The 57671-nt window shown below is 68.2% G+C and carries 41 protein-coding genes and 3 pseudogenes; 22 read left to right on the top strand and 22 right to left on the bottom strand.

Going from position 1 to position 57671, the window contains the following annotated elements:
• Positions 1–146 precede the first annotated feature (146 nt).
• Positions 147–902 (bottom strand): hypothetical protein, encoded by a 756-nt coding sequence (locus tag ACFWVC_RS28230; RefSeq protein ID WP_384292567.1) that lies wholly within the window; start codon positions 900–902, stop codon positions 147–149.
• A gap of 123 nt (positions 903–1025) precedes the next feature.
• On the opposite strand from ACFWVC_RS28230, the pseudogene ACFWVC_RS28225 reads away from it, so the two are divergent.
• Positions 1026–1426, top strand: a pseudogene (locus tag ACFWVC_RS28225) (transposase); the annotation flags it as partial.
• On the opposite strand, the gene ACFWVC_RS28220 reads toward ACFWVC_RS28225, so the two are convergent.
• Complete coding sequence (locus ACFWVC_RS28220; RefSeq protein WP_384292563.1) at positions 1407–1559, bottom strand: hypothetical protein; 153 nt, start codon at positions 1557–1559, stop codon at positions 1407–1409. The pseudogene ACFWVC_RS28225 and the gene ACFWVC_RS28220 sit on opposite strands and share 20 nt — an antisense overlap.
• A 259-nt stretch (positions 1560–1818) precedes the next feature.
• Here ACFWVC_RS28220 and ACFWVC_RS28215 point away from each other — a divergent pair, with 259 nt between their 5' ends.
• Entirely contained in the window at positions 1819–3048 is a 1230-nt protein-coding gene (locus tag ACFWVC_RS28215) for a hypothetical protein (protein ID WP_384292560.1), read from the top strand.
• 39 nt (positions 3049–3087) lie between these two features.
• Here the strand turns inward: ACFWVC_RS28215 and ACFWVC_RS28210 are convergent.
• Both ACFWVC_RS28210 and ACFWVC_RS28205 read right to left on the bottom strand, forming a co-directional pair.
• Positions 3088–3358 (bottom strand): annotated as a pseudogene (locus tag ACFWVC_RS28210) (N-acetylmuramoyl-L-alanine amidase); the annotation flags it as partial.
• A gap of 99 nt (positions 3359–3457) precedes the next feature.
• Entirely contained in the window at positions 3458–3610 is a 153-nt protein-coding gene (locus ACFWVC_RS28205) for a hypothetical protein (RefSeq protein ID WP_384292556.1), read from the bottom strand.
• A 126-nt stretch (positions 3611–3736) separates the two neighbouring features.
• On the opposite strand from ACFWVC_RS28205, the gene ACFWVC_RS28200 reads away from it, so the two are divergent.
• The gene (locus tag ACFWVC_RS28200) at positions 3737–4456 is read left to right on the top strand and encodes a hypothetical protein (protein ID WP_384292551.1); all 720 of its coding nucleotides are present in this window, start codon (positions 3737–3739) and stop codon (positions 4454–4456) included.
• 60 nt (positions 4457–4516) lie between these two features.
• Here the strand turns inward: ACFWVC_RS28200 and ACFWVC_RS28195 are convergent, their stop codons facing one another.
• Positions 4517–5167 (bottom strand): N-acetylmuramoyl-L-alanine amidase, encoded by a 651-nt coding sequence (locus ACFWVC_RS28195; protein WP_384292547.1) that lies wholly within the window; start codon positions 5165–5167, stop codon positions 4517–4519.
• Positions 5168–5697: 530 nt separating this feature from the next.
• Here ACFWVC_RS28195 and pglW point away from each other — a divergent pair.
• The 6 genes from pglW to ACFWVC_RS28165 all read left to right on the top strand — a co-directional run bounded on the left by pglW (position 5698) and on the right by ACFWVC_RS28165 (position 24714).
• The gene (gene pglW / locus ACFWVC_RS28190) at positions 5698–10365 is read left to right on the top strand and encodes a BREX system serine/threonine kinase PglW (protein ID WP_384292544.1); all 4668 of its coding nucleotides are present in this window, start codon (positions 5698–5700) and stop codon (positions 10363–10365) included.
• 57 nt (positions 10366–10422) lie between these two features.
• On the top strand, positions 10423–14181 hold the full coding sequence (pglX, locus tag ACFWVC_RS28185; RefSeq protein WP_384292541.1) for a BREX-2 system adenine-specific DNA-methyltransferase PglX: 3759 nt from the start codon (positions 10423–10425) through the stop codon (positions 14179–14181).
• 24 nt (positions 14182–14205) lie between these two features.
• Positions 14206–18105, top strand: coding sequence for a phage resistance protein (locus ACFWVC_RS28180; protein ID WP_384292538.1), 3900 nt, complete (start codon positions 14206–14208; stop codon positions 18103–18105).
• Positions 18105–21023 (top strand): BREX-2 system phosphatase PglZ, encoded by a 2919-nt coding sequence (pglZ, locus tag ACFWVC_RS28175; protein WP_384292534.1) that lies wholly within the window; start codon positions 18105–18107, stop codon positions 21021–21023. The genes ACFWVC_RS28180 and pglZ overlap by 1 nt, the downstream gene beginning before the upstream one ends.
• 121 nt (positions 21024–21144) lie before the next feature.
• Positions 21145–22497 carry a BREX system ATP-binding protein BrxD gene (gene brxD, locus ACFWVC_RS28170; RefSeq protein WP_384292529.1) on the top strand — a complete coding sequence of 451 codons (1353 nt, stop codon included), beginning with the start codon at positions 21145–21147 and terminating at the stop codon, positions 22495–22497.
• A gap of 54 nt (positions 22498–22551) precedes the next feature.
• Positions 22552–24714 carry a DEAD/DEAH box helicase gene (locus tag ACFWVC_RS28165; RefSeq protein WP_384292525.1) on the top strand — a complete coding sequence of 721 codons (2163 nt, stop codon included), beginning with the start codon at positions 22552–22554 and terminating at the stop codon, positions 24712–24714.
• A 548-nt stretch (positions 24715–25262) separates the two neighbouring features.
• Here the strand turns inward: ACFWVC_RS28165 and ACFWVC_RS28160 are convergent.
• The 4 genes from ACFWVC_RS28160 to ACFWVC_RS28145 all read right to left on the bottom strand — a co-directional run bounded on the left by ACFWVC_RS28160 (position 25263) and on the right by ACFWVC_RS28145 (position 34157).
• The gene (locus ACFWVC_RS28160; RefSeq protein WP_384292521.1) at positions 25263–28232 is read right to left on the bottom strand and encodes an RNaseH domain-containing protein; all 2970 of its coding nucleotides are present in this window, start codon (positions 28230–28232) and stop codon (positions 25263–25265) included.
• A gap of 32 nt (positions 28233–28264) precedes the next feature.
• Complete coding sequence (locus ACFWVC_RS28155; protein ID WP_384292517.1) at positions 28265–31588, bottom strand: hypothetical protein; 3324 nt, start codon at positions 31586–31588, stop codon at positions 28265–28267.
• A complete protein-coding gene (locus ACFWVC_RS28150) occupies positions 31585–32856 on the bottom strand; it encodes a hypothetical protein (protein WP_384292514.1) in 1272 nt (423 codons plus the stop codon). The genes ACFWVC_RS28155 and ACFWVC_RS28150 overlap by 4 nt, the downstream gene beginning before the upstream one ends.
• Before the next feature lie 65 nt (positions 32857–32921).
• Positions 32922–34157 (bottom strand): helix-turn-helix transcriptional regulator, encoded by a 1236-nt coding sequence (locus ACFWVC_RS28145; protein WP_384292507.1) that lies wholly within the window; start codon positions 34155–34157, stop codon positions 32922–32924.
• Between the two features lie 166 nt (positions 34158–34323).
• Here ACFWVC_RS28145 and ACFWVC_RS28140 point away from each other — a divergent pair, with 166 nt between their 5' ends.
• The 4 genes from ACFWVC_RS28140 to ACFWVC_RS28125 all read left to right on the top strand — a co-directional run bounded on the left by ACFWVC_RS28140 (position 34324) and on the right by ACFWVC_RS28125 (position 35897).
• Positions 34324–34659, top strand: coding sequence for a hypothetical protein (locus tag ACFWVC_RS28140; protein ID WP_384292503.1), 336 nt, complete (start codon positions 34324–34326; stop codon positions 34657–34659).
• 76 nt (positions 34660–34735) lie between these two features.
• Positions 34736–35329 carry a hypothetical protein gene (locus ACFWVC_RS28135; RefSeq protein WP_384292499.1) on the top strand — a complete coding sequence of 198 codons (594 nt, stop codon included), beginning with the start codon at positions 34736–34738 and terminating at the stop codon, positions 35327–35329.
• Positions 35275–35610 carry a transposase gene (locus ACFWVC_RS28130; protein WP_384292496.1) on the top strand — a complete coding sequence of 112 codons (336 nt, stop codon included), beginning with the start codon at positions 35275–35277 and terminating at the stop codon, positions 35608–35610. Before ACFWVC_RS28135 ends, ACFWVC_RS28130 begins: the two co-directional genes overlap by 55 nt.
• Positions 35607–35897: a hypothetical protein gene (locus tag ACFWVC_RS28125; protein ID WP_384292492.1), complete on the top strand. Its 291-nt coding sequence runs from the start codon at positions 35607–35609 to the stop codon at positions 35895–35897. Before ACFWVC_RS28130 ends, ACFWVC_RS28125 begins: the two co-directional genes overlap by 4 nt.
• Positions 35898–36200: 303 nt before the next feature.
• Here ACFWVC_RS28125 and ACFWVC_RS28120 read toward each other — a convergent pair whose 3' ends face one another.
• Entirely contained in the window at positions 36201–37151 is a 951-nt protein-coding gene (locus ACFWVC_RS28120; RefSeq protein ID WP_384292487.1) for a hypothetical protein, read from the bottom strand.
• Between the two features lie 235 nt (positions 37152–37386).
• Here ACFWVC_RS28120 and ACFWVC_RS28115 point away from each other — a divergent pair, with 235 nt between their 5' ends.
• Positions 37387–37629, top strand: coding sequence for a hypothetical protein (locus ACFWVC_RS28115; RefSeq protein WP_384292484.1), 243 nt, complete (start codon positions 37387–37389; stop codon positions 37627–37629).
• A gap of 174 nt (positions 37630–37803) precedes the next feature.
• Here the strand turns inward: ACFWVC_RS28115 and ACFWVC_RS28110 are convergent.
• Positions 37804–37948: pseudogene (locus tag ACFWVC_RS28110) on the bottom strand (site-specific integrase); the annotation flags it as partial.
• A 376-nt stretch (positions 37949–38324) separates the two neighbouring features.
• Entirely contained in the window at positions 38325–38555 is a 231-nt protein-coding gene (locus tag ACFWVC_RS28105; protein ID WP_384292480.1) for a hypothetical protein, read from the bottom strand.
• Between the two features lie 1428 nt (positions 38556–39983).
• Between ACFWVC_RS28105 and ACFWVC_RS28100 the strand changes: the two genes are divergently transcribed.
• On the top strand, positions 39984–40604 hold the full coding sequence (locus tag ACFWVC_RS28100; RefSeq protein WP_384292476.1) for an L-threonylcarbamoyladenylate synthase: 621 nt from the start codon (positions 39984–39986) through the stop codon (positions 40602–40604).
• 414 nt (positions 40605–41018) lie between these two features.
• Positions 41019–41915, top strand: coding sequence for an aminoglycoside phosphotransferase family protein (locus ACFWVC_RS28095; protein ID WP_384292471.1), 897 nt, complete (start codon positions 41019–41021; stop codon positions 41913–41915).
• Between the two features lie 9 nt (positions 41916–41924).
• On the opposite strand, the gene ACFWVC_RS28090 is transcribed toward ACFWVC_RS28095, so the two are convergent.
• Positions 41925–43316, bottom strand: a complete 1392-nt coding sequence (locus ACFWVC_RS28090) for a PLP-dependent aminotransferase family protein (RefSeq protein ID WP_384292466.1) — start codon at positions 43314–43316, stop codon at positions 41925–41927.
• Positions 43317–43378: 62 nt separating this feature from the next.
• On the opposite strand from ACFWVC_RS28090, the gene ACFWVC_RS28085 reads away from it, so the two are divergent.
• Both ACFWVC_RS28085 and ACFWVC_RS28080 read left to right on the top strand, forming a co-directional pair.
• Entirely contained in the window at positions 43379–44095 is a 717-nt protein-coding gene (locus ACFWVC_RS28085) for a YitT family protein (protein ID WP_384292463.1), read from the top strand.
• A gap of 77 nt (positions 44096–44172) precedes the next feature.
• Positions 44173–45018: a DUF4184 family protein gene (locus ACFWVC_RS28080; RefSeq protein ID WP_384292458.1), complete on the top strand. Its 846-nt coding sequence runs from the start codon at positions 44173–44175 to the stop codon at positions 45016–45018.
• Here ACFWVC_RS28080 and ACFWVC_RS28075 read toward each other — a convergent pair.
• The 5 genes from ACFWVC_RS28075 to ACFWVC_RS28055 form a co-directional block, all read right to left on the bottom strand.
• The gene (locus tag ACFWVC_RS28075) at positions 44971–46167 is read right to left on the bottom strand and encodes an ABC transporter permease (RefSeq protein WP_384292455.1); all 1197 of its coding nucleotides are present in this window, start codon (positions 46165–46167) and stop codon (positions 44971–44973) included. The two genes, ACFWVC_RS28080 and ACFWVC_RS28075, sit on opposite strands and share 48 nt — an antisense overlap.
• A 161-nt stretch (positions 46168–46328) precedes the next feature.
• Positions 46329–47051, bottom strand: a complete 723-nt coding sequence (locus tag ACFWVC_RS28070) for an ABC transporter ATP-binding protein (RefSeq protein ID WP_384292452.1) — start codon at positions 47049–47051, stop codon at positions 46329–46331.
• Entirely contained in the window at positions 47048–48472 is a 1425-nt protein-coding gene (locus ACFWVC_RS28065; protein WP_384292450.1) for a Tat pathway signal protein, read from the bottom strand. The genes ACFWVC_RS28070 and ACFWVC_RS28065 overlap by 4 nt, the downstream gene beginning before the upstream one ends.
• Before the next feature lie 196 nt (positions 48473–48668).
• Positions 48669–49598, bottom strand: a complete 930-nt coding sequence (locus tag ACFWVC_RS28060) for a hypothetical protein (protein WP_384292447.1) — start codon at positions 49596–49598, stop codon at positions 48669–48671.
• A gap of 220 nt (positions 49599–49818) precedes the next feature.
• Positions 49819–50586, bottom strand: a complete 768-nt coding sequence (locus ACFWVC_RS28055) for a DUF3152 domain-containing protein (protein ID WP_384292442.1) — start codon at positions 50584–50586, stop codon at positions 49819–49821.
• A gap of 310 nt (positions 50587–50896) precedes the next feature.
• Between ACFWVC_RS28055 and ACFWVC_RS28050 the strand changes: the two genes are divergently transcribed.
• Genes ACFWVC_RS28050 through ACFWVC_RS28040 form a run of 3 tightly spaced genes read left to right on the top strand, consistent with a single transcriptional unit; the run spans position 50897 to position 53735 of the window.
• Positions 50897–51586 carry a response regulator gene (locus tag ACFWVC_RS28050; protein ID WP_384292437.1) on the top strand — a complete coding sequence of 230 codons (690 nt, stop codon included), beginning with the start codon at positions 50897–50899 and terminating at the stop codon, positions 51584–51586.
• A 35-nt stretch (positions 51587–51621) separates the two neighbouring features.
• A complete protein-coding gene (locus tag ACFWVC_RS28045) occupies positions 51622–53148 on the top strand; it encodes a sensor histidine kinase (protein ID WP_384292429.1) in 1527 nt (508 codons plus the stop codon).
• On the top strand, positions 53145–53735 hold the full coding sequence (locus tag ACFWVC_RS28040) for a hypothetical protein (RefSeq protein WP_384292422.1): 591 nt from the start codon (positions 53145–53147) through the stop codon (positions 53733–53735). The genes ACFWVC_RS28045 and ACFWVC_RS28040 overlap by 4 nt, the downstream gene beginning before the upstream one ends.
• A gap of 34 nt (positions 53736–53769) precedes the next feature.
• On the opposite strand, the gene ACFWVC_RS28035 is transcribed toward ACFWVC_RS28040, so the two are convergent.
• The 3 genes from ACFWVC_RS28035 to ACFWVC_RS28025 all read right to left on the bottom strand — a co-directional run bounded on the left by ACFWVC_RS28035 (position 53770) and on the right by ACFWVC_RS28025 (position 56027).
• Positions 53770–54915, bottom strand: a complete 1146-nt coding sequence (locus tag ACFWVC_RS28035; RefSeq protein WP_384292622.1) for an RNA polymerase sigma factor — start codon at positions 54913–54915, stop codon at positions 53770–53772.
• A gap of 8 nt (positions 54916–54923) precedes the next feature.
• Positions 54924–55331 carry a YciI family protein gene (locus tag ACFWVC_RS28030; RefSeq protein ID WP_384292418.1) on the bottom strand — a complete coding sequence of 136 codons (408 nt, stop codon included), beginning with the start codon at positions 55329–55331 and terminating at the stop codon, positions 54924–54926.
• A 102-nt stretch (positions 55332–55433) separates the two neighbouring features.
• A complete protein-coding gene (locus tag ACFWVC_RS28025; RefSeq protein ID WP_384292617.1) occupies positions 55434–56027 on the bottom strand; it encodes a TetR/AcrR family transcriptional regulator in 594 nt (197 codons plus the stop codon).
• Between the two features lie 131 nt (positions 56028–56158).
• Between ACFWVC_RS28025 and ACFWVC_RS28020 the strand changes: the two genes are divergently transcribed.
• The gene (locus ACFWVC_RS28020; RefSeq protein ID WP_384292411.1) at positions 56159–57178 is read left to right on the top strand and encodes an aldo/keto reductase; all 1020 of its coding nucleotides are present in this window, start codon (positions 56159–56161) and stop codon (positions 57176–57178) included.
• Positions 57179–57212: 34 nt separating this feature from the next.
• Here ACFWVC_RS28020 and ACFWVC_RS28015 read toward each other — a convergent pair whose 3' ends face one another.
• Complete coding sequence (locus tag ACFWVC_RS28015) at positions 57213–57548, bottom strand: hypothetical protein (RefSeq protein WP_384292405.1); 336 nt, start codon at positions 57546–57548, stop codon at positions 57213–57215.
• Between the last annotated feature and the right edge of the window lie 123 nt (positions 57549–57671).

Genomic DNA, 57671 nt, shown 5'->3' with positions numbered 1-57671 from the left:
CCGGCAGCTTCCCGCCCCTACGAACAGCACCACCGTCCGGAGTCGTGGAACCCGCGGGACAGCTGGGCCCACCGCCTGCCCACAACCAGCCCGAACTCCGAAACGGCCCGCCAGAAGAACCGACGGACCGTCACGAAAGTTTGAGCTTAACCCCAGGTTCTTGCCCGAGAGATACGACGCATCAGCGCAGCAGTCAGAGAGACCGCGCCATTGCGGGGCGCCGCGCGCTGGGGCTCGGACTTCTCGACCAGATGGACGAACCGGTCAGCCTGCCGCCAATGCGCGTGGAACACCGCCAGGAGCCCAGCCACCACATCCGGCGAGGAGATGGCGAGAGAGCTCACATTGGGCTCGCCGCCCACTTGCACGAAAGCAGCCGAGCGGTCCACCACGGCCATCTGCGTCTGGCCGTGATCGATCAGGCGTACATCGGCCTCCGATACACCGAGCTGCCGCCGCCCCACCGCGGCGACATGGCATGCCAGCAACTCGTCCCATGTGATCCCCCGCAGGATCAGCCCACGCTCCCGCCGAGCACCATCGGCTCCGGAGGACGGTGCGGTCCTGCGTTGCCGCCCAGGGCGGAGCATCCCCACGATCGCAATCTCCCGCTGTGCCTGTGCGTAGGCGGTGGTCAGCCACTCGTCGGCGGCTTTGTCATCGCCCAGGTACTCGAACATTCCCTCTAGTACCGCGTGCGCAGCCAGATTTGCGACGGCATCGCAGAAACCCACCGCGCGGACCTGCCTCGCAGGTGCCTCGGCCAGCCCCATCTCAGTCAGCTGGGACAGGGCATGGCCAACCTTTTCCTGTGCCAACTCCAGGCGAAAACCCCGCTGGGCGAGACTGTCCTCAGGGTGCTCAACCAGCGACGAGTAGACGGTCTCGGTCTCGGGACTCATGCGCACGGTGCCGACTCCTGTTCGTTTGTGGCCAGGCTCAACGCCTGCATCCAAGGTGACGAACAGGACCGTTAGCGGCCGCAGGCTCAACGCAATCCCTGGCACGAGACTCCTGCGTTATATGTCGCCGCACTCGAACTGCGGCACCGCCAACGCGCGAGGGCCGAGGACCGCATCCATGCTGCCCACGCCATCGGCCTGCGCAACCTGCCCCTGCAGAACACCGCGCAGAACCAGATCTGGCTGGAGATCGTCCAGCTTCGCCCTCGACCTCCTCGCATGGATGCCCATGCTCGCCCTGACCGGCGAATCTCGCAGGTGGGAACCCCGCCGCCTCCGGCTCCGCCGCCGCCCAGATCGTCACCACCGCCCACCGCCGGCATCTGCGGTTCGCACGCCACTGGCCCTGGGGCACGACCAGGGCCCGGCCGTCTCGACCGGGGCCCCGCAATGTGCTGTCCTGCTACCGGATACCGAGGCAGTGCCCGCCCACCGGGCCGTGCCTCAGCCGATCGTCACGGTAACACCGTTGCCGATCACGATCAGCGCTCCCGCGATGACGCCCACCGTCACCAGGATGCTGATCAGACGGGCCGTCCGGCGCTCCTCCTTGATGGCGTACCGGACGGTCCGCCACCACTCCTTCCCCAGCATCATGCTCCTCACCTCCCACGTCTCGAAGCTGAGTTGAGCATCGAATGGGGGGGAGGCCGCTGGTCGTTGTCGTACGCTATTGCGCACAAACAATGCTGGTGCACCGCGGTGAATGATGATCTTGAGCCGTGAAAAGTGATCTTGAGGCGTGGTGCCCGGCGAAGGTGGGCGCGACGCAGCAGCTAGGGGGGGCGAGTTGCCTGGTTCGGCAAGCAGGGCAATTACGATTCGGGGGGACATATCGGACGGACCTCACCGCGATTTGCTGGTTTGGCTAGCTGAGCTGCGAGATGTCGCGCACCTGCCGACGCTGGCTAAGATCAAGGCCAAGTCGATCGAACGAGGCTCACCAGTCAGCGAAGCGACCATCCGCCGCATCCTGTCCGGAGAGACCTACAACTCAGGGTCGGCTGGGGCCGTTGCCTATGCCTTGGCTGAGCTGGATACGCGCCCCGTGTCCAGCAGGCCGTCGCACAACTGGGACGCGTTCGACGTGCTGCTCCGCTCGAAGCTCAAGGCCGTTGCTGACGCCGCTGATGCTGATGAGGGCCAGGAGGCTATCCGAGTCGAGGCGGCGGAGGCCATGGAAGCGAACCACGGATCCCTTGCTGCGCGGACTGTCGAGGCTGTCCGCGCGGGAAAATTCGTTGGTGCATCATCGGCTGACCCGGACGAGGTAGCCGATCTCGCCAGAACTGCTGCCACAGCCGCTTCTGCCGCTCTGGCTGCCGCTGCCACCCAGCAGGTCAATGACAACGGAACTCAACTGGCCAATGCGCTGGAACCCAAAGACGACACCGAGAAGTACACCCCGCAGCTTCCGCCACCGGGGCACTATCTGGGTGAGGATTTGCCCCCCGCCATGCGGCAATTGATCGCTCCGCGGCCCGTCCACGCGCCCCCGGAGCTGACGTGGCAAAATCGCGGGCTATGGATTTGCGCCGACGACAGTCGCCCGGATCTGGACACGGTCTCACATCTTGCTGAACACGTCCTGGGTGGCCCTGCGGACAGCAACAGAAGTTTTCCGTCGACTGAGGCACTTCCCTGGCGTTCGGTCGACGGGTTCCGCGACTTGTTCATTTTCGCTGCCGGCAAGGATTTTCGTTCGCGCTACTTTTCGCCGGACGGACTGGATATTTTTGCGATGCAAGGGTTTCTGACGGCGTTGCCGAGATGGGAAAGAGCCACTTTTCTATTTGAATTGGATGGCCGGCGGACGGGCCGATACCTTGCGACCTTTGAAAAGGTTGTGGGTCGCTTCTTGGCGGTCGCCCCGAAAGTAGCTGACGCCTACGATGTGACCGTAGCTGGTCTTCCGCGCAGACCTGGGTCCGCGCTGGAGAGGGTGTGTATCCTCACCGCAGCCAATCTTGCCGAGCAGAAAGGCGCGTTGAGTGGGCCGCGCGCCTTCTACAACGCCTGCGTTGAGGCGCGGCGTCACATCGGGTTGGAACAACTGGCTGTAAGGATCGCCCACCTGCCGGGGTAAGCATACCCGAGAAGATCATGGCGCATGCTTTCCGGAAGTTCAGGCCGCCTTCTCCAGCGCAGCCAGGCGCTTCTCCTGCGCCGCAACAAGCTTTTCTAGGTCTGTCAGTCGGAATGCGAGCGGCGGGGTGCTCGGGGGCGGCGCGGGCCTGGTCGGGCTGGGTGTCCAGTTGGCCTGGTGCTTGAGCCGTTCGGCGATGCGGGCGCGCATGGAGGCCATTGAAGCCGCGGGGGTCGTTCTTCTGGTCGTTCCATTCAAGGTGGCCGATGACGGACTTGGCGGTCCAACCGTGGGCGCGGCACAGGGCGGACCGGGGGACGGCGAAGGCCCCGGCCGTCTCGACCGGGGCCCCGCGATGTGCTGTGCTCTTACTGGATACCAAGGTCGTGCCCGCCCACCGGACCGTGTCTCAGCCGATCGTCGTGGTGACGCCGTTGCTGACCACCATCAGCACTCCTGCGATGGTGCCCACCACCAACAGGATGCTGATCAGACGGGCCGTCCGGCGCTCAGCCCCGATGGCGTACCGGACTGTCCGCCACCACTCCCTGCCCAGCTTCATGCTCCTCACCTCCCGTGTTTCGAAGCTGAGTTGAAGCATGGCAAAGGCTGGGGATGGGCGTGACGGGCCGATATGCTGTGCACCAGCGCATTCCACCGTGTTACAGCACGTTCCAAGGAGCAAGGGGTGACAAACGGCGTCTCCTGGGCCCGAGGCACACCGGACGGTGATCACCCTTACCTGGTGTGGCTCGACAGGCTATTCGTGGAGGCCGGAGCGCCTTCCTCGCGGAAGCTGGCCGAAGTGCTCGAATGTAGCCATGCCACGGTCATCAGACTGCTGAAGGCGCGACCGGCGAACCGGGCGATGGCGCTGCGTCTTGCAGTTCACCTTGCCAAAAGCTCGCTAGTTCACGAGCGCTCCGACGAAGAAATGAGCGCATTCCGGGATGAAGCGCACAAGATGATCGCACTGGCAATGGCGCCCGCGCCGTCGCAGTCGCAGTCGCCAGCTGAAGTGCTTCAGGCGGCGAGTGATCAGGCTGAGGCGCAGTCCCAGAGTGACGATGTGCAGGCGGAAGAGGTCATGACCGTCTTCCGTGCCCACCCGGGCCGTGCAACCTTCATTGTGAGCTACGCGAAAAGCCCACGGGACGGCATCGAGACGGTGCCGGAGTTTCGTACCGCCCTGCGAGAGCTGTGGAAGCTGGCCGAGCTGCCGTATGCGAGGCTGGCTCACCAGGCGGGTCCTAGTCGCACCGCCGTGGAGCGCGCCCTGTACGTGAACCAGCCGGGCCTTCCGCTGCTGCCGACGGTACTGGCCATCGTGCGCGCCTGCGGTGCTCGTGAGCACGACGTCGAAAGGTGGCAGGCGGCCTGGGACAAGGTTCAGGCCCGGCTTGAGTAGCCTGTATCAGGCAGCCTTCTTCTCCAGCGCGACGATGCGCTTGGCGTAGTCGGCGACCTGCTACTCCAGCGTGGCGACGCGTGCCTCCAGGGATGGCGTGCTGGGGGCCGGCGGGGGCGGAGTAGGCGTCCAGTTCGCCTGGTGCTTGAGCCGCTCGGCGACGCGGGCGCGTATGGATGCCATGGTGAAGCCCTTGGGGTCGGACTTCTGGTCGTTCCACTCCAGGTGGCCGATGACCGACTTGGCGGTCCAGCCGTGGGCCCGGCACAGCGCGGTGCAGGCGCGGGTGATGGCGTCGAGCTGCTTTTCGGGCCAGGGTTCCTTGCCGGAGCCGGAGTTGATGCATTCGAAACCATAGAAGTGGCTGTTGCCGTCGGCTGCGCCGGGGTCGCCTTCGCCTTTCTTGGTGGCGGGCGGGTTGGTGGCGTAGGACTCGGCTATGTCGGCGTTGAGCACGTCGTTGTCTCCGTCGCCGGCGTGGTTGGCGCGGCCGTAACCGACGAGGTAGACCTTGCCGTCACGGCCGATGACGCCGTGGCAGAGCGGGCCGGGCAGGGCGCTGGAGCTGGTGACGCAGTAGGAGACCATGCCAGCGTCGGTGGTGTAGGGGCCGGTGTGGTGGACGATGACGCCGTCGAGGGGGTCGAAGGAGCCCTTTGGGTTGCGATTGTTGGTCTTCCAGCTTTTCTGGTGCTCCGACAGCGGCCGCAAGGACCCCGACTCTGCCGCCTGGTACCAGGGCGCCGCGGGCCTTCAGAGCATCGGCGTGGCCGGGCACCGCATCACCGTGATGTCTGGTGTCCGTCAAAGCGAATCAAGCCCTCGAAGGCGACGACGGTGCGGGTAAGGTCCAGCTGTGCCAGCAGAGGACGGAAGCGGGTGGTGTCGGTCGTCTTCGCGCTGACCTGGGAGCATCGAGGAGTTCGCCGAGTGGGGCCAGCGTGCCTCGAACGCTCTCCTGGCAGTGATCGGGATCCGGCGCTACCTGCTCTAGTCCGCCTTCACCGGCAGGTCCAGCGTGGGCCGAGGCCCTCCTCGCCATGTTCACCCCTGCCTGCATCCGCGCTCCGCGACAAGATCGGACCTGACCTGTCGAGGCTCTGCCGTAGTGAGCTGACCCCACCTCTCGCTGTCAGTCCCACCCTTTAGGATTCTTTGCCAGGGTTCAGCCCGCCATCCTGATCGCGTCGACAGGAATACGGCAGGCGTACGCGCACCAGCAGACACAGACGGGGAGCGGCATGCGGGAAGGCCGGTGGACGACGGTCACCGAGTCCGATTACGAGCACGAGCGCCGCGGTCTTGAAGCGATCCGTCGGCGTCTGCCGGACGAGGAGCCGTGGCGCGCCTGGTCGAACTTCACGTTCACCGCGGCCAGCGGTCACGTACGCGAGATCGATCTTCTGGTGACGGCACCGGCCGGGGTGTTCCTCATCGAGCTGAAGGACTGGCACGGCTCGGTGCACGGCGGCGGCAACGACTGGGTGCAGACCACGCCCGGCGGGACCATGCGCCGGGAAGGTAATCCCCTGCACCTAGCGAACCGTAAGGCCAAGGAGCTGTCGGGGCTGGTCAACGGCGGTTCCCGCGGTCCCGGGGCACGCACGAGGATCTGGGTTGGTGAGGCGGTCTGTTTCACCGACGACAGGCTGCGGGTGAACCTTCCGGCCGCTGACATGAACGGCGTGTTCACGGTCAAGCAGCTGGTGGAGATGCTGACCGAGCCACCGTCCGACGCCCGGCATCGGATCACTGCCGAGACCTCCCGCCAGGTCGACGCCGCCCTGAAGAGACTGGGCATCGCACCGATCCGCCGACAGTACGAGGTCGGCGGCTATCTCCTTGACGCCAAAGCCTTCGACTCCGGGCCCACCTGGGCCGACTACCAGGGCCGTCACTCCCAGCTGCACGATCTGGCGCGGGTGCGGGTCTTCCTCAGCGAGCGTGGCGCATCCGACGACGAGCGCCGCTCGGTGGAGCGGGCCGCCGCCCGTGAAGCCATGGTGCTCAGCCGGTTCCGGCACCCGGGAGCTGTGCAGCTGAAGACATATCTGCCGTCGGGGCACCCTGCCGGACCGGCGATCCTCTTCGACTACCACCCCGAGACGCTGCGCCTGGATGACTACCTGGTTGAGCACGGGCAGCGACTGGTTCTGGAGGGGCGCCTCGCCCTGGTGCGCCAGCTCGCCGAGACGGTGCGCTCCGCGCACTCCCGACGGGTTCACCACCGCACGCTGTCGGCGCACGCGGTGCATGTCGTGCCGCGCGACCGCGGCCCGCGCGGGCGGGAGCTCGGCGAGGAGCAGCGCTGGCTGCAGCCGTGGCTGCAGATCGCGGACTGGCAGATCGCCAGCGGCCACAGCACCAGCCGCGGCCGGCCCCTGACCCTGGCTCCTACTAATGTGTCCGGGTTCCACGTCTCGGAGCAGGCTGATCCGTATCTGGCGCCGGAGCTGAGAATTCCGAAGGCCGATCCGGTGCGCCTCGATGTATACGGGCTCGGTGTCCTCACGTATCTGCTGGTCACCGGGCAGGCGCCAGGTGCAAGCCAGAGTGAGGTCATGGCCCGTTTGGAAGCCGGTGAGAGCCTGCGTCCAAGCGCCTTGGCTGACGGACTCAACCCGGACATCGATGACTTGGTGGAGGCGTCCACCGCGTACGAACCGGGCCGACGTCTGTCCACAGTCGATGACTTCCTGGAAATGCTGGAGTACGTCGAGCAGGCATTCACCGAAAAGGACTCCGCCGACGGGAACGTGGCTGCAGGTGCGGCCGGGGGCGGCAGCCCGGCATCGGAGACGGTCGAGGGTCAGGGCGAGCCGGAGAAGGACCCGCTGGAGGCGGTGGCCGGTGATGCACTGGCCGGGCGTTGGGAGGTTGTGCGTCGGCTTGGCACGGGTTCGACCTCGCGGGCTTTCCTGGTGCGGGATCTCGCGGGTGAGCCGCGACGCAGCGGCACCCTGCCGGTGGCAGTGCTGAAGGTCGCGTTGAGCGAGGCCAAACACGGGGTTCTGGACCGGGAAGCCGTGGTCCTGGGTCGAATCCACCGGGATTCCAGCATCATCGCACTGTACGAGCGGCAGCCGATCACTCTCGCGGGTCGTCGGGTACTCGCTCTCGAATACGTGGGCGACAGCCGAGAGCTGAAGGAGCAGGACCGCGGCGACGGGAAGGGACCGAGGCGGCGTGAGGACACCGTGGCCCGCCAACTGCGGGACAACGGCCGCCTGGGCATGGACCAGTTGGAGGCGTACGGGAAGTACTTGTTCGGTGCGGTGGAGCACTTGGAGGCGGAAGGAATCTGGCATAGGGACCTGAAGCCGGACAACATCGCGATCCGGATCCGTCCCAACGGCACTCGACAGCTGGTGCTGATCGACTTCTCGCTCGCCGGATACCCGGCGAAGGAGATTGATGCGGGGACCGAGGGCTACCTCGACCCGTTCTTGGGGATCATCACGCGCGGCTCGTACGACGGGCACGCCGAGCGGTACGCGCTGGCGGTCACGTTGCACGAGATGGCGTCGAACGAGCTGCCCCGATGGGGCGACGGCGGGATTACGGCCCGCCAGACCGACTCGAAGGAGTGGCCGTACCCGCAGTTCGCGGCCGACGCCTTCGAACCAGCGGTACGTGACGGGCTGGTCGCCTTCTTCCGTAAGGCTCTGGCACGGGACGTGAAGGACCGGTTCTCGGACCTGAAGCCGATGGAGCGTGCCTGGCAGGCGCTCTTCCTCGACGCGCAGCGGACGACGGCCCCAAGCTCCGGGCACGGTTCGGCGGAGAGCGCCGTGACCGCGCGGGAAGTCGGGCCGCAGATCGGACGGGAGGACGACGATGCCTCCGCTGAGCAGGTTCGTGATCAGCAGGCGGCCAGGGCCGACCGTACGACGCCTCTGTCCGTAGCGGGCCTGACGCTCTCCGCGCAGTCCCAGCTGTTCGCCATGGGGCTGAACACCGTCGGGGACGTACTGGAGTACTCGGCGAGGAAATTCCTCACCGCGCCGGGTATGGGCTCGCGTACTCGAGAGGAGATCCAGCGCCGGCAGAAGGAGTGGAATCTCCGCCTCGGCAAGGCGGCCCCGGCACCACTGAGTGCGGAGGCCCGCAAGGCCGCTGGCCAGGAGATCACCGAGCTGGAACAGGCGGTCGCGGAATCGGTCGCCGCCGGCGGCGGAATCGTCACCGATCCGCAGTTGCTCGGCGCACTGAGCCTAGACGCGCTTGCCGCTCGTCTGGTGCCGAAGCCATCTAGCGGCAACGCCCGCTCCAACGCCAAGGAGCGCGAAGCGATCCGGCTGCTGCTGCGGCTGCCTGACGAGACGGGCAAGCTGCCCGAGGGTCTGGCGTGGGTCCGGCAGCGGGACGTCGCCGATGCCGTGGGCCTGACCGCGGGCCGTATCCCGCAGATCGTAAAGAAGGCGCGCGAGCGCTGGTACGAGGATGCCGCCCTTGGGCTATTGCGCGAGGACGTGGTGGAGCTCCTTGCCGAGCGCGGCCGGGTGACCCCGGTGATCGAGCTCGCCGACGCGATGATCGCCCGGCGCGGCACCCAGCATGTGGAGCGGCGCGACCGGCGGGCGCTCGCTCTGTCGCTACTGCGTGCGGTGGTGGAGCGAGACAGCTACGACAACGAGTCCCCGCCGCTTTTCCGCTACTTCCATGCCCGGATGCCCAAGGGCGCCGATCCGGTGCTGGGCCTGCTTGCACTGGATGTCCGGGAGGGAGTGGACGGTCCGGACACCCCGACGCTGCCTGCTCTGCAGGACTACGCGCTGAACCTGGGTGCGCGGGCCGACCGGCTCGCGGAGCTGGAGTCCCTGCCGACGGCGAGCACTGTCCTCACCGAGCTGGACGCGGTGCGACGGCCGCCGGGCAGCCTGGGTTGGGACGAGCGGCGCACCGCCGAGATCGCGGTCGCAGCCTCCACCCGAGCCGCCCTCACCCCGCGACTGGAGATCTACCCGCGCGACCTGGACTTGGTGCGCGCGCTGAGGATTACCCAGGCCGGTGTGGTCGCCGTGCAGCCGGGCGTTGAGGAGGAGCGGCAGCCGGGCTTGTCGGTGGATGCCCTGCACAAGCGGGTCGCCACCCGCTTCCCTGACCTGGGCACGGACCCGCTGGCTCCACACAAGCTGCCTACGGGCAGCGCCTTGGTACGCGACCTGAAGCAGGCCGGCTTCGAGCTGAAGCTGGCCACCCGCTACGACAAGGTGCTCCGCCTCATCCCGGACCGCCCGTCCGGGGACGCCACCGCCGGGCTGACCTCGGCGAGCTGGGGCGCGTCGGCGGCGCGCCGCTCCGCCCCTACACAGTACGACGCGGACACTGCCGTCGCCGCTGCCATCAAGGCCGAGCAGCGGCTCGCGCACTCGGCGCGGCAGGACGGCTTCCGAGTACTGACTTTGCCCCAGAGGCGCGCCGAGGACGCGGTGCGGCGGCTGGCCGTCGAGCCGTACGGGGCACGGCCGGTGTCGCTGACCGGACTCTTCGTGGACGAACTGCGCGGCTTGGTCAGCGAGTCGGCCCGTCCAACCTGGGAGACCGTCCTCAAGGCGGACGCTGCCGAACCGGGCAGCCGGGCCCACCAGCAGCTGCGCATCCGTACCGACAAGGCGTGGGGGCGCATCGAACCGCGGCTGCGAGAGACGCTGGCGGAGGGCCACGGTCCGCTGCTCCTCACCGACACCGCAGTGCTCGCCCGGTACGACGCGCTCGACCTGCTCGGCCGGCTCGCGGAGGAAGCGCGGCAGGGCGGCAACCCGCTGTGGCTGCTCGTCGCACAGTCGGACCCGGCGCGGGCGCCGCGGCTGGCAGGGCAGAGCGTGCCGTACCAGGCAGGATTCGACGAGTGGATCGTCGTGCCCGACGCCTGGGTCGCGCGCAAACACCTCGCGCCGGACGCCTGACCCGCTTCTCCCTTCTGACCTGATCCGCCCTCTCCCATTTCTCCACAGGAGCCGTTAGTGATCGACCGCAAGAGCCTCCTCGCCGACCTGCAGAAGCAGGTCAAGGCGGCAGAGACCGACCTTGAGCAGCAGGTCAATGCCGTCCCCGAGGTCGAGTCGCGGCTGTGCGGCGAGTATGAGCAGGCCCGGAAGCTGGGCCGTACGGCGGCGACCTGGAACGCCTGGCTCGGCGAGCGGATCACCCAGGTCGCGGTGGCGTGGGTACTCGGCACGGTCTTCGTCCGCTTCAGCGAGGACAACCGGCTGATCGCCGAGCCGTACATTACCTCCCCCGACGTGGCGGGGCGGGAGACCGCCCAGGCGCGATACGAGGAGTACCTGGAGAAGGACACCGACCCGACGTACCGAGGGTGGCTGGAGACGGCGTTCGCAGAGCTGGGCGCCGGGCAGGCCGGGCGGCTGCTCTTCGACCGCTACCACAACCCGCTCTACCAGATCCCGCTTTCACACGACGGGGCGGGCGCGCTGCTCGCGTTCTGGCGGGAGCAGCGCGTCGGCGAGGGAGAGCTTGGCGGGGACGGCGACTGCGGTGTCGGCGGCCCTGTTCTCGTACACGACTTCAGCGACCCGCTGAGCGAGGACGGCACCGAGGGCTGGGACACCCGGTTTCTCGGCGACCTGTACCAGGATCTGAGCGAGGCGGCCCGCAAGACGTACGCGCTGCTGCAAACCCCGGAGTTCGTTGAGGAGTTCATCCTCGACCGGACTATGACCCCGGCAGTGCGGGAGTTCAGCTTCGAAGAGCTGAAGATGATCGATCCGACATGTGGGTCGGGGCACTTCGTGCTCGGGGCGTTCCAGCGGCTGGTACGGATGTGGGCGTCGCAGCGACCCGAAATCGGCCCGTACGAACGGGTGCGGGCAGCGTTGGAGTCCGTGCATGGGGTGGACCTCAACCCGTTCGCGGTTGCGGTGGCCCGCTTCCGGCTGCTGGTCGCGGCGATGGCTTCGAGCGGCATGCGGACGTTCGCAGAGGCGCGGCAGTACGAGTGGCCGATCCAGCTCGCGGTAGGTGACTCGCTGCTGCCGACGGAGCACCGGCAGGAGGGAATCTTCGGCGACGAGCAGCTGAGCCTTGGCGACAATGCGAAATCGGGCGACGCCGAAGACCCGTACTACGCGCTGAGCACGGAGGACGTGTTCGAGTACCCGCAGATCCTGAACCAGGGCCGCTACCACGTGGTCGTGGGGAATCCTCCGTACATCACAGTCAAGGACAAAACACTTAACGAGCTGTATCGCCAGCTGTACGACGCGTGCGCGGGTACGTACGCGCTGTCGGTCCCGTTCGCGCAGCGCTTTTTCGAGCTTGCGGTTCGGGGCGAGGAGAAGTCCGGGCTCGGCTACGGCATGGTCGGCCAGATCACGGCGAACTCGTTCATGAAGAGGGAGTTCGGGACGAAGCTGATCGAGAGCTTCTTCCGGGACCAGGTCGAACTGACAGAAGTCATCGATACGTCGGGGGCGTACATCCCGGGGCATGGGACGCCGACGGTTATCCTCGTCGGCCGCCCGCTGGATTACACGGGCGCTCGCCGGGCCACCATCCGCACGGTCCGGAGCGTTCAGGGGGAGCCAGCGGCTCCGGAGAAGGCGGAGGATGGACTCGTCTGGCGGGCTATCACTCAACAGACCGACTTCCCGGACTCCGAGAGCGACTGGATCAGCGTTAGCGACACGCAGCGTGACGACCTGTCAAAGCATCCATGGAGTCTGACAGGAGGTGCTGCACCAGACATCCTGAAGATCGTCGACAGCACGGGAAAGCGGCTGCGAACTGCGTCACAAGAACTCGGCCTGTCTATCGTTACTGGCGAGGACAACGCCTTTGGCTCGGTGAACACTGCTGCCGCCCGCCAACGAGGTGCCAGGCCCACCGCTGTCGCCAATGGCGATGAGGTACGGGATTGGGGACTCGCCGGCGCGACCTGGCTCACCAGCCCGTACGACCAGGATATGAAGCTCCTCGAAGGTGCAGAGATCGAGGACTTGCTGCGCTTCATGTGGCCACTGCGTCACGTACTGGAACTTCGCAAGCGCTTCAGTATCACGATGCTAGACAGGAGAATTCCTTGGATTTCATGGCGTGAGGTTTACGGCTCACGCGTCAAGGCGCAAAAGTTGATCGTTTACGCAAAAGTTGCGACGCATAATCACTTCTACCTCCAGACCGGCCGGCTCCCCGTGAAGGACTCGGCGCAGGTAATCAAGCTCCGTGAGGACGCCACAGCGGAAGAGCATCTGGCGCTGCTTGGGTTGCTCAACAGCTCCACGGCTGGGTTCTGGCTCAAGATGGTGAGCCACGATAAGGGTAGCCAGTCAGGCACCGGTGGGTTCATGCATGACGAGTGGGAACGCTTTTATGAGTTCACCGGCACCAAGCTCCAGGAATTCCCTCTCCCCGCCGAATACCCCACCGCCCTCGCCACCGAGCTCGACGCCCTCGCGCAGCAGCTCTCGGCCACAACGCCCGCCGCCCTCTCGGCCAAGACCGCCCCCACCGCCGCCGCGCTCCGCAAAGCCCAGGACCGCTACAACGCCACCCGCGGCCGCATGATCGCGCTGCAGGAGGAGCTGGACTGGCAGGTGTACTCCCTCTACGACCTGCACCCCGAGAGCCTGCGTCTGCCCGACGTGACCGACCCCCCCGAACTCTGCCTCGGCGAGCGGGCCTTCGAGATCGTGCTCGCGCGCCGGGTGGCAGCTGGCGAGGTCAATGAGGTGTGGTTCAAACGGCACGGCTCCAACCCGATCACCGAGATCCCCTCCCACTGGCCCGCCGAGTACCAGGCACTTGTGCAGAAACGCATCGACGTCATTGAGTCGAACCGCGCTATCGGCATGGTGGAGCGCTCCGAGTACAAGCGGCGCTGGGCCACCGAGGGTTGGGACGCGATGCGGCAGAGGGCGTTGAAGTCCTGGCTGCTCGACCGGGTCGAGGACCGCGCGTACTGGTTTGACGCCAACGGCAACCCCACCGTCACCACCCTTGCCCGCCTCGCCGAGAACCTCTCCGCCGACGAGGACTTCACGTCCGTCGCCGAGCTGTACGCGCCCCGGCAGGACCTCGCGAGGACCGTGCGAGAGCTGCTGTCTGAGGAGCACGTGCCGTTCGTGTCCGCGCTGCGGTACAAGCCAGCCGGAATGAAGAAGCGTGCCGACTGGGAGCAGGTGTGGAAGTTGCAGCGGGAGGAGGACGCCGCGCCCGACGAGCCCGCCAAGAGAAAGGTCCGTGAGAGGACGCCCGTGCCGCCTAAGTACACTTCGGCGGACTTCCTGAAGCCGAGCTACTGGCGTGCGCGCGGCAAGCTGGATGTGCCCAAGGAGCGGTTCGTGTCGTACGGCACGGTCAACGCGCAGTTGCCGGAGCTGTACGGGTGGGCTGGCTGGGACCACCTGGAGCAGGCCCTCGCGCTCGCCTCGTACATTCAGCAAGCCGGTCTCGGTGACGACGAGCTCGTGCCGTACCTGGCCGGACTGCTTGAGCTGCAACCGTGGCTGGAGCAGTGGTACGGCGAGTACGACCCGGAATTCGGGGCGTCGCCGGCCGCCGAGATCCTGGCGTTCCGGCAGCAGAAGCAGGGCGAGCTCGGGCTGACCGACGACGCGCTGCGGGCCTGGCGCCCGGCCGTCGCCACCCGAGGGGGCGCGAGTAAGGCGGCCGCGCCCAAGAAGCGAACGGGCGCGAAGGCAGCCGTCCAGATGTCCGCCCCGGACAACGTCACCGATGGCACCCCCGGCGCAGAGTCCGACTGAGCAGGGCGAGGAGCTAAAGACACCATGGCATTCATGAGCAGGAACAACTCTCGCCCCGAGGACCGGCCGCTGTTGCGGGAGTTGATTGATATCCCGGAGTCGGTGTCCACCTCCGACTTCGTGCTGAAGCTGAACGAGGCGGTCACCCCTGAGGGGGCCGAGGCGGCGCTGAAGGACTACGTTGTCACCGACCGGCTGCTCGGCAACTTCGATGAGGCCCTCGACCTGATCAAGTCTGCGCTTGACAGCCGCTCCTCGAAGGCGGCTTACCTGCATGGCTCGTTCGGTTCCGGTAAGTCCCACTTCATGGCGGTGCTCTACGCGCTGCTGTCGGGGAACCAGGCAGCCCGGGCGCGCGGCGACCTCGACCCAGTACGGGCCCGGCACTCCTGGCTGGACGCGGACGGACGCAAGTTCCTGCTGGTGCCGTACCACATGCTGGGCTCCAAGTCCCTGGAGCAGCGTGTGCTCGGCAAGTACGTGGAGCACGTACGCAAACTGCACCCCGACTGCCCGCTGCCGCAGGTCTATCGGACCGACGGGCTCTTCGAGGACTTCGCAGAGCAGCGCCGGCGCAACGGTGATGATCGGGTGATCGAGCAGCTTGCTGACGCCGGCGACGGCCAGATGGACGAGTGGGGCGACTCCTTCGCCTGGACCACCGAGCTGCTGGACCAGGCGGTGAACGCGCCGGAGGAGCACGAGAACACCAAGGATCTCGACCTGGAGAACCCCTCCACGCCGCGGGAACTGCGGGCCCGTCTCGTGCAGGATCTGACCCAGACCCTGTTCCCGTCGTTCTCACGCAACGCCTCCGAGGACGCCGACGGGTTCGTTTCCCTGGACAAGGGGCTCGGGATCATCGCCGCGCACGCCAAGTCCCTCGGCTACGACGGGCTCGTCCTCTTCATGGATGAGCTGATCCTGTGGCTGGCCTCCCGCATCCACGACCAGAGGTTCGTCTCACGCGAAGCCGACAAGATCACGAACTTTGTGGAGGGCGGCGACGAGCGGCGAGCTATCCCAGTGGTGTCGTTCATCGCCCGCCAGCGCGACCTGCGTGAGCTGGTCGGCGAGGAGATGTCGGGGGCCGCCGAGGCCGCTGTGCAGGACAGTCTGAAGCTCAGCGGCGGGCGATTCGACAAGGTCGTCCTGGAGGACCGTAACCTCCCCCAGATCGCGCAGGCCCGCCTTCTCCAGCCCGCCACCCCCGAGGCCGAGTCGAAGGTGGAGGCGGCGTTCGTCGAGGCCAAGAAACTCGGCCCGGACGTGTGGGACACCCTGCTCGGCCACGACAAGTCCACCACCGGAGCGGACGAGGACGCGTTCCGGCGGACGTACCCGTTCCCGCCGGCGTTCATGGACACCCTGGTGCACATCTCCGCCGCGCTGCAGCGCTCCCGCACCGGCCTGAAGTTGATGAGCCAGCTGCTTGTCGACCACCGCGACGACTGGCGGCTCGGGCAGCTGGTGCCGCTCGGCGACCTGTATCCGGCGATCGCGGGCGGCGGCGACAAGGCGTTCAGCGGGGAGACCAATGTCCACTTCGAGGCCGCCGACAAGCTGTATCGTGACAAGCTCCGCCCGTACCTGCTGAAGACCAACCAGGTCACCGAGGACCAGGTCGAGGCGTACCGACGCCGTCCTGACGCCCTCGGCGACCCTCAGCTCGCAGCCCGCTGCCGCGACTTCACCGGCGACAGTCGACTCCTGCAGACACTGCTGCTCTCCGCGCTCGCGCCCAGTGTGCCCGCGCTCGCCGACCTCACCCTGGCGCGGTTGCACGCCCTCAACCATGGTTCCATCACCACCCGCATCGCGGGCACCGAGGTCGGCCGGCTCGCGCAGAAGGCGAAGGAGTGGGCGGCGACCTTCCCGGAGATCAAGGTCATCGGTACCGGGCCGGGTGCGGTGGTCCGCCTGGAGCTCACGGGCGTCGACCTGGACGCTGTCCTCGCCAATGCTCAGGTCCACAACAACCTGGGCAACCGGCGTGCCAAGATGCGCAGCCTGCTCAAGGGCGCGCTCGGAGTCGGTGACGGGCCTGGCGGTTTCGACGCGTACGACGTGCTCGACCTGGTGTGGAAGGGCACCGAGCGACAGGTCGAGGTGGTTTTCGGCAACGTAGCCGACGTCGATTCGCTGTCTGAGGCGACCTTGCGGCCCAGTCAGGAGGACGCCTGGCGGCTCGTCGTCGATTTCTCTTACGACGAGGGTGAGTTCGGTCCGATGGACGACCTGCAGCGGCTGCGTGCCCTGCGGGAGAAGCCGGGCGGCGACTCGCGCACTCTGGCCTGGCTGCCCACCCACCTGACCGATGCCTCCCGCAGTGACTTCGAGCGTCTCGTCGTCATCGATAAGGCGCTCGCCGACGAGGCCCGCTTCGACTCCGATTTCGCACGCAGCCTCAACGCCGACGACAAGGCGCGCGCCAAGAGCATGCTGCAGTCGCAGCGGGACATCCTCACCGAGCGCGTCACCCAGGGGCTGCGGCAGGCGTACGGGCTCGCGCAGAAGCAGGAAGGGGTTGTCGATCTGGGCTTCGACACCCACCTGGTCGCTCAGCAGGACGTGCCTGAGCTTCGGCTTCCGCTCGGCGCGCCGCTGGATGTCGCAGCCCGCGAGCTGGCTGGAAAGCTGCTCGCCCACCAGTACCCCGCTCACCCCGACCTGGACTCCGACGGCACGGGCAAGCCCGTGAAGCAGGCCGAGATCAGGACCGTCTTCGAGTACGTACGCAAGGCTGCCGAGGACCGCGATGGACAGGTCGAGGTCGACGGCAAGGACCGCAAGACCATGGCGCGGATCGCGGGTGGCCTCGGCCTGGGCACCATGCGGGAGGCGTACTACCGGCAGTCCACCGCCTGGCCCGACCACTTCACCAGCCAGGCCCGCCGGGACGGCACCGCCGAACCGACCCTGGTCAAGCTCTCCGACTGGAGTGACCTTCCTGACTCGCGCGGACTGCCCGAGCCGCTGCGCCGGCTGCTCGCTGCCGCCTACGCGGAGACGACCGACCGGGTGTGGGTGCGCGGCGGAGTGCCCGTCGAACCCGCGCCCGCACCGCACGAGCTGAAGCGGGACTACGCCCTGCGCGAGCAGCCCCTGCCCAGTGAGGAAGACTGGATCGAGGCGCGCAAGCGGTACGAGAGCATCCTCGGGGACCGAGCGCCGCAACTGCGTCGCGGGCGGATCGTCAACCAGTTCGCCGGACAGATCAAGCAGGCCGCCGCAGCACTCGCCCAGGACGCCGGGCGGCTCGTCGGGGAACTGGAGAAGCACCGTTCCTTCCTGCGCCTCGACGACGACTCCCCCCGCCTCGTCCTCGCCAGGCGGGCGCAGGAGCTGGTGAAGTCGGTGACGGAGACCGGCATCGAGGCCAAGACCGTTGTTGACCGGCTCGCACGCTTCGACCTCGGCGACTTCACCTCACACCGCTACGCCATGTCCCTCAAGAGCGCCAGGAAGGTGGCCGCCGCGCTGCAGAACACCAGCTGGGACCAGTTGGGCCTGGCCGACACCCTCGGTGTGGACGGCGCAGCCGTCCTGGAGCGGGTGCGGGATGCCGCCGCTGGCGATCCGGGTGACTACCCCGACCTGCCTGGAGTGCTGACTGCCGGCGGCCGGGAAGTGCTGTCCCTGCTGAGGTCCCGGCAGGGTGCGGCCGAGCGTCCGCAATCGACCGCCACCCCGATGCCGAGTTCCGACGGCGTGGACCTGAACGGCGGCTCCGCCCACCCGCAGCTGCTGCCGAAGCCGGTGGCGCAGCCGGGGCCCCGTACGCCGTCGCGGGCCGTGGCCCGCTCCGGCGGCGGGCGAACCACCGCTGCACGGGCCGCCGCTGAGCTGCAGGCGGAGATCGCGGCGCTCGCGGCCGAGAACCCCAACGCCACGGTCGAGGTCGTCTGGAAGGTCGTTGACTGATGTCCGACACACTCACCACAGCGGCCGCGACCACCGGTCCCGCCCGGCTGCCCGCAGGAACCGTCCGCCAGTACCTGGCGGCCCGCAGCCGGCTCGGCGACGGCACGGTCCGCGTCCTGCTGCTGCGGGCAGATCCCGCCTGGGACGGGCCCGCCGTGCAGCAGACGGCGGGCGGGCTGCGGGCGCGGGTGGCCGTCGCGCCCTCGGTGCTCGCCGTACACGAGCAGATCCTGGGCCACCTCGACGCGGCAACTCAGCCCGACCCCAAGGTCCTGGTCGTCCTTACCGACCGCGAAGACACCGATCTTGACCCCGGGCTGCTCGCCCGCGTCTACGGAGGAAGGATCCGGTCGGTCGACAACTGGGAGGTTGTGCAGGAGGCGTTCGACGCGCGCGGCCTCGACGGGCGGCTGCGCGGCGAGACCTGGGCGGCCGAAGCGCTCCTCGATGCGGCGGCGACCCGCGGCTGGCCTTCGCTGGGCAAGGGAGTGCTCTCCCGCGACGAGGCACTCACCCGGCTGGCCAGGCGTCGGCTCAGGCTCGGCCGCCACGACGCTGACGGGCTTGGGGGGCCAGCCGGACATGCCGACGGAGACCGCATCGACCCCGTTGCGCTGTTCCGATGGACTCTCGCCCCTGGCGGGCCCGACCTTCTGCGCGACCTGCGCGGACCAGAACGGGCCGGCCTAGCCCGCTTCCTTGCCGAACCCGAACAGGGCGGATCCACCGGCAAGATCATCACCGCCTTGGTGGACGCCGAGCACGGAGCGGACGCAGCCGCGTACGCGGTCGTCTGCGCCGCCCTATGGGGGCACGCAGAGGCCGACCACGACCTGTATCGGGTGCGGGGGCGCGCCGAGCGGTGGCTCGGCGAACTGCCGCCCGCTCAGGGCGACGACCTCGACAGACTTCTGGCCTCCTTCGGACACAGCGGCGAGGCGTACGTCCGCGGCCTCGTCGACCGGGTCGAGCACCGGCTCGCCGACCCGGTCCTTACCCGGGCCGCACAGCTCGTCGCTCAGTTTGGTGCACAGGCCGCTGCTGCTGCCAGCCCGCTGCTTTCGGCCGGGCTCGATGCCCGCTTCACCGCGGCGGGCCGCGCCCTCGCCGACGGCGACACCGAGACGGTCACAGCCGCCGTCACCGCGCTAGCCGACCACGCCCTGGCCGCCGATGGCGCCACCAGGGCCCGTATCGAGCGGGTGCGCATGGCGGCGCGGCTGCGGCAGTGGCTCGTCGGCCCGTTTGAGGCCGATGTCGCCTCGGTAGCCGACGGCACCGCCCGCCAGATCCGCGAACTTGGCTGGGTGGACCGGGCCCTGGAGCACCTGGAAGCGGGCGGCGACTCGGACGAGCAACTCGCCGACGCGTACAGCCGGATCGGCGCCCAGGCGCGGGACAAGCGCCGCCAGATTGACCGCGCGTTCTCCGAGCGGCTCGCGGTGTGGACCGCGGACGGCACCGCCCCCGGCGCCATGCTCACCGTGGAGAGCTTCTTGAACCGTGTCGTCGCACCCGTCGTGGCCTGCCCTGGCCGACGGGTCCTGCTCCTCCTCGTCGACGGGATGAGCGCGGCGATAGCAGCCGAAGTCGGCGAAGAACTGCGCGGCCAGTGGGCGGAGTTCGACCCGCTGCCCGAGGCGACCGGAGCGCCCGTCCGGCGTGCCGTGGCCGCCGCGCTGCCCACTCTCACCGCCGTGTCCCGCACCTCGTTGTTCGCGGGCACCCTGATGAAGGGCGACCAGAGCGACGAGAAACGGCTCTTCCCCCAGCACCCCTGCTGGAACGGAGCCCCGGCGGCCGTCTTCCACAAGGACGACCTGCGCGGCCCCGACACCGGCTCGCCCTTCTCAACCGCCCTCACCGAAGCCCTCGCCGACGAACGCATCCATGTCGCGGTCGTCCTCAACACCGTCGACGACCGCCTCGCTAAGGAGCAGAAACTCGGCGACGGCGCATGGCAGACCAAGGAGATCGCCGGCCTGGACCCGCTGCTGCGGGCCGCTCGCGCGAACGGCATGACCGTGCTCCTCACCTCCGACCACGGCCATGTGATTGAGCGGCGCGGCAACAAGATCGACGCGGCTGGCAGCACCATAGGGTCGGCCCGTCACCGCACCCCCGGCGGACCCGTCACACCGGCCGAGATCGAGCTGTCCGGACCACGGGTTGTCTGGCCGGAGCCCGGATCGCGGATCGTCGCGCTGCGAGACCACGACACGCGGTACACCGCGCTCAAGGCGGGCTACCACGGCGGGGCGACCCTCGCCGAGTTCACCATCCCGCTGCTCGCCCTGCTGCCCTTCGGTGCCGAGCCGCCGACCAGATGGCGAGAACTGGGCGACCCGACACCCTCCTGGTGGTTGGAGGACGCCGAGGGCGGTGCTGCAGTCGAGGCCGGCGCCAAGAACGAAGCTGACGCTGGTGCCGTGCCCGATGCCTCCGTGCAGAGCCCGCGCCGCAAGCATGACAGGAAGGCCGCCCCGCCCGTGCCCGAGGGCGCTATCAGTTTGTTCGGCGAGGACGAGGTGGCGCCCCCCGCACCGCAGGAACCCGTCGACTCCGCGGCCGAGCCTGAGATCACAATCTCCTCCGACCAGTCCGAAGACCCTGCTGTCGCCCTGGTCGGGCGCCTCATGGCCACCGAGCTGTATCAGGCACAGCTAGACCTGCTCGCTCGTAAGCCACGCGACAAGACCGTCCTCCCGAAGGCGCTGGCCGCGCTCATCGAGGCCGGCACCCTGCCGATGACCGCTCTTGCCGAACGGGCGGGCCAGCCCGCCACCCGTGCCCCCGGCTTCGCTGCGACCCTGGCTCAGGTTCTCAACTACGACGGGGCTCAGATCCTGGAGATCCTCCCCGACAACCGCACCCTGCGCCTGCATCGCGCCCAGCTGATCGAGCAGTTCGGGCTGTGAACCGGCGTACTGCGGCTGCGACGGGCGGGCCGGCTTCCCGACCCGCCCGGTCCGCGTGTCCGCGGCCGGGCGTCCGCACCGGTGTCCGGCCAGGTGAGCGGTCGAATGGGAGACTGTTCGGGTGAACGCGTTTGGATCTTCAGCGGCCGGGGCCGCCACCCCGGTCGGGGCCGTTCGACGGCGCGCCGTAGTGGACGCGCTGCGGCGCGGCGCCGTCCCCGAGAGCGGCCTCGACCTGCTCGCCACCGGCCTAGGCCGCTTCGAGCGGGCAGTTGACGAGGAACTGGACACCGTCGCCGCCGGCGGCTCGGTGTTCAAGGCCGTGCGCGGCGAGTACGGATCCGGCAAGACCTTCTTCACCCGCTGGCTCGGAGAACGCGCCAAACGACGCACCTTCGCCGTAGCCGAAGTACAGGTGTCGGAGACCGAGACCCCCCTGCACAAGCTGGAGACCGTCTACCGGCGACTCACCGAACGCCTGACCACCGCGAGCTTCCCGCCCAGCGCCCTGCGGCCGGTCGTCGACGCCTGGTTCTACGCGCTGGAGGAAGACGCACTCGCCGACGGCGCGAGCGAGAACGAGCTGCCGCAGGCCGTGGAGAAGCTGCTCACCGGCCGCCTTGCCGAGGTGTCCCGGCACGCCCCCGCCTTCGCCACCGCCCTGCGCGGATACAAGCAATCCCTGGACGCCGGAGACGAGGGCACCGCCGCGGCGGTCATGGCCTGGCTCGGCGGCCAGCCACACGTCGCCGCAGCCGCCCGACGTAGCGCAGGAGTCCGTGGCGACCTGGACCACTTCGGCGCCTTCGGCTTCCTGCAGGGCCTGCTCACCGTGCTCCGGGACGCTGGACACGCCGGACTCATCCTCGTCCTGGACGAGGTAGAGACCCTGCAACGGGTCCGCTCCGATGCCCGCGACAAGGCACTCAACGCGCTGCGGCAGCTCATCGACGAGGTCCATTCCGGCCGCTTCCCCGGCCTGTACCTCGTCATCACCGGCACGCCCGCCTTCTACGACGGACAGCAGGGTGTACAACGACTCGCACCGCTCGCCCAGCGCCTCGCCACCGACTTCACCACCGACCCCCGCTTCGACAACCCTCGGGCCATCCAAATCCGGCTTCCCGGATTCACCATGGAATCACTGACCGGCCTGGGTGCCACCATCCGTGACCTGTACGTCGAAGGCTCCCAGTCTCCCGACCGGATCACGCACCTCGCCGACGACGCCTATCTGGCGGACCTGGCACGGGCTGTGGGCGGCGCCCTCGGTGGAAAGGTCGGAGTAGCACCGCGGCTGTACCTGAAGAAGCTGGTCGGAGACGTACTCGATCGGATCGACCAGTTCTCCGACTTCGACCCGCGCACGCACTACAAGCTCACGGTGGGAAGCGGCGACCTCACCGCCAGTGAACGGAACTTCGCCGCTCCCTCGCTGGTGGCCTCGGCTGACGATCTCGAACTCGAGCTCTGAAAGCCTAATTCCCGAAGTCCCGAACTCTGACGGACCAGTGCAGGAGTCACAGAAGTGCAGGATCAGCCGCGCGGCACCGACCCGGTGGAACGCCTCGACCCGGTCGTCCTGCACCACATCGTCAACACGCTCGGATGGCCCGATCTGCGCCCCCTGCAGAAGGCTGCCGTGCATCCGCTGATGGACGGCGCGGACGCGATCCTGCTCGCCCCGACGGCAGGCGGGAAGACGGAGGCTGCTACCTTCCCCCTGCTATCCGCCATGCGGGAGAAGCGCTGGACCGGCACCTCCGTGCTCTACCTGGCCCCGCTCAAGGCGCTCCTGAACAACCTGGTGCACCGGGTCGACGGCTACGCCCAGTGGCTGGGGCGCCGAGCCGCGCTCTGGCACGGCGACACGCCTGAGTCCGTACGCCGCCGCATCCGCACCGATTCCCCTGACTTCCTGCTCACGACACCCGAGTCTCTCGAAGCGATACTCATCAGCGTCAAGACCGACCACACGCACATGCTGGGCCGTGTGCGCGCCGTGGTCGTCGACGAGGTGCACGCTTTCGCCGGGGACGACCGAGGCTGGCACCTGCTCGCCGTACTCGAACGCCTGGAGCGACTGGCCGGCCAACGCATCCAGCGCATCGGCCTCTCCGCCACGGTCGGCAACCCCGACACCCTGCTCACCTGGCTCCAGGGCGCAAACCCCGCCGACCGCCGCGGCCGGGTCGTCGCCCCCGGCATCACCCTGCCCGCCACCACCGGCAGCACTACAGCCGGCTCCGGAGACCTCCCGCGCCCCGCAGGAGAAGTAGAGCTCGACTACGTCGGATCCCTCGCCAACGCCGCCAGGGTGATCTCCGCCCTGCACCTGGGCGAAAAGCGGCTCGTGTTTTGCGACTCCCGCAAGCAGGTAGAAGAACTCGGTGCGGCTCTACGAGCCCGCGACGTCACCGTGTTCCTCTCGCACGCCTCCCTCTCCACCGACGAACGCGCACGCTCCGAGCAAGCATTCGCCGAAGCCCGCGACTGCGTCATCGTCTCCACCTCCACCCTCGAACTCGGAATCGATGTCGGCGATCTTGACCGCGTCATCCAGATCGACTCACCCAGCACAGTGGCCTCCTTCCTTCAGCGCATCGGCCGCACCGGACGGCGCACTGGAACCACCCGCAACTGCCTGTTCCTCACCACCCGCCCCGACGCGCTGCTCCAAGCCGCTGGCCTGCTCACCCTGTGGGCCCGCGGCTGGGTCGAACCGGTGACCCCGCCGCCGTCGCCCCGCCACTTGATCGCACAGCAACTCCTCGCCGTCACCCTGCAGGAACACCGCATCGGCGACCGCCTGTGGCCCGAACAATGGAACGGCCTCGCCCCCTTCGACCGCTCCGCCGCCCCCCTCCTGTCGCACCTGGTCGACGGCGGCTTCCTCGACAGCGACGGCGGCATGCTGTTCATCGGCCCCGAGGCCGAGAAACACTTCGGCCGACAGCACTTCATGGAACTGACCGCCTCCTTCACCGCACCCCCCGAGTTCACCGTGCTCGCTGGACGCACCGAGATTGGCACCATCGACCCCACCGTCCTCACCGAAGAACGCCAAGTCCCGCGCCGCCTGCTGCTGGCCGGCCGTAGCTGGCAGGTCACCTTCATCGACTGGGCCCGACGCCGCGCCTTCGTCGAACCCGTCGAGGACGGCGGCGTCGCCAAATGGCAGGGCAGCGAAGCCCGCGGCCTGTCGTACACACTCACTCGCGCCATGCGCGACGTGCTCCTGGGCACCGACCCGGATGTCCGCCTCACCCGACGCGCCACCGCCGCCCTCGCCGAACTGCGCACCGACCGCGCACCCTACGAAGTGCACCCCGCGGGCACCCTGCTGGTCCGCGACGCCGACGCCACCCGCTGGTGGACCTGGGCTGGCTATCGCGCCAACGCCACCCTCGCAGCCTCCCTCGGCAACCTCGCTGACCCCGTACAACGCCCCACCGACAGCCACGTCCGGCTCCGCCAAGACCTCTCCCCCATGGACTGGAAGACCGCCCGCGCTGAACTGCCCGACTCCCTCACCCTGCCCGCCGTCGACCCACGAGCCGTCCGCGGCCTGAAGTTCTCGGCGGCACTCCCCGTCCGCATCGCAACCACCACCCTCGCCGAACGCCTCGCCGACTTCGACGGCGCCCTCGCCACGGCTCGTGAGCCCGTGCGGGTCGAATGGGGTGCCTGACCACGCACATGCCCGCCGCGCCTCAACGGCAACCACAGCCCCGCCCCGCGACGAAGGGCCTGATTTGCTGTCACTCTGCATCTCTAGCCTCGATGCTTCGCGCGCCCAGCAGACTTGAGGTCTTAATGTTGTAAGTGACCTTTGGCCGTGAGCTCGTTGTCGCCTGCCGCTGGAGATCCGGTCCGGGTAGCTGCCAGGAGGCCCGATAGCAGACTGGCGGCGTCGGGGGGTGCCTGTTGAGTCGGCACGGAGCGTGGTGCCGGTGTTGCCATCGGTCTGTTTCTCCGTGCCGCTCGCCGAACGCGGCGTACCCGTCTCCGAGTACCGGGCTCTCCATGGACTCTGCCGTCCAGGCGTGGTTGAGGCAGGTCCAGGGGTTGGGGATCGTGTTGCCTCTGTAGCGGTAGCGGGTGACCGTCACCGCCTGAAGGTCGAACAGTTCGATCCCGTCTGCCGAGAGCTCTTGCCACCGTCCGTTGCGGTCGGTGAAGCATCGGCGGACGTCCTTCCACTTCCAGCGGTGCAGTGCCCCGACAACGCATCTTCGGCTACTCGTCGGTGGCTTCGTCACCCTGTTCTTCGGGCGGCGCCGAGCGCCGGTACTGGGGGTGGTCCAGGTCGAGCTGTTTGGCCGCGTGCAAGGGGACGGGGTAGCGGGAGCGGTCGGACCAGGCGATGGTCTGGTGACACAAACGTGCGGTCGCTCGTGCGAGCAACGTCCGGTCGACCCCATCGGCCACACCAACTGGGTAGATCTCGGTCGCTGTGACGGCCCACCACGGAGCCTTGAGCTCATTCGTCTCCCGCTCCCCCTCCTCCCCGCCCTTGCCCGGGTCGGCATCCCAGCGAGTGATGGCCTTGCCCAGGTCTCCGCCCTTGGCCTGATAGTTGCGCGGGATGTTGAACAGGATCCAGAAAGGATTCCCGAAGTCCACGTCGGCGCGGTGTAGTTTGGCCGATGCGAACAGGATGGACTCTTTCTCGGTGTCCGGATCGCTCTCGCGAGGGACGGGAACGTACTGGGGCACCTCGTCCGCGGCGACGTTCATCCGGATGACCGCGCTCGGCTTCTTGCGAGGTGCGTTCTTGCCTTTGCCGTACCCCGGCAGCCAGGTGCGCGGATCGGTGATGTCCTGTTCCTGGTAGCTCTGGTTCTCGTTGTGCAGGCCCGTCCACATCCGTCGGCAGGCGTGTCCGTCGACCATGACGACATAGCCCATGCCGGGTTCCAGCTCGTCGCGTACGAGGCTGGAGAGGGCGTCTTCGACGTGTGCTGCTGCTTCCGCCCAGCGTTCCTTGTCCGTCTCACCCTTGCCGTCGACGTGGAGCGCGTAGTCACTGGCGTGGAAAGCAGCGATTGCCTCCCGGTAGGGCGCCCAGGCTCCGATTTGGGGCGTCCACACTTGCATCGTCCAGGCGTCGCCCTCCTCCTCCGGCGGGAACAGGGCGGTGGCAACGATGATGCGTTTGGTGTGCTTGCCGTCGGCGGTCTTGGCCTGCCGGCGGGCGTGGATCCCGCAGTAGACGAATTTCCCCGCCTCGTGGCCCTTCCTGTCCTTCGCGATGGCCCGCGCGAGGCGCTGGTCGATAATCCCGAGTGAGCGGTACAGGTCGAGGAGCGCCATGTAAGCGGCGTGGTCTTTCCCCGGCTTCGGAGGACTGATTTCTGTTGCGGGGTTTCCGAAGGATCCCGGTTTCATTCCCGTGGTGAACTGGCAGACGAAGTCCTTCTTGGCCAGGAAGCGGCGGACTTGGAATTTCCCGTCATAACGCTCCTTGCGCAGCAGGAATGTGTTCCGCTTCTCTCCGTCCTTCTTCTTCAGGGCCGGGATCTCGGTCTCGCACCAGGCGCCGACCATGATCTGCGACTCGCTGTCGGCGAAGTCCTCTTCGAGGGATTTGAACTCCACGGTCCGGTTGATGTCGTCGCCGTGTGACAGGAAGCGCTCAGCCTGACGGAATACCACGCTGATGCCGGGAGCGAGGAAGACCTCCTCGCCCGGCGAGGGATCGCCGATGGGCGGGCCGTCCGGGAAAGCCAGGGACAGGGCGTTGATCATGCGAAGGCGGGTGTTCCAGCGGTACCACAGGCATACGATCCGCAGGTGCTCGAAGCCCTGGGCCTTCACGGAGGCGGTGATCTCTTCGGGCGGGGGAAAGCCGATGCTGTGGAGGAGCTCGCCGGCCTCGATACGGCTTGCACGCTCCTGCGGGGCCATCTTCTGTTTGTCCGTGGGGCGCGGCTCGAAGGTCATCGGTTCCGCCGTGAAGTCCACCCAGGTGGCCTTCTCGCCCAGCACCTTGGAGACGTGTTCGGCCAGGAGCCGCAGGTGGAGGGTGCCAGGTCCCGTGCCGACAGCGAAGTTGTCGTTCTGCGGCATGAGCGGGCGGATGACGCCGGCGTCGGGGGTGATGAACGAGGGGAATTCCCCCTTCTCGGCGGCCTTTTCCAGCAGGTCCCGCTCTTCCGTGACGCGCGTCTGCAGCGCTTGCAGGACGCTGATGTCCATCTCGTCGCGTGCGAGCAGTTCCAGGGCGCGCTGGTTGACCGCTCGGACGCCGCCGCTGCGTACCAGTTCGGTGTGGAGGATCGGTAGGCCGTCGTTGCCCTGGTAGATGTTCGTGGACTTGGCGAAGACCATGTTGCTGTGGACGCGGGTGACATGGGCGTCCAGGAAGATGACGGGATGGACGACGTTGGGCTCGGTCTTCATGACCACCGAGAGCCGGGACATCGCGTACTGCGCCTTGGTGGCCGCGTTCACCGCGGTCTCGTCGTCGCGGACGTTGTACTTGCGTCCGAAGGGGTGGTCCCAGGCAATGAGCCCGCCCCTGCTGTCGGGTAGGTAGGTGACCTCCCGTTTGTTCGGGTTGGCCTTCCAGCCGATCGTGCGGTTCTTGTAGACCTGCTCGCCATCGGGGTCGAGCTTGAGGGAGCCGTCCTTCTCCGTGGCGGGGACCTTCTCGGTGATCGGGACGAGGTCGTAGATGGTGAAATTTTCTTGGGCGAGCTTCTTGGAGATCACCCAGGGCACGGCCACGTACATCCAGTCGGGACACTTCGGTTGCTTGCCCGGCATCGGCTTGAGGAACCGCGTCATCTCGAACTCTTGCTCGGGCGTGTTCGCGATGGCGTCGGCCACCGGTGGCACGTCGAGGAGGACGGCCTGGTCGGTAGTCAGCCCCTTGCTGTAGCCGACGACGCACCGGAAGACGTGGCGCAGGGTCTCGTCATCGATCTTCTCCAGTGAGACCAGGAAGTTGAGATACTTGTCGAGGTGCACGTACCCGCCGGTCTTGAACTTCAGGTAGGTCAGGGCGGTTGAGTACGGCAAGTTCTTCTTCTCGCCTGAGTGCTGGGGACTCTTCTGCTCGTCGTCCCCGTCGCCTTTGAGTTTCTCCCATTCGTCCCGCACGCTCCGCGGGAAGATGCGTACGTACACCTTCTGGCCCTGGACGAGTTCGGGGGTGCAGCGCAGGGTGAGGGTGCTCGGGAGGGTCGCGGTGCTGTCGCTCAATGCTGTGATCTCTTTCGGGAAGAAGCGCTGGGCTATGCGGAGAGGGCGAGGTCGACGCCTGCGTAGGTCAAGAAGGCGTTGACCGCTTCGCCGTACAGTTCGGCCATTTGCCGGCGTTCTTCCGGCAGCCACCGTGAGGCCATGCGTTCGATGATGCTGGCCAGGTCAGAGCTCCAAGTCTCGTCGTGGAAGGCGTAGTCCACGAAGTGCAGTTCCATGTTGGTGCCGCCGCGTCGTGCTCGGCCGGCGAGCTGAATGAGGGACACCAGCATTCCGGCGACCATCTGTTCCTGGAGGACCAGGTCCATGGTCGACAGCTGTGGGGAGGAGCGCAGAATGGTGGCCAGGTGGTCGCGTGCCGCGGTGCGAGCCGTCTGCAGAGCCTGGACGGGATCCGACGCACCGGATGCGGGCAACGAGTTGATGCCTGCGGCGTTGACACTGCCGTACATCCAGGTGGGATCGTCGATGATCAGCGGGGGCCTCACGCACAGGTAGATGGAGTGGATGGCTGAGCGGAGATTGACGACGATATTGAGTCCTCTGGCGATGTTAGCCAGGGGGGCGATCAGAATGTCGCCGAATTGGGGGAACTCCTCGACCTCTTCGACGGTGATGCGGCGGACCAGTGACGGGTCGGGGAGGTGGCGGACGTTGCTGAGGCGGTCTTCTTCCCGGACGAGGACGCACACGCGGTGGGAGAGCCCTTTCGCCTTGGCGATGCCGGTGGCGATGTGGCCGCACTGTTCGTAGCTGTTGGCGGTGAGGATCACGCGGGCACGGGTGCGGGTCGATTCCGATTTGGCCAGGCGCGTGAGTTTCCTCGACAGCTTTGTCTCGTACAGGCGTTCGCCGATTTCGCGCAGTGCTTCGGGTTTGTCGGAGGGAAACTGGCCGGCGATCGGGATGCGTTCTCCGGCCCTTCGGTGGCCGTTGCCGTAGGTGACTGCTGAGGACTCGACCAGGATGGATTCTTCCTGGGCGTCGGTCATCCACCACATCACGGGGGCGTGGACGTGTTCCTTGACCGCCTGGGGGAAGTAGGCCGTGGCGGAGAGCCCGAAGATGGGCCGCTCCACGCCGGCGGTGATCAGAGAGACGAGTCCGCCGAGTTCCGACACGTAGGTGTGCGGGTCGCCGACCATGTGCTGCGTGGAGAGCTTGGCGTCCTTCTCCGGGTTCTTCATGCCGGTGACCCGGTAGCCGTTGATCGGCCTGCCGATTGTTCCGTGCGGAAGTACGTCGGCGATGCCGCCAGAGCTCATCGAGTCGATGATGCGGTTGGCGCTGAGCAGCCCGGAGTGACGCAGGGACTGGGCGGTGTCGCGCAGAACGGCGAGCGACACGTCCAGTTCGCTCATCAGCGTGCGGATGAGGAGGTGGTCGATGGCCCGGTTGCGTGCGCGGCCGTCGCTGATCATCGGGGCGAGGGCCTCGTGGAGCCTGAGTTTGAGCGCGTCGCGCTGGTTGATGCCGCGCGGCGACACGACGGCTCCGAGGACGCTGCTCACTCGTTCCCACTCGGGGTCCAAGAGCATGGGTGCAGGAGCCGCCTCGTCGTCTTCGCCGAGGTCGGGTGCCGGTACCAGGGCGTTGAGCCGGTCGATTGCCTCGGCAGGAAGCGGCTGGCCGTCGCTGACCTGGTACTCGGGGAACAGGAGGCTGATGAGCTCTCGGTCCTTGGAGCGTGGCAGGCGCCAGCCCTCGTAGTCGTATTCGTGCCTCAGCCGCGGGACTCGGGCGTCGTCGTGGTGGTTGAGGCGGAATGCCTTGGTGCACAGGCCGGTCAGCAGGGATTCCGACATCAGCCGTACGTGGCTGACCGGTTCGATGAGCTGGTCCTCGAAGCGCAGAGGAAGGTGCTTGGCCGCGTTGTCCAGGATCTGCGGTTCTGCGGTCCACGGGCGCCGGGAGTGCAGGTCGACCGTGGTGGCGCAGCGATCGACGGCGACGGCCTGGAAGGCGTCGATCTCGTCGATGATGACGAAATCGCTGGCGCGGAGCACGAACTCGCGGACGGTGACGGACCGGACCGGGCGGCCGTCGATCTGGATGCCCAGCCGCATGGTGCCCTGGATGAAGTTGTGGTGGTTGGTGACGATCACCGTGGCGTCAGTGGCCTGGTAGGCGGGGGTGAACTTGCCGCATGTCGGGATCCAGGGGCAGGCCAGCATTTCCCCGCCGCCGCGGAGGCTCAGGCAGTTCTCCTTGCCGGGGCGATAGATGCCGGCGGAGTCGAGCCAGTGCTGCTGTGCGCATCCGTAGGCGAGGTGGTCGACGTCACGGCGGCCTCGCTTGCCCCATTCCCCGGGGGCGTCGGGGTCCTCCTTGACGAGGGCCGCGTGCTTGAGGGCCCGCTCGTGCCGTGAAGACGGCGACATCAGCGGGGCGCACGTCGCCAGGTGCTCGGTCTTGCCCGCCTCCTGGAGGATCTCGAGGTCGCGGCTGATGTCCCAGACGGAGGCGAGCGTGGCCTTCACATCGGGGACGAGGAGGGTGATGCGGTAGTCGTTGAGCGCGGCCCACGAGCCCAGGAGACGGACCAGCACGGACTTACCGGTTCCGGTGGGCGCGTGGAAGATCTGGGTGCTGCCGGCTAGGAGGTCCAGCACGCTGACGGTGTCGGTGTCGCGGGCCTTGAGCCGGTCGAGCAGACCCGTCAGCACCTTGTACAGCCAGGGGCCAGCCTCTGTGTCCTCGTACTGGGTGTCCAGGAGCCGTGCGATGTCCTTGAGATCTTGGACGTAGACCGGGACCGTGCCGACGTTGGGCCGGGTGGCGAGGGCGGGAAGCGTGTCGTGGCCGAGAGGCTGGGTGAAAGCGGGAAAACGGGGGATGGTCACGCGCCCGTGGACGATTTCGTTGCCCTCGGTGCGTTCACTCGTCTCGTACGTCTGGCCCGGCGCTGCGAACTCGTGGGGCTTGCGCCGGCTGCTCGGCCGCCGGTAGGGCGCGAGAAGGCTCTTGGCGTAGCCGAGGTAGTCCCCTCCCAGCAGGGGGTAAGCCGCAGTGGCGGTGAGAGGATCACCGGCCAGGGTGAACAGCTGGAGGGTGGTCTCCTCGTCCTCCTCGTCGGCGCTGTCCATGGCGCCCAGGAGGATCCGCGCGGCAGAGGCAAACCGCTTCTCGTCGGCGAGGTCGGGGTTGCCGAGCTTCATCACCTCGGCGACGAGCAGGCGTTCCTCACCGCCCAGCTCAGTCCATCTCTCCCATGCCTGCGGTTTGCAGCTGGCGAAGAACGCCGCGTGGCGGAAAGAGGCCAGCGGCTTGCCGTCGTCATCCTGCTGCGGGAAGTAGTGGGCGGCCAGGGCCAGCGCGGCGCGGACGAAGGCGTCCCTGACAGTCATCTGGCTCATGCCCACACCACCCCGGCGCTCTGGCAGACCATCTTGGCGAAGTCGGTCATGGTCGCGGCCTTCATTCCGTACTTGTGGCAGGTCACGGTCAGCAGGGGGATCTGGTCGGCCCGGTGGTCGGGAACGACGAGCCACTCGGCGCCGCCCTTGTCGCCCTCGTTGCGGTGCAAGCTCTCGGCCAGGACACGGCCGTGGGTGTAGTCCTTCACATCCGCGGTGAAGACGTGAGCGCTCCCGTCACGGCCCTTGACCTCGATGCGATGGTCGTAGGCATCGCTCATCGGCCAGATCCTGACGGCCTCGTCCACATCAGCCAGTGCGGCGGCCAGCCGCTCCCGCAGAACGGTGTGCAGACGCAGCTCGTGCAGACCGGGCACACAGGTGTAGCGCCACACGCCGCGCTTGAGGGCCAGATGCCCCTCAACCGGCTTGGCCTCCGGCACGGCACCGGTGGTGCCCAGCGCGAGCGCTGCCTCGTGCGGAGCCGGGGTGTCGGGGCTGTCCGGATGCAACTGCGGCGCGTCTCCGGACGTGGGCCGGAACATGAAGCTGGCGCCGGTATCGGCGTGACGGCCGTAGAGGCAGGCGACGCGGTAGTACTCCCGGCCCGCACTCATCCGCTTGCTGATCTTCATGGGCCACTTGCACACGGTGCAGGGAAACCACCAGGTGCGGTAGACGGCGTGATACGGGATCGGCTCGTAGAAGCCGATCGCGTTGAGCGGCAGGCCGCGCTTGTTCAGTTCTGCGGAAGTGCCGGCCGGGCATTCCACCAGCGTGGTGCGGTCCTTGACGTACTGGGCGTCACCGCGGCCTTTGAGGATCTCGTACATCTGATCCTGGTCGATCTCGTCCTGAAGCTGTTCCTCGGTGAACCGCATCCGGCCGATCCGCCGAAGCCGCCCCAAAATCCGGTGCAGCTGGGAGGTCTCCCACTGGAGATCGAAGGCGTTGCTGGTGACGCAGCCCTCGGCATCGACAACGGGAAAGTCGAGATCGCCGAAGCCGGACCGGTCCAGCCACGGCGGGAGCAGGCCGTCGATGGGACCGCGCAGCTTTCGGCGGAACTTGCCGAACGACAGCGGCACTCCGGGGCCGTATGCGGCGAGCAAGTCCCCGTGGTACCGCATCAGCTTTTCGGCCCGGTCTCTCGGGCTCAGGTCCCGTGCGGTGATCGTCTGAGAGGCTTTGATGAAGGTGAAGTTGATCAGGCGGAACGCCTCGAAATGGGAGAACGTAAGGCCGTCGTCATCGACATGGGTCGTCACGGCAGACGACGGTAGAGCACGGGTCTGACAATGCCCCCGGAGCGGCCTAAGGCCGCCCTAAATGATCATTGCGCTGGAGATGCCACAGCTTGGTAGATCTCCGTGTAGACGTGCAGGTAGGAGGCAATGTGCTGCTTCCCGAGAGCGGTGGTGTGCCACCGGTACTCGAGAACATGCGTATCGCCCGGTGCCATTCGGGGACATAGTTCGATGAAGCCTCTGCTGGGATGCGCCTGGGGCTTGGGCCGATAGCCGACAGCCAAGTAGAACAAGGACTTACCTGTCAGCTCGCTCTCATGGAGACCCGCCGGGCCGGCCGCGGCGACACGCAGCAGAACGCCCCAAAGCCATTCAGACAGCAGATGCGCGGGAGGCGCCGACTCCGCGGGCTCTCCCAGCCCGGCGCGGGCGCAAGCACGGCCGCGGCGCGTAATCTCCACGAGGGTCCGGTCTACCTCGCCAATCCCCGGAACCTCTACGCGGTCCTTGGTCACTTTCATCAGTCCCAGCCGCTCCAGGGAGTGGAGGGTGGCCCCAGCCCCTTGATCGTGGACACCAGCGCTCCGCAGGCGCTGCTGAAGACGCGTGTGGCCGACTACCTCGGCGGGTGCGTCGAGAGCGAACGGCAACTTCCGCCACTGCTTGGCCGGCGGAACCCTGACCTGGTTCTGCCGGCGCATCCACATCTCAGTTTCAGTCATCTGGTCATCGCGCAGAATTTCCCCCAGATAGACCTGCTGCCGTTCATTCAGCCCCTCCCAGCCCTCGACCGCTGACGCCGGCGGACCGTGCCGCTCCCGCTCGGGCAGATGCGGGGGTTCATCTGTCGGCCGCGTGCGCATCCAGGCGTCCATCACCATCCGGACCGGCACCTTGTACACGGCTGCCAGCTGCTGCACGAGTCGGCCCGTGTGTCCCGGCTTTCTCCAGTTCCAGCCGGACACCTGACGGCCCCGCTCCAGGCTGCGGACTTTGTGTGCGTCCACGAACAGATCACGGCCGACGGCAGTCGCGCGAAGACGGGTGGCTACCTCTTCTGCGGTAAGGCCAGCGGCATACCGGAGGTCAACTAGTGTCTCGGACCCGCTGGGCGTTCCCGTGAGGTCGGCGGTGGTGCAGCCCAGAGCATCGGCGAGCCGCCGCACGTTCCTGGCTTCCGGTACATACCTGCCGTCCTCCCAGTACACCACCACGCGGTACGTGACCCCCACGCGATCAGCAAGCTCCTGCGGAGTAAGCCCGGCCTGATCGCGCAGCGCCCTGATCTTGGTGTGCTCAACGGCCAGCAGATGCCTCGGCATGGCTCTAGGGAACTCCAATGAAGTCTTCATGGCAACCAGCGGCTAATCGTCAAGGTGAGGTCAGGCGAGCACTTGTGATGCCGATCTCGAATTTTGACTCTGCCCGCAGTTCCGTGAACGGACATACGGCAGGGGACGCACGTGCCGCATGTGGCAGTCTTTCCGGATGGCAGAGAGCGACCGCGAGGGCGCGGTAGAGGGCTGGATCTGGAACGAGAACGTCCAGTCCTTCTTGGCTCTCCTGGGACGTTACGCCAGCTATGACTTCGATGGCACTGACTGGCAGGTAGTCGAACTCGGCCCTGAGGCCACTGATGAGGAGCACCTGGATCGCTGGTACAGCTATCCGCTTGCCGGATCGGACCATCACCTTGAAGTGCACCTTGCCAAAGCCGTGGGTGGCGATGAGGTTTCTGTTCGCGTGGCGGGAACTTCCGACCCTGAGCTGCTGCTGAGGGCGGACACCCTGATATCGGCCTTTGCCACCAGATTCGTCCCTTGAGGTGAGCGTGAGCCGCAGAAGGAGTCGCTCGTCCTGGCTTTCGGTGAGCGTTGCCCGGGGCCGCATGATCCACGAGGTGATCTTGCGAGGGCTGGGGATGTCGGCCCGGACCGGTTCGGCGGTGCCCGCACGGAGGGCGGCGAACGCCCACTACTGCGTCAAACGTGACACCGCCTGGAGCGGCTGCCGGGTCCACCTGACCGAGACCTGCGACAGCGACCGACCCGAGGTAGCCGTCCACGTGGCGACCACGATCACCCCCGTCCGGGACGGCGAGCAGACCGAGCGGATCCACGACGACCTCGCCGAGGCCCGCCTGGCCCCGGCCGAACACATCGTGGATGCCGCCTACGTCACCCCGGCCCGGATCGCACGCGCCCATCGGGTCCACGGCCTCACCCTGCTGGGCCCGGTGGTGCCCGACCACAGCCACCAGGCCAAGAGTGGCGGCGGCTTCGACAAGTCCGCTTTCGCCGTGGCCTGGGATCACGAGCGGGCCGTCTGCCCCCAGGGGGCGGCCAGCCGGGAATGGAGGCCGCTGCGGATCAGCGACCACGACTACATCCAGGTCAAGTTCGCCAAGGCCGACGGCCTGGCCTGCCCGGTCCGCCCGCAGTGCACGACCGCCACCGACCGTCCCCGCGCACTCGCACTCCTGCCCACCCGTTAACTCCACCAGATCCAAATACGCAACCAGCTGGAGCAGCAGACCGAGGACTGGCAGCGGCGCTACGCGATCCGGCCGGCTTCGAGGCCACCCTCCCCCAGAACATCCGCGCCTGCGGCCTGCGCCGATCCCGTTACCGCGGACTGCCCAGAACACATGTCCAGCATGTCCTGACCACGCTGGCCTGCAACCTCACCCGTGTCGCCGACTGGATCGCCGAGCCCACCCGAGTTCCCTGCAATCGCATGTGCGGTCGCAACCAGCCATACGCTCCCTCACCATGACAGACCAGCACAGGGACACGGCGGTAGTCGTGGCCAGCAACGCCCAGGACCAAGTAGCCATCCCCAGCGTCAACTTCCCGCGCCACGGCGTGAGCACCTCTTCCTACCCGGAGGCCGGCGCGAGCCCGGCGAGACCTCTCTGGGATGCGCCCTACGCGAGCTGCGACGAGGAGGCCGGCATCACCGCCCAGCAGTGGCACCACCTCGGCAGGTACGCCATCACCCTGGCCTCCGCCGCACGCGTCTACCTCTACGCAGCCCAGGGCCTCACGCTCGGACCCCAATAACTCACCCCATCCGAAAAGGACTTCAAGTTCTCCTGGTGGAACCGAGACGACGCCCTGGCCGCCGACCACCGCATCCTGCTCCCCGCCGGCGCCCTCGCACTGCTCTTGACCAGCCGACGCTGACAGCGTCTACGGCTGCTCCGGCCTGCAGCGAGGGCATGCCGAGACCTCAGCCTGCCCTAGGGTGACGATCCGCTCCCTCCGGAGCCCAGGGGAGCGCAGCCACGGCAGCCTCGACGCCCTACGCGACAAGAAATACGCTGGCCAGCACCGTGAGGGCTCAGGGAAACCGAAGAGCCCGTCCTACAAACCCGCGTGCTTCAGTACCAGCGCCAGATCCGCGTCACCCAGGCCCACGCACCCTTGCGGATGCTGATTCGCCATCGCCGCCAACATCACCGGATTCTTCACCAGCGCCGCGGTTGCCTTGACATCCAGTGTCGCGTCGACCAAGTAGGGCTTGGGCGCGCCGGCCGGCGCCGCGTACGGCTCCGAGGACACCCTAGCCATCGCAGCGATTCTCCCTTCCGGTGCCGCGAAGTACATCCACAACCGGTCACCAGCCCGCATGTCCTTGAGCTTCCGGCCCAGCCACCACTGCTCCGGCCCGGTATCCTGGCCGGCCAGCTGTGCCACCCGCGCAGAAGTCGACGGCCCACCCTCCACGGTGTCCAGCTTCGGGTCCAGGACATACAGCCACTCCCGGACCGACCCGGGAATGCGGTAGATCGCGCGGCCCCCGACCCCAGGTTTCCGCTCCAGGACGTTCTCCCGGTGCAGCTCTCGTAGCAGCGCCCGCGCACCCTTCTCATCCGTCTCGAAGCCGAAGCTCTCCAACGTCTCGATCACTCGGGCCGGGTCCCACTCGCCGCCCTCGCTGGTGATGGCGTTCTCCACGATCCCCGAACGAGTTAGCGGAGAACGGTTCTTGGGACGGCCGTGCTTCTCCAGAATCCGGTACAGCTTCGACGGCGACATGTCCGCCGCCACTCCGAGATTGGCGCGGTTTGCGTCGGCATCCAGCTTGTCCGCCTGCACGAGCGCCAGCTCCCGCCACTCTGTCAAGAGATCGATCTGCCGGGTGACGCGGGCGATGTGCACCAGCATCTCCGCGTACTTCGTCCGGGCCGGCGGTAGAGCCCCTCTCTCGCCGCGCACCGCCGCCATCAACGCTCGGGCGAGCGCATCGGAAGCCTCGACGGCGTGCTCTCGATCACCGTTGTCCCCGAATGTCGCTTCGAGTCGCGTTGCCATGATGTCTCCTCGTCTCTCGATCGGAGACGAGGCTACATCGCAAGGCAGTCAAGTCCAACTACCCAGTTCAGGCACCGCTTGGTGCCCACAGAATGGACGCCTCCCGCACTTCCACAAGCCCCCCATGCGCGGACCGCAGCCACCCCGTCAGCGCCCGCACACTGCTGGCCAATCAGTGATTACAGGGCGTAAATTCCACGCTGCACACCTTGCCTCCACGACGCCGGGAGACACCATGGCTGAAGACTCCAGAACGGGTACGCCAAGCCACATCCAGCGCCACTCCCACCGCGCAGGAGAGACGCTGCCTCCCGACGAGTTGCGCGAGCACCTCATGGCCCACCACGGCTGGAGCCAGGCCATGATGACCAAGGGCCGGACCGACAACACGCCGGAGGGCGACGCCTACGTCATCCAGTGGCATCGCAACGCCCACGTGCCCATGGCAAGGCCCCGGCAGACACGGCCTGACGCCTGACACGCACTCCCCAACGACAGCCGTCCGCCTACCTCACAACGCGGTTCCGGCCAAACCTCTAGCTGCGAAATTTTCGACGTAATTCCGTCGGCGGACTCCCCTGGATGGACCCCCAGCCGCCGGTCGGCCTGATCGGGCGCATCGTTGCGGGGTCCCAGCAGTGCCCCCGCATCAGCGTTCCAGGGGCAGGGTGGCGGTTGAGTGTCGCAGGTCGTGGAAGCGGATGCGCCGGAGTCCGGCCCGATTGAGGAAGCTGCGAAAGCGGCGTGTAAGGTCCGCCGGTCGGGGTGGTGAAGACGAGGCCGCTGTCCTTCCACCCCACCCGCACCGGTAGCAGGTCACGCATCACGCGTCATGTCCGACGGATAGCGTCGAACGCGTTGCGGACGATCGGCCGCGTTGCCGTACACGTGCGCGAGGCAATCACACGACTGGGCAGGCGAGTTAGACGCAGCGGTCAATGGCACGGATGACTGCCGGCACCAGGGCCTCCTGTTGCTCATGGACTTGGACACCCACTAGCTGTGCAGGAGGCCCTGCCTTCATGCCCGGCAAGCCGGAAGTCACCCGACCGAGATGCAGCAGTCGAACCCACGCTCAACATGATCGGTACGACAACGGCTTCTGAAGGTGTCAGCTGGGTTGACCAGGATGTTTGCCGCATCACCCGCAAACTGGATCAACGTGGCCACCGATCACCGGGCTGCTGCCGCGGCCCACCGCGCCAGAACGGTGCCCTCAGCTTCACTGGATTCGTCCGTTGTAATGACGATGCCCGCTTCCTTGCGCACGCGGGACGACTCAGCCAGAGCCTCCTCGAGCATGGCACGCCGCAAGATACGAGCAGCCGTCGCGGACGCGTTACCGTGGCTCTTCAGCCACGTCCCAACCTCATCCGGCAGGCTCAACGTCATGTTGATCGTCACCCCTCCCACCGTATTGGGCGCCATAACAGGAGACAAGAGACCCACGCCGAGATGGGTTGCCGCTTTGGAGACCGGCTACGGCGCGGGATTGTCACGTAACGAATAGACGAACGATCACACCAGCGCCCTCGGACCACTTGCGCTGACGTACTGCACTGCGCCCTGGAACCATCACGGTGGATTACTTCACCCTAATTCGGAAACTCAGTCACTCCAGTCACTGTTCTCCGATGGAACCCTACTGGCCTGCAGTTTTGCATAGTGATTGAGGAGTGCAGGGCGGATTCAACAGGTCGTCGCAACACCTCGTACTCGTTCGCATGGAGGTGTTGGACGATGCGTCGTCAGCAGGCAGCGGACCGGGCGCTACGTCCGAAGCTGAGGTCTCCAGGGCATCCGAAGTATCAGCGCCATGTCGAGGGGACGTTCTGGACCGAGATCGCCAAGGGCCTGCTCGCTGAGGAGGCCGCCGCCGTCATCGGCGTGCCCCCGCGACACTCGGGCAGGAGAGCAGCCGCAGGGGTCAGTTCCTCCGTCGACCCATGACCCGCCCCGCGCTGCACGTCGCACGCCAGCCTTACGTGCGCTGGCGGGGAAACTGACCGGATCGGGTGCGTCCCGCGGTAGCCCCCTCCAGTTCTGCCAGCTCGCGGATACCGATCAGGACAGCGGTAGCAGCGGACCCGCACAGCACACCGCGCAGGCGGCGACCGCGGCGAGGTAAGCGCCTACCGTCCCCCAGGGACGCGGGCCGCGGGACGGAGCGGGGGAATGGGCCAAGCAGCGGAGGTCACACCCGGCAATTCAAAGCTGCGGACCAGACACGCCGTCCGCCAAGAAGCAAGCAGCCAGGCGTTTCCACCACTCAGGGAAGGCCCTCTGTTCGAAACACTGCAAGCAGACCAGATCAACTGAGACAGTTGCTGGCATTCACACGTCCGGGACCACTTCACCTGAGATTCCCAGCCCCTCGACGTCTCAACTGAACTGGTCGCCGCAGTTCAGGCGCCCCTCTCGGAACCAGATCGTTTGAGACGGGACATCCCGTCTCACTCAATCGAGTCGTTTCTCAACGAACCGAGTCGTTCGGGCTTCTGTCTCAGCGAACCCAGTCGCGCGGCGGAGGGCGCTGGGGGTGCTGGACGGCTGGGGTCTGCTGCAGGTTTGGGTACAGGTTCGGTCACGCGGCCTGGAGGGCCGGCGTGGAAAGTGACGCGGACCTCGTCCCCGCCGCCGCCCGGCAAGCGGCGACCAGGCACAGCGCGGGTGCGGATGCCCGGTGAACCACGAAGTACGCACGGCATTCCCCGAGCGTCTTCCGGCGAGGCTCCGGCGCCCGCGAGCGCCGCACGCCGCACGCCGCACCCGTTGCGACGACGGAGCGCGGCCCCGCGAGTGCGGCACCCGGGTACGGCATAAGCTCGTCAGATGGCGAAGTACTTCGACGTGCACCCCGAGAACCCCCAGCCGCGCAGCATCGCCCAGGTCGCCGACGCGCTGCGGTCGGGAGGACTCATCGCATACCCCACCGACTCCTGTTACGCGCTGGGCTGCCGGCTGGGCAGCAGGGACGGCATGGACCGGATCCGTTCGATCCGCCACCTCGACGACCGGCACCACTTCACGCTGATGTGCCGGGACTTCGCGCAGCTGGGCCAGTTCGTGCAGGTGGACAACGACGTGTTCCGGGCCGTGAAGGCGTCCACGCCCGGCAGCTACACCTTCATCCTCCCGGCCACCCGTGAGGTGCCGCGCAAGCTGCTGCACCCGAAGAAGAAGACCGTGGGTGTGCGCATCCCGGACCATGTGGTCACCCAGGCGCTGCTGGCCGAAATGGGCGAGCCGCTGCTGTCCAGCACACTGCTGCTGCCGGACGAGGAGGAGCCGATGACCCAGGGCTGGGAGATCAAGGATCGGCTCGATCACGTGGTGGACGCCGTGGTCGACTCCGGGGACTGCGGCACCGAGCCGACGACGGTGGTCGACTTCTCCGGCGGCGTGGCAGAGATCGTACGGCGGGGCGCGGGAGACACCTCGCGGTTCGAGTGAGGCCGCGAGGCCGGTCACGAAGGTGTGGATCTTGCGTGGCAGCGTGCGACGTACATGCAGTGCCGAGGGCACCAGCCTCCCGCCGCTGATTCCTCAGCAGGCCTCTCAGCATGACCGCCGTACTGGGGACAGCAGTCGACATCACGACCGAGGACGGCACCCCCGACGCGTAGCAGTCACTGCAGGTCAGGGCCCATCTAGGGTACGCGGGGCCTCATCACCGATTGCCCGCGCAGGTGTAGCCACCGTCGCCCCGCCCCTCGCAGCCTCAACAGCCGCGAACGCGGTGCACCGGTCAAGCTTCAGTGAGAACGGTCAGACTTCACTGAGCTGGGCAGCCGCAAATCTCGGTTGATTTGGAACCTGGCATGCGAATACTGGCTGTCGTCTCAACCAGTGGAAGGGCCCGCGAGGATGACCATGCACGATGACCAAGTGGAGGTGAGCCGCGAAACCGTTGCGATCCTGGTCCAGGAACAGTTCCCTCAGTGGAGCGGCAAGGCTATCCGACTCCTGTCGTCGACCGGGACGGTCAACGCCATCTTCCGCATCGGGAACGACCTCTCCGCGCGCTTCCCACTGCGTCTGACCGATGCTGCCGAGGCGCTGGCGGTTCTGGAACAGGAAGCCCGGGCGAGCGCGGAGCTGGCGCAGGTGTCCCGGTTCCCCGTCCCGGAACCCGTCGCCTTGGGAAAGCCCGGAGCGGGATATCCCATGCCGTGGTCGGTCCAGACATGGCTGCCGGGAACGGTTGCCTCTGATGCCGACCCGAGTGGGTCGGACGCTTTTGCCGAGGACCTTGCGGCCTTCATCGCGGCCCTCCGGGAGGCCGAGACGCTGGGGCGGCCTTTCAGCGGCGGGGGCCGTGGCGGCGTTCTCGCTCATCACGACGATTGGATGGCGAAGTGCTTCGAGGAGAGTGAGGGGCTGCTCGACGTGCCCCGGCTACGCCAGATGTGGAGCCACTTTCGGGAGTTGCCACGCACGGGTGCCGACGTGATGAGCCATGGCGACTTGATTCCCGGCAATGTCCTGGTCGCGGGAGACCGGCTCAGCGGCGTACTCGACACCGGCGGCTTCGGCCCGGCCGACCCCGCGCTGGATCTGGTCGGTGCCTGGCACCTTTTGCAGCCGGGCCCGCGGGAAGTGCTCCGGCAGACACTGGTCTGTGACGATCTGGAGTGGGAGCGCGGCAAGGCCTGGGCGTTCCAGCAGGCGATGGGTGTCGTCTGGTACTACGTCGAGAGCAATCAGGCGATGAGCAGAATGGGGCGCCGGACACTCGGCCGCATTCTGGAGTCGATGGGGTGATGTCGACGCTCATGCGACGGGCGCGGGGCCGTGAACTCCGGCAGCGCCTCCGGTGATTGCCCGTTCCGCCTGCGCGAGTCTGCGGATCGCCTCGGTGAGCTGATCCGGAGGGAGCATGTACGGCAGCCGGATGTTGCGCTCGAACGCGCCGCCGATCCCGAATCGTGGCCCGGCCGCGACCGTCACTCCGTAGTCGGGCGCGATCGCGGCCAGCCGTGAGCTGATGGGCCGGGGGAACGTCGCCCACAGCGTCACGCCGCCGGCTGGTTGCGGGGCGTGGATGTCGGGCAGGTGCTCGGTGAGTGCCTGGCGCAGTGTGTCGCGTTGCGACCTCAGTTGCCGGAGTGTGCCGGGCCGCCGGGTCTGGTCCTGGTTCAGGAGGACGGCTGTGGCGAGCTGTTCGACGACAGGGGTGCCGAGATCCGTGGCGTAACGGGTCTGCTGGACGCGTTCCAGCAGGGCGGGTGTCGCACGGATCCAGCCGATGCGCAGGCCGCCCCAGATGCTTTTGGAAACCGAGCCGATGCTGATGGCGGTCGGCATGTGGATCGCGAAGGGTTCCGGGCTCTCCCTGTCCAGGGCCAGGTCGGTCATGGTTTCGTCGATGACCGTGGGACACGCGAGTCCGAGGCTCTGGCGGACGCTCGTCGGCATGCACAGCCCGGTCGGATTGTGGAAGTCAGGAATCAGGTAGGCCAGACTCGCGATTCGGCCCGCGGCCTGGAGTTGCGCGGTATCCCAGCCGGAAGGCCCCACGGCGACGGGCAGAAGGCGAGCCCGCGCCTCGGTGAACGTACTGATCGCGTGCGGGTAGGTCGGATGGTCGATCAGGACCGTGTCGCGTGGCGACAGGAGTGTTCGCGCCAGCAGGGCAAGCGCGTGCTGGGCCCCGTTGGTGATCAGGATCTGCTCGGGCGACGTGGGCAGTCCGCGCCGTTGATACCGGTGGGCCACCGCTTCGCGCAGCTCCGTCGTGCCGTTTCGGTCGTAGCCGTGCCGCTCGAAGTGCCGTGGCAGCTGTTCGAGAGCGGCCGCGAAGGCGGCGTGGAGGATTTCGACCGGCGCGGGCGGCGCGGCGAAGGACAGGTCGATGGTCGCCGAGTTCGTGCCGGCCCGGCGCTCGGGTGGTGTGTCGTCGGGGAGCCGTACGGTCGCCCTGGCGCGCGCCCGCGTGGCGAGGTATCCGTGCTCTACCAGGGTGCGGTAGGCAGTGCCCACGGTGGTTCTGCTGGTGGAGAGGGCGACGGCCAGGTCACGCTCGCTCGGCAGGGCCGAGCCGAGGGTGAGACGTCCGTCCAGGACCAGCAGGCGCAGCCTGTCGGAGAGGCGTTGATGGGCCGGCCCAGGGCCTTCCTGCCAGGTCCCCAGCATGCGTGCCACCACGTGCGAAGAAACTTTCACCCAGCCAGCCTAACCAATCTGGCTATGGAACCCAGGTCCAGATGCCCCGCAGGCTTTGCCTCATGGCACCTCCCGCTACCACCGCACACAGCTCCGTCCCGGCTCGTCACGACCAGCCCCTCATGATCCGCTTGAACGCCTTCGCCCAACTGCGGGCGGGCCGAAAGGCGCGTCGCATCCCCCAGCTCCTGGTCGGCCTGGTGGGCTACGGGGTCGCCGTGATGGTGCTCGTCCAGGCCGGGCTGGGAGCGGCCAGCTGGAACGTGCTCACGGAGGGCACTGCCAAGACTGTCGGTCTCTCGTTCGGCTGGACGACGAACCTGATCTCCTTGGTCGTGCTCCTCGCATGGATTCCCCTGCGCGAACTGCCCGGCCTCGGCACACTCCTCAACGTCGCCATCGTCGGCTTCGCCGCGGATGCCACCGCCACCGTGCTCCCGCACCCCCAGGGGACATTCACCGAGATCGGATACCTCGCGGTCGGCCTCGTCGCCCTGCCCTTCTTTGACGCGCTCTACCTCGGCGCACAGTTCGGATCGGGCCCCCGCGACGGCATCATGACCGGACTCGTCCGGCTCACCCGCCTGCCCATCGCGGCCGTGCGCACCGGCATCGAGGTCACCGTCGCCGGCGCCGGTTGGCTTCTGGGTGGAACCGTCGGGATCGGAACCGTGCTCATCGCCGTGTGCATGGGGCCCCTCGTCGGCTATTTCCTGCCACGCGTAGCCGTTCGTCTCCCCGCCGACGCCCGCGGGCAGGCGGCCCGATTGGGCGTTTGACCGTTAGACCGCGCGAATTCCTCGTACCCATGCCCGTCACGGGCCCCGTCAGCCGTCTGAAGAGAGCCTGCGTCCTCATGCCCTTTACCCTGTCCCATCCAGCCGCCGTCGTGATGGTGGCCAGGCACCCCTTGGTGATACCTGCGCTGGTCATGGGCTCCGTTGCGCCTGACGTAGCCGAATTCACCGGGATCAAGGCCGATCATCCGGTGTGGTGGGAACCGTTTTTCAACCTCACCTATACGCATTCCTTCCCGGGTATCGGGATCGATGTGGTGTATGCGCTGCTGTTGGTCCTCCTGTACATGCTGGCGAAGCGGCCCGTGCTCGCGATGGTGCCGAAGCTTGCCGCACGACTACGTGAAGCCCCCGGCTATGGAGGCGGATGGGGCGGCGCGGCCCGGCGTGCGCTGTGGACTTCGATTTCTGCCCTGATCGGCGTCGTCACCCACCTGGTCTGGGATTCCTTCACGCACTACGGAATGTTCGTCGACGAACATTTCTCCTTCATGCGGACCCCCGTCATCGGCGGGCTCGACGTGCTCCGGTTCCTGCAGTACGTGAGCAGCGTCGCCGGCCTTGTGGTCATCGGATTCTGGATTCGCCGCAAGTTGCGCGGCGCGGTACCCGTGCCTCTCGCTCCCGGCCTGATTCTCGGCAGCCGGGCACGGAGCGCGGTGATCTTCGCGCTCGTCACGGCATGCGGCATGGGTGCCGTGCCGCGCGCCCTTGAGGGGGACGGCGTGGAATCGACCGAGCTCCTCCTGCGACGCATCGTCACCGGCGGCGGCCTCGGCATCGCACTGGGGCTGGTCCTCTACTCATTCGTCTGGCACGCCGCCCACATCGGTCCGGCCCGCCGAGCGGCGGGTCCCTCAGGAGCGCAGGGCGTCGACCGGCTCCATGCGGGAGGCCCGCAGTGACGGGTAGAGACCGGCCAGGAGTCCGACCAGGGCGCCGGCGACCGGGGCTCCGAGGGCGAGCCGGACGTCCAGGACCGGAGTCCAGTCCCTGATGGCGGAGACGGCGACCACCACGACCATGCCCAGGACGGCGCCGATGACGCCGCCGAGGAGTCCGATCGTCGTCGACTCCACCAGGAACTGGCCGGCGATCTGCCGTCGCGAGGCGCCGAGGGCGCGGCGCAGGCCGATCTCCCCGATCCGCTCCATGACCGTCACCAGCGTCACGTTGGCGATGCCGATGGCTCCGACCACCAGGGAGACCAGTCCGAGCACCAGGAACAGGCCGTTGACGTCGCCCTGTACGCCCTTGCGCGCCTTGGCCGGGTCCGGCGGCGCCGTGACGGTGAGTGCGTCCTCGGCTCCGGGGGCCAGCGCGATCGGTGCCTGGTGGGCGACCTGCTGTGCCGCGCCGAGCGCGGTGTTGATCAGCACCCGGGTCACCGTCCCCAGACCCAGCCGGTCCTCGGCGGTCGTGGGCGGCAGGATCACCGACGCGGCGAGCTGCTGCTCCCGCTCGGCGCCGCCGAGGATCCCGATCACGGTGTAGGACTGCCCCTTCAGGAAGACCGCGGGTGAGTCCTGTACGGAGCTGATGCCGAGGAGCCGTGCGGCCTGGTCGCCGAGCACCGCCACCCGGTCGTGCCGGGCGATGTTGCCGTCGTCGATGAAACGCCCGGCGGTCATCGTGCCGTGCACGGCGGCGGGCAGCGTCGGGGACGCGGCGAGGACCGCCATGGTCTGGCCGGTGACGTCCCCGGGGGCCACCACGTCGTTCGCGCGCACCTGGACGCTCGCGGTCGCCTGGGAGTCGGCGATCGCCGCCACCGATTCGACCCCGGCCAGTCGCCGGACCGCGTCCACGCCCGGCCAGTCCACGAGCGGGACGGGGTCGGCCGACGGGGGCGGCGGGGGCACCACCACCGTGACCGAGGTGGCGGTGAGGGCGTCGAAGCGGCCGACGATCTGGTTCCCAGCCGTGGCCGAGACCCCGATGGTGATGACCAGGGTGGTGATGCCGAGGACCGTGCCCAGTGTGGTGAGGGCGGATCGCATCGGGCGGGCGAGCACCCCCGCCAGAGCCTCGGTCCACAGGTCCCTGAAGTCCATCCAGGGACGCTCGATGCCCCGGTTCCCGGCACCGCGGCGCCGTGCACGCCCCCGGCGGGCGGTGTGCCGCCCGCCAGGGGAAGGCACGGTGATCGGCGGGTTCGCCTGCCGCGCCGGGGCCGCGAGTTCGAGGACGCGTGCTCTGGCTCGGAGTCGGGCTCTCATCGGTTCTCCTCCGTGAGCCGTCCGTCGCTGATCCTCACGCGCCGGTCGGCCCGCTTGCTGACCGCTTCCTCATGGGTGATCACGACCAGGGTCATGCCCTGCTCGCTCAGTTGGCCGAAGAGGTCCAGCACCGACTCGGTGTTCTCGCTGTCCAGGTTGCCGGTCGGCTCGTCGCAGAGCAGCAGGGCGGGCTCGCTCATCAGCGCCCGGGCGATCGCCGCACGCTGCCTTTCCCCACCGGACAGCCGGTCCGGCCGGAAGCCGGCCCGGTGTGCCAGGCCCACCCGTTCCAGCGCCTCCCCGGCCCTGGTGCGACGCCCGGCACGGCCGCGCCCGGGGCGCGGCCGGCGATAGGCCTCGGCCAGCATGACGTTCTCGTCCACCGTCCGGTACGGCAGCAGGTGGAAGGACTGGAAGACGAATCCGATCCGGCTGCCGCGCAGCGAGGTGCGCTCCAGGTCCCCGAGCGTGTTGGTCTCGACCCCGTCGAGCCAGTACGACCCCGACGTGGGGCGGTCCAGCAGTCCCAGGGTGTTGAGCAACGTCGACTTCCCGGAGCCGGACGGGCCGACGATCGACAGGTGCTCGCCGCGCCGGACGGTCAGGTTCACGTCCCGCAGGGCGTGCACCGGCGGTTCGGAGTCGAAGGTCCGGTCGACGGAGACCAGTTGGATGACCGTGTCCGCGTCGGGCTCGACGGGCCCGGGCAGGCCGGTCATTGCCCGACCACCACGCGATCGCCCACCTTCAGGGCGTCACCGGACGGTGTGACCTCGACCTGCCCGTCCGCGGACAGACCTGCCTTGACGGGGACGTTCACCACGGTGCTGCCCCGCTCGACCTGCACCTTGGCCTGGCCGTCGGCCGATGTGCGGAGCGCGGCGATGGGCACCGTCAGCACCTCGCCGTGCGACGAGCCCACCTTGATGGTCACCTTCGCGGACCCGTTGGCGTTCTTGGTCAGCTCCCCCGACGGGATGGAGATCTGCACCGGCACCGGAGCCGAGGCGTCTCCGCTCCCGCCGCCACCCGACGTACCCGCCGTGTCCGTGCTGCCGTCCCCCGCGTCGTTCTTCGGCACATCGTCGCCGAGTGCCACCAGTTCCCCCGCCACCTTCTTGCCGTCGGGGGTCTCCACCTGCGCCGTCATGCCCTTGTGGAGCAACTTGGCATCGTTGCCCGGCACCACGGCCTGCACCACGACCTTGGAACTGGTCACCGTGCCGATCGGTCCTGACGGGGTGTCACCGATCTTCACGGACACCTTGTCCAGCCGGGCCGGCAGATCCGGCAGGAACACCAGCTCGCCCGCGGCGATCTTCGTTCCGTAGCCGGCCTGGAAGGCGGAGAGCGCGGCGTTGGCCGCGTCCAACTGCTGTTGTGCCGCCTTGAGCTGGAGCTTTCCCTCCTCGCCACCCGTACCGCCGGCCGTGCCGCCGGCACCGTCGGTCCCCTGGGAGTCGCCGCCGGGATTTTGTGCCGCGAGGAGGGCCTGCTGCGCGGTGGTCACAGCCGCTTCGAGCGTTCCCAGCTGCTGCTTGTCCGCGACACCGGGCTCCTGCGCGTGAAAGCCCTTGCTCCTGTACCAGCGGCTCACCGCCGCGGCGTCCCCCTGCCCGTACTGCCCGCTCGTACCGCCGGAGTTGATGCCGAGGCGGATCAAGGCCTGTTCGAGCTGCTTGACGTCGTCCCCGGACGTGCCGGGACCCAGCGTTCGGTACATCGGCACGGATCCACGCAGCACCAGCACCGGCCGCCCGCTCACCTGCATCAGCACGTCGCCCTCCCTCACCTCCGACCCGGCGACCGGAGCCTTGGTGACCCGCTGGACTACCTCGTCGGTGGACCCGGAGCCCCCGGAGCCGGAATCCGGCGGGCCGACAGGCCCGGCCAGGGCCAGACTCTGCGGTGACGCGAACTCCACCGAACCCTGGGCGACCACGCTCGCGGTCAGCGACCGCCGCTCGACCGCGGCGGTGACCGGTCCGGCCTTCGGCGGCCGGTGAGCGGCGGCCGCGTCCGCAGGCGACTGCATCTGCGACCCGGCGAACCAACCGCCCACGCCCACCAGCCCCACCGCGGCGACGATGATCCCCAGCTGCCTGGGACGGCTGGTCTCACGATTTCGGCGCCGCCTCATCTGGCACCTCCGGCCCGGAAGTCCTCGCCGCACTCCAGGTGCGGCGGCGGACTCACCGCTACGGGTTTGCGAACAGCGCGGGATCCAGACATTCTCTTCCATTCGATCGCGAAAGCGGGTGTTCTCCACAAGCCGGGGGGAGTTGCGGAATCGCGGGACTCCGCTCGCGCCGGGCGGCCCCGGCGCCGGTGCCGCCTCACCCGTTGCCGGTGGACCCCGGGGCCTTCAGGAACTTCGGGAAGTAGGCGGCCCGGAAGTCCTTGCCGCAGGCCAGGTCCTTCATCGCCATGTCGATTTCCTTGGTGAGCAGCGGCAGAGCCTCGTCCTTGCTCATGGGTTCCCGGGAGGTCCCGTCCACGGCGGCGCCACCGATGCCGTCGGGGGTGGAGCCGGCGGCCTGGAGCTTCACCATCTCCCCGATGCTGGTCGGTTGTGTGGTCGTGACGGGGATGCCGTCCTTCCTCAGACATGAGGCGTACGACTGCGCCAGGCCGACCAGTTTCGGATCACCGTTGAGTGCCTGTGCGTTCGCCTGGTTCCGAGCCGCGGTCTCGGCACCCCGGTCCTGGGCCGACGCGGAGCCGTAGGCCGCCTTGTTGCCCTCCCCCTGGCAACCGGTCCAGTCCTTGCCACCGCCGCCGGACGCCTTCCCGTCCGGCGGGGCTCCCAGCGCCTTGTCGTAGGCGGTCTTCTGCTCGGGAGTGAGCGTGGCGATGTACTTCGCGTTGGCCGAGGGCTCCTGCGCCGCCGCCCTGCTGAACGGCGACTGGGGGTCGTCGGGATAGACCGCGGCCGCGGCGTAGCCGAAGCCGTACTTCTGCCGGAACTTCTTGGTCAGTTCGTAGTCCGCGCCGTCATTGGCCCAGGAGGACGCGGGATCCTCGGGCGGGTCGGGGGTGTAGGCGAACCCCTGCTTCTTCATGCAGGCCGCGATCGCGTTCTCCATGACGTACTGCTTCTTGAGGTCCTCGCCGGCGTCGGCGGGAACGTCGAGTTGCCCGGACGACCCGGCCGAGACCTTCCCGCCACCCGCCGACTGGGATGCCTTCTCGGCGCCGCAGGCAGCCAGCAGCGGCAGCAGACTCAGCGCCACGGCGAGTTTCCGAGCAGTGCGGGATCCAGACATGCGTTTCCATCCGATCGAGAGAATCAGGAGATTCGGGAGAGAGGTGTGCTGCCCACACCGACAGCACCGGCGCGCCGGGGACACGGCACCGTGAGCGCCTGACGGCTTGGCGGCCTTGACGGCCAGGGGCTGTCATCGAGTTCAGAGTGGCGACTGCAGTTCATGGCCCCTGGCCCAACTCATGACCGAGCTGTAACGGCGTGAAAGGGCCGGTCGCGGTTCACGGCACGTGCGGCCCGGAGACGTAGCGGCCGTGCCTGTCGTACGGCCAGGCGTTGGCGATGCATCCGTGCAGACCCTTGATCTGCTGCATCATGACCGGGGCCAGTTGTCCGGGACCCGCGCAGGTCATGTGCGTGAGGCCCAGGGAGTGCCCCATCTCGTGGTTGATGATCAGTGCCCGGTAGTCATGGATGGGGCCGTCGAAGGTGGGCGATCCCTTGACCCAGCGCTTGAGGTTCACCACCACCCCGCCGGGAATCTCGCAGTTGTACTCGCCGTGGGTGCTCTGGTGGATCCCCGCCCAGCACAGGGCGTCAGCCGTCCCCGGTGTCGCGATCTTGATCATGAGGTCGTACGACTCCCCCGCGCCCGCCAGCCGGAACGAGTTGTTCCCGCTGTGCGTCCAGCCCCGGGGGGCGGCGAGTATGTCGGCGATCTCCTCCGCCGCCTGGTCCGGCGAGATGTCGAGCCCCGTCTCGACCTGCACCGCGTAGCGGATCAGATGCGCACCGCGACCGACCTTCGCGCCGCCGGCTCGCGCGGTGACGAACGTCCCGGGACCCGTCGCCGGAACGTGGATCACCGTGGAGCTGGGACTGGGGGTGGGGGTCGGCGTGGGGGTCGGAGTCGGGGTGGGCGTGGGCGTGGGCGAGTGGGTGACGTGCACCACGCTCCGTGGACGCGGGGAACCGCCCGACGCGTCGCTTCGCCCGCCGCCCAGGAAGAACGCGGCGGAGCCGAGCAGGCCGACGGCCACCAGCGCCATGACCAGATAACGCCCACCCCGGCGGCGCGGACGGCCTCGGCGGTGGGACGTCCGACGGCGGCCGGCGCGGTGGGACGAGCCCTGCCGACGGCCATGGTGGGAGACCGCGGCGCTATGAATGGGCGGTGCGGATTCCCGCTCTCGTGCCGAATACATGGCAGCTCAAACTGGTCATTTCAAATGATCGCCATAGGTTCGGATAGTCACGAAAATATAACGAGTAGCTCTCTCTATGACCCTTCTGTAACAGGTCCCAAGAGGGGCCCTTCGGCAAGAAGGTCACCGAAAGCGGTCTGCGTACACTGTCGAAGTGTCGCGAGTCCTTATTGTCGAAGACGACCCGGATGTCCGTAACGCCGTCCAATTGGCGCTGCGGCATCAGGGCCACAATGTCCTGGCCGCCGGAACGGGTGAAGAGGGACTGGAGCAGCTCCGCCCCTTCCGCCCCGACGTGGTGGTGCTCGACCTCATGCTTCCCGGCATGTCCGGCCTCGACGTCTGCCGGCGGATCAGGGACCGCGACCAGGTGCCGATCATCATGGTGACCGCCAAGGGCGAGGACATCGACGTGGTCGTGGGCCTGGAGGCCGGCGCCGACGACTACGTGGTCAAGCCCGTGCAGGCCCGGGTGCTCGACGCGCGAATACGCGCGGTACTGCGAAGGCAGGACGCGTCCTTCTCCGACGGCGTCCGGCCCCGGGCGGAGTCGCACGGCGAGCTGGTCATCGACCGGGCCGGGCTCGTGGTGACGCACCGCGGTGAACCCGTCCTGCTCGCCCCCTCCGAGCTCCGGCTGCTGCTGACCCTGTCGGCCTCACCCGGCCAGGTCTTCAGCCGCCAGCAGTTGCTGGAAGCGGTCTGGGAGCACAGCTACCACGGCGACATACGGCTCGTGGACGCCTGCGTGAAGCGACTGCGCGGCAAGCTCGGTGAGCCGGGCGGGGATGTCCGGTACATCCAGACCGTACGCGGCTTCGGTTACCGCTTCGGTTCCTCGTGAGCGGCCGCACCTCGGCTCGGCATGGCCCAGGGCCCGTGCGGTTCTTCCGCGCGCTCCTGGCGCGCATCCCCCTTCCGCTGCGCGGGCTGCGCGCCCGCCTGGTGGTCGCCTTCGCCCTGGTGGCCGTGGCCAGCGCGCTGAGCACCGGCGCCCTCGCCTTCCGGGAAGCCCGCACAGGGGTGCTCCAGCAGAGCCAGGACTCCGTCATCCAGCAGTTCCGGAAAAGTGTCAACGACGTGGCCGCCTCCACTTCCCCGGCGCCGGACCAGCAGGCGTTGCAGGGGTGGGTGAACCAGGTACGCCGCGCCGGCCAGTCGCCGGACTGGCGGGTGCTGGCCACCTACGGGAGCCTTCGCGCCGGCTCGCCGAGTGCGGACTTCAACAGGCTGAGCCCGGAACTGCTCCGGTCCGTGCGGACGACACGCGCCGCGGTGTTCCAGCGGGTGAATGCCGACGGCCGGCCCTGTCTCGTCGTCGGCATGCCGGTCACCTACCTCAGCCCCGAGGCCAAGGAGCGCCGGCTCTCGGGATTGGTGTTGTACCTGGTGGTACCGCAGGACGCCGAACAGGGCTACGTCGAGGCGATGGTGAGCGGCATCGAGCGCGCCACCCTGGTGGCACTGTGCCTCGCCGTCGTGCTGGCGCTGCTCGCCGCGAGTGGTGTGCTCCGTCCCGTGCGGGCGTTGCGCCGGGCGACGCGCCGCATGGCCGAGGGGCACCTCGACGTCCGGCTGGCCGTCAACGGTTCCGACGAACTGGCCGATCTCTCGCAGTCCTTCAACGACACGGCGGCGGCGCTGGAGCGGTCCGTCACCGAGTTGCGCCGCATGGAGGCCCAGGCGCGCCGCTTCGCCGCGGACGTCTCCCACGAACTGCGGACGCCGCTGACGGCGATGGCGGCGCTCACCGACGTCCTCGACGAGAACGCCCTGCGCTTCGACCAGGAGACCCGCGACGCGCTGCGGCTCATCAGCGAGGGGACCATCCGGCTGAGCGGGCTGGTGGAAGACCTGATGGAGATCTCCCGCTTCGACGCGGGCGCGGTCCAACTCAACCTGGACGAGGTCGACTTGACCGAGTCCGCACGGCACACCCTCTCCTCCCGGGGGTGGCAGGACCAGGTGGAGACCCACCTGCCGGGACCGGGCGTGCTCAGAACGCGCGTCGATCCGCGCCGGCTCGACGTCGTCATGGCCAATCTGATCGGCAACGCGCTACGCCACGGAGCGCCGCCGGTGCGGCTGACCATGAGCGTGCGGAAGGAGCGAACGGACGTGACGTGGGCCGTCATCGAGGTGACCGACAGCGGACCCGGCATCGCCGAGGAGGCCATGCCGCACATCTTCGAGCGCTTCTACAAGGCGAGCACCACACGGACCAGGAGCGAGAGCAGCGGGCTGGGCCTGGCCATCACGGCGGAGAACGTGCATCTGCACGGGGGACGCGTCAGTGCGACGAACCTGCCCTGGGGCGGGGCGGCGTTCACGGTCGAACTCCCCCTGCACCGCGACTCCGCGACATCCGACGCCGACACCTGCGCCGACACGGCGGGTGCCCGGTGAAGGGCACGCGCGTATCGGCGCTGCTGGTCGGGCTCACGGCCGCGCTCACGCTGGCGGCGTGCGGCGTCCCCCCGTCCGACGTCATCCAGGCCGGGCCGGCGGCAAGCGGCATGTCCTCTCCCGATGTGATGGCCGCGGAGCCGACTGTCGCTTACCTCTATTTCCTGCGCAACGGTGATCTGGCGCCCTATCCGCGCAAGATCGGCGCCCCCGGGGACTTCGGGGCCGTCCTGGGCTCGCTGTTCGACGGACCGACCACAGACGAGTCCGCGACGGCCTCCACGGAGCTGCCCCGCCTTGGAGCCACACCGAAAGTGACGCTCGGCGGCGACAACACCCTCTCCATCCGGCTCCCCAACGACGTCCCGCCGTTCAGCCACCTGGCCATGCGGCAGTTGGCGTGCACGATGGCCCCTGCGATTTCGCCGACGCGCGCGCTCCCCAAGGAGGCGAGTGGGAGCGGCGGCGACGGAGCCCCCTCCGCCGGGGCGCTGCACTCCTCCGCTCACAGCAATGTCCAGGTGCTCGGCGACGGATGGACGAAGACGCAGTCGGACGAGTCGTGTCCCGTCTCTCCCCAGCCCTAGGCGGCGGACGAGGCGCCCGGCCGGCGCCGATCCGTCAGCGACGCAAGCCTGCGTTGAGCCGGGCGGCCTGGCGCGTCAGGTGATCGCGCTCGGCGAGGTCGGGCGCCTTGTGGGCCGCCTCGGCGTACAGCCGTGCCGCCGTCGCGAGATCGCCGTCCCGCTCGTGGAGGTACGCCGCCACCGCGGCATGGCGGGGCAGGGAGTCGCTCAGGGCGGCGAGCGCCGCCAGGCCGGCACGTGGTCCGTCGGCCTCGCCGACGGCCACCGCGCGGTTGAGCCGGACGACCGGGCTGTCGGTGAGGCGCGCGAGTTCGTCGTACCACTCGACGATCTGCACCCAGTCGGTCTCCTCGGCGGTGCGTGCGTCCGCGTGGAGCGCCGCGATGGCGGCCTGCGCCTGGAACTCGCCCAGTCTGTCGCGGGCGAGGGCCGCCTGCAGGATCGCGATGCCCTCGGCGACCGCCTCGGTGTCCCACCGGCCCCGGTCCTGTTCCGCGAGCGGCACCAGGCTGCCGTCGGGCGCGGTCCGGGTGGCGCGCCGGGCGTGGTGGAGCAGCATGAGGGCGAGCAGGCCCGCCACTTCCGGGTGGTCGATCACGGCGGCGAGCTGCCGGGTGAGGCGGATCGCCTCGGCGGCGAGGTCGACGTCGCCGGAGTAGCCCTCGTTGAAGACCAGGTACAGGACGCGCAGCACGGTGGCGACGTCGCCGGGCCGGTCGAACCGCACGCCGGAGACGGTGCGCTTGGCACGGCTGATGCGCTGCGCCATGGTCGCCTCCGGCACCAGATAGGCCTGCGCGATCTGCCGGGTGGTGAGCCCGCCGACGGCGCGCAGCGTGAGCGCGACCGCCGACGAGGGCGTCAGCGACGGGTGGGCGCACAGGAAGTAGAGCCGGAGCGTGTCGTCCACCGCGGGCGCGGGCCCGGGAGCCGGCTCCTCTTCGACCAGGTCCTCGCGCCGGCGGCGGGCGGCGTCGGACCGGGCCGCGTCGAGGAACCGGCGCCAGGCCACGGTGACGAGCCAGCCCTTCGGATCCCGTGGCTGATCGGCCGGCCAGACCCTGACCGCCTCGACCAGCGCGTCCTGCACGGCGTCCTCGGCCGCCGCGAAATCGGCTCCGCGGCGGACGAGGATCGCGAGCACGCTCGGGGTGAGGCTCCGGAGCAGGGCCTCGTCCATCGGCGACGTCACTCCGTGATGGTGGGGTGCGCGGTCAGGAACGGCCGCAGTTCGAGCCACTCGTGGATCGGCTTCCCACCGGCCCCAGGGGCGGCGGACAACTCCCCGGCCAGTTCGAGGGCGCGCTCGTGGCTGTCGACGTCGATCACCATCCAGCCCGCGATGACGTCCTTGGTCTCGGCGAACGGGCCGTCGGTGACCGGCGGTCGCCCCTCCCCGTCGTACCGGACGAACATCCCCTCGGGGGAGAGCGCCTGGCCGTCGACGAACTCGCCGGTCTCCTCCAGCCGGGCCGCGAAGTCGTTCATGTACTGCACGTGCGCCGAGATCTCCTCCGGCGTCCACTGGTCCATGGGCACGTCGTTGACCGCCGCCGGAGCGCCGCGGTAGTGCTTCAGCAGCAGGTACTTGGCCATCGTGTTTCTCCTCGGTGCAGGTGCGACCCATTGTGGCCGCCTTCACCCCGGGGACGGAGCAGGCCGCGGTTTCTCGACACGGAACGAGGCCGCCGTCCAGGATCAGCCCCGCGGCAGGCGCAGCCCCGCGATGAGGAGCCCGACCAGCAGGCGCGGATCGTAGCGGGGATCGCTCTCCGCGCCGACGCACAGATTCCCCACACCGCGCATGAGCTGGTACGCGTCCACGTCGGTGCGGATCTCGCCGGCGGCGGCCGCGGCTTCGAGGAGCCGGGTGCACACGGGCACGAGCCGGTCGAGGAAGTAGGCGTGCAGGGTGTCGAAGTCGGCGTTGTCGGAATGCAGTACCGCGGCGAGTCCGTGCTTGGTGACCAGGAAGTCGACGAAGAGGTCGATCCACTGGGCCAGTGCGGCGTACGGAGCCGCACCGGCCGCCAGAAGGGCCGGACCGGCCTCGGCGCAGGCTTCGACCTGGTGCCGGTAGACGGCGATGATGAGGTCCGCCCGCGTGGGGAAGTGGCGGTAGATCGTGCCCGTCCCGACACCGGCCCTGGCCGCGATGTCGCGCACCGGCGCTTCCACGCCCGCCGTGACGAAGATCGCGGCGGCCGCGTCGAGCAGGGTCTCCTTGTTGCGCCGGGCGTCCGCCCGCTTGGGGCGTGCCGCCTGCTCCGCGCCGTTGTCGCCGTCGTTCACCACCGCGTCCCTCCATACCGGCCTTGCTAAGCGGAACGTCGTTCCGTATCGTTAACGGAACAAGGTTCCGCTTGCTCGATCATGTCAGAGCAGGGGACCTACAACCAAGCCGCTCCAAAGGAGACACGGTCATGCAGTACCGCACCTTGGGCCGCACCGGTGTGCAGGTCAGCTCCCTCGCGCTCGGCGCGATGAACTTCGGCGCCATCGGACGCACCACCCAGGACGAGGCCACCGCCATCGTCGACGCCGCCCTCGATGCCGGGATCAACGTCATCGACACCGCCGACATGTACAGCGGCGGCCAGTCGGAGGAGATGGTCGGCAAGGCCATCGCCGGCCGCCGCGACGACATCGTGCTGGCCACGAAGGCGAGCATGCCGATGGGCGACGAGCGCAACCACCAGGGCGGTTCGCGCCGCTGGCTGGTCACCGAGCTGGACGACAGCCTGCGCCGCCTCGGTGTCGACCACGTCGACCTCTACCAGATCCACCGATGGGATCCGCGCACCAGCGACGAGGAGACGCTGTCGGCCCTGACCGATCTGCAGCGCGCGGGCAAGATCCGCTACTTCGGCTCCTCGACCTTCCCGGCCTACCGTCTCGTGCAGGCGCAATGGGCCGCCCGGGAAAACCACTTGAGCCGTTACGTCACCGAGCAGCCCAGCTACTCGATCCTCCAGCGCGGCATCGAGGCGCATGTCCTGCCCGTGACCGAGGAGTACGGCCTCGGCGTGCTGGCGTGGAGCCCGCTGGCCTCGGGCTGGCTGTCGGGGGCGGTCCGCGAGGGCCGGGAGATCACCACCAGCCGTTCGGTGCTCCTGCCGCAACGCTTCGACCTCTCGCTTCCCTCCAATCGCGCCAGGCTCGACGCGGTGGAGCGGCTGGCCGGGGTCGCCGACGAGGCCGGCCTGACGATGATTCAGCTCGCGCTCGGATTCGTGACCGCCCACCCCGCCGTGACCAGCGCGATCATCGGCCCCCGCACGCCGGAGCACCTCCACGCGCAGCTCGCCGCCGCGGACATCGTGCTCTCCGCCGACGTGCTCGATGCCATCGACGCGATCGTCGCTCCCGGCGTCGACCTCGCCGCACACGAGAAGTTCGACACGCCGCCCGCGCTGCTCGACCCGTCGCTGCGGCGCCGCTGACCGCCCGCGCACACAAGGCCGGGCCGGCGCGGCATCACCGCCGGCGGGCGCGCCACAGGCCGCCGAACCGCCGGCGCGGCCGCCTCCTCGGCGGAACGCGGCGGGAGGCCCCCGCGTCGCGTTCCTCGCGCCCGGGCCGCCATGGATCGTCGGGCGACATCACGGGCATCTTGCGCTCCGTCTGCGCCTGGATCTCGTAGTGCGCGTCGTGGGCCGTCACCTGGAACGCCTCCTCGTAGGAGGCCATGGCTGCCCGGACGGCCGAACCGGCGGCACCCCGGCGGCGGATCACCGTCGCCAGCCAGGTGAAGAGCCCCATGACCGCCGCCAGGCACGCCGCGAGGACCAGATACGGCAGGAACGGTCCCATGGGCCTCAGCGTATCCCCGGCGACCAACTCCGGAGCCGGCGCGCCCCGCGGAAACGCCACCGGCGTGGCGGGCCGGCGGGGGGGGCGCGGCCGGACCCCCGCGGGCCCCACGATAGGGCGGGA

The organism is Streptomyces sp. NPDC058691 (assembly GCF_042714775.1).
GTDB lineage: Bacteria > Actinomycetota > Actinomycetes > Streptomycetales > Streptomycetaceae > Actinacidiphila.
This window is presented reverse-complemented; position numbering and strand designations above follow the sequence as displayed.

Coding starts and splice junctions, on each gene's coding strand:
- ACFWVC_RS28020 (WP_384292411.1), top strand. CDS start 56,159: ATGCAGTACCGCACCTTGGGCCGCACCGGTGTGCAGGTCAGCTCCCTC.
- ACFWVC_RS28030 (WP_384292418.1), bottom strand. CDS start 55,331: ATGGCCAAGTACCTGCTGCTGAAGCACTACCGCGGCGCTCCGGCGGCG.
- ACFWVC_RS28145 (WP_384292507.1), bottom strand. CDS start 34,157: ATGCCGAGGCATCTGCTGGCCGTTGAGCACACCAAGATCAGGGCGCTG.
- ACFWVC_RS28115 (WP_384292484.1), top strand. CDS start 37,387: ATGGCTGAAGACTCCAGAACGGGTACGCCAAGCCACATCCAGCGCCAC.
- ACFWVC_RS28205 (WP_384292556.1), bottom strand. CDS start 3,610: ATGAAGCTGGGCAGGGAGTGGTGGCGGACAGTCCGGTACGCCATCGGG.
- ACFWVC_RS28070 (WP_384292452.1), bottom strand. CDS start 47,051: ATGACCGGCCTGCCCGGGCCCGTCGAGCCCGACGCGGACACGGTCATC.
- ACFWVC_RS28075 (WP_384292455.1), bottom strand. CDS start 46,167: ATGGACTTCAGGGACCTGTGGACCGAGGCTCTGGCGGGGGTGCTCGCC.
- ACFWVC_RS28015 (WP_384292405.1), bottom strand. CDS start 57,548: ATGGGACCGTTCCTGCCGTATCTGGTCCTCGCGGCGTGCCTGGCGGCG.
- ACFWVC_RS28155 (WP_384292517.1), bottom strand. CDS start 31,588: ATGAGCCAGATGACTGTCAGGGACGCCTTCGTCCGCGCCGCGCTGGCC.
- ACFWVC_RS28060 (WP_384292447.1), bottom strand. CDS start 49,598: ATGTCTGGATCCCGCACTGCTCGGAAACTCGCCGTGGCGCTGAGTCTG.
- ACFWVC_RS28125 (WP_384292492.1), top strand. CDS start 35,607: ATGACAGACCAGCACAGGGACACGGCGGTAGTCGTGGCCAGCAACGCC.
- ACFWVC_RS28220 (WP_384292563.1), bottom strand. CDS start 1,559: ATGATGCTGGGGAAGGAGTGGTGGCGGACCGTCCGGTACGCCATCAAG.
- ACFWVC_RS28230 (WP_384292567.1), bottom strand. CDS start 902: ATGAGTCCCGAGACCGAGACCGTCTACTCGTCGCTGGTTGAGCACCCT.
- ACFWVC_RS28055 (WP_384292442.1), bottom strand. CDS start 50,586: ATGGCGCTGGTGGCCGTCGGCCTGCTCGGCTCCGCCGCGTTCTTCCTG.
- ACFWVC_RS28085 (WP_384292463.1), top strand. CDS start 43,379: ATGGCACCTCCCGCTACCACCGCACACAGCTCCGTCCCGGCTCGTCAC.
- ACFWVC_RS28065 (WP_384292450.1), bottom strand. CDS start 48,472: ATGAGGCGGCGCCGAAATCGTGAGACCAGCCGTCCCAGGCAGCTGGGG.
- ACFWVC_RS28140 (WP_384292503.1), top strand. CDS start 34,324: ATGGCAGAGAGCGACCGCGAGGGCGCGGTAGAGGGCTGGATCTGGAAC.
- ACFWVC_RS28095 (WP_384292471.1), top strand. CDS start 41,019: ATGACCATGCACGATGACCAAGTGGAGGTGAGCCGCGAAACCGTTGCG.
- ACFWVC_RS28035 (WP_384292622.1), bottom strand. CDS start 54,915: ATGGACGAGGCCCTGCTCCGGAGCCTCACCCCGAGCGTGCTCGCGATC.
- ACFWVC_RS28120 (WP_384292487.1), bottom strand. CDS start 37,151: ATGGCAACGCGACTCGAAGCGACATTCGGGGACAACGGTGATCGAGAG.
- ACFWVC_RS28080 (WP_384292458.1), top strand. CDS start 44,173: ATGCCCTTTACCCTGTCCCATCCAGCCGCCGTCGTGATGGTGGCCAGG.
- ACFWVC_RS28100 (WP_384292476.1), top strand. CDS start 39,984: ATGGCGAAGTACTTCGACGTGCACCCCGAGAACCCCCAGCCGCGCAGC.
- ACFWVC_RS28180 (WP_384292538.1), top strand. CDS start 14,206: ATGGCATTCATGAGCAGGAACAACTCTCGCCCCGAGGACCGGCCGCTG.
- pglW (WP_384292544.1), top strand. CDS start 5,698: ATGCGGGAAGGCCGGTGGACGACGGTCACCGAGTCCGATTACGAGCAC.
- pglZ (WP_384292534.1), top strand. CDS start 18,105: ATGTCCGACACACTCACCACAGCGGCCGCGACCACCGGTCCCGCCCGG.